The sequence below is a fragment of the Pseudoalteromonas luteoviolacea NCIMB 1944 genome, assembly GCF_001625565.1.
Lineage (GTDB): Bacteria > Pseudomonadota > Gammaproteobacteria > Enterobacterales > Alteromonadaceae > Pseudoalteromonas > Pseudoalteromonas luteoviolacea_F.
Window position 1 is genome coordinate 57,672 of the sequence record NZ_AUXS01000037.1, and the last position, 44,782, is coordinate 102,453.

General features: G+C 41.8%; 32 protein-coding genes (1 of these 32 running past the window's edge). 8 read left to right on the top strand and 24 right to left on the bottom strand.

The window, feature by feature from the left end; translation table 11 throughout:
• The 4 genes from N483_RS13890 to N483_RS13905 all read right to left on the bottom strand — a co-directional run.
• Nucleotides 1-474 carry the 5' portion of a hypothetical protein gene (locus N483_RS13890; protein WP_023399360.1) on the bottom strand. The gene continues 366 nt to the left of window position 1, outside the view, so only the first 474 of its 840 coding nucleotides appear in the window; it begins with the start codon at nt 472-474; the stop codon falls past the left edge of the window.
• 6 nt (nt 475-480) lie between these two features.
• Complete coding sequence (locus N483_RS13895; RefSeq protein WP_023399359.1) at nt 481-1,446, bottom strand: hypothetical protein; 966 nt, start codon at nt 1,444-1,446, stop codon at nt 481-483.
• Entirely contained in the window at nt 1,439-2,404 is a 966-nt protein-coding gene (locus tag N483_RS13900) for a hypothetical protein (RefSeq protein WP_023399358.1), read from the bottom strand. The genes N483_RS13895 and N483_RS13900 overlap by 8 nt, the downstream gene beginning before the upstream one ends.
• Before the next feature lie 92 nt (nt 2,405-2,496).
• Nucleotides 2,497-2,907, bottom strand: a complete 411-nt coding sequence (locus tag N483_RS13905; RefSeq protein WP_023399357.1) for a hypothetical protein — start codon at nt 2,905-2,907, stop codon at nt 2,497-2,499.
• Nucleotides 2,908-3,230: 323 nt separating this feature from the next.
• Here N483_RS13905 and N483_RS13910 point away from each other — a divergent pair, with 323 nt between their 5' ends.
• Both N483_RS13910 and N483_RS13915 read left to right on the top strand, forming a co-directional pair.
• Nucleotides 3,231-3,422, top strand: coding sequence for a hypothetical protein (locus tag N483_RS13910; protein WP_023399356.1), 192 nt, complete (start codon nt 3,231-3,233; stop codon nt 3,420-3,422).
• A gap of 169 nt (nt 3,423-3,591) precedes the next feature.
• Nucleotides 3,592-4,425 carry an SGNH/GDSL hydrolase family protein gene (locus N483_RS13915; RefSeq protein WP_023399355.1) on the top strand — a complete coding sequence of 278 codons (834 nt, stop codon included), beginning with the start codon at nt 3,592-3,594 and terminating at the stop codon, nt 4,423-4,425.
• A gap of 79 nt (nt 4,426-4,504) precedes the next feature.
• Here the strand turns inward: N483_RS13915 and N483_RS13920 are convergent, their stop codons facing one another.
• On the bottom strand, nt 4,505-5,356 hold the full coding sequence (locus tag N483_RS13920) for an enoyl-CoA hydratase-related protein (protein ID WP_023399354.1): 852 nt from the start codon (nt 5,354-5,356) through the stop codon (nt 4,505-4,507).
• A 109-nt stretch (nt 5,357-5,465) separates the two neighbouring features.
• Between N483_RS13920 and N483_RS13925 the strand changes: the two genes are divergently transcribed.
• Nucleotides 5,466-6,068: a FecR family protein gene (locus tag N483_RS13925; RefSeq protein WP_023399353.1), complete on the top strand. Its 603-nt coding sequence runs from the start codon at nt 5,466-5,468 to the stop codon at nt 6,066-6,068.
• Nucleotides 6,069-6,491: 423 nt separating this feature from the next.
• Nucleotides 6,492-7,280, top strand: coding sequence for a hypothetical protein (locus N483_RS13930; protein WP_023399352.1), 789 nt, complete (start codon nt 6,492-6,494; stop codon nt 7,278-7,280).
• Between the two features lie 596 nt (nt 7,281-7,876).
• Here N483_RS13930 and N483_RS13935 read toward each other — a convergent pair.
• Genes N483_RS13935 through N483_RS13945 form a run of 3 tightly spaced genes read right to left on the bottom strand, consistent with a single transcriptional unit; the run spans nt 7,877 to nt 15,033 of the window.
• Nucleotides 7,877-8,806: a hypothetical protein gene (locus N483_RS13935; protein WP_023399351.1), complete on the bottom strand. Its 930-nt coding sequence runs from the start codon at nt 8,804-8,806 to the stop codon at nt 7,877-7,879.
• Nucleotides 8,807-8,808: 2 nt separating this feature from the next.
• Nucleotides 8,809-12,429, bottom strand: a complete 3,621-nt coding sequence (locus N483_RS13940) for a DUF637 domain-containing protein (RefSeq protein WP_172642411.1) — start codon at nt 12,427-12,429, stop codon at nt 8,809-8,811.
• Between the two features lie 12 nt (nt 12,430-12,441).
• A complete protein-coding gene (locus N483_RS13945; RefSeq protein WP_023399349.1) occupies nt 12,442-15,033 on the bottom strand; it encodes a hypothetical protein in 2,592 nt (863 codons plus the stop codon).
• A 657-nt stretch (nt 15,034-15,690) separates the two neighbouring features.
• On the opposite strand from N483_RS13945, the gene N483_RS13950 reads away from it, so the two are divergent.
• Nucleotides 15,691-16,671, top strand: coding sequence for a hypothetical protein (locus N483_RS13950; protein WP_023399348.1), 981 nt, complete (start codon nt 15,691-15,693; stop codon nt 16,669-16,671).
• A 751-nt stretch (nt 16,672-17,422) separates the two neighbouring features.
• On the opposite strand, the gene N483_RS13955 is transcribed toward N483_RS13950, so the two are convergent.
• Together N483_RS13955 and N483_RS13960 are read right to left on the bottom strand one after the other, a co-directional pair.
• A complete protein-coding gene (locus N483_RS13955; RefSeq protein WP_023399347.1) occupies nt 17,423-20,233 on the bottom strand; it encodes a hypothetical protein in 2,811 nt (936 codons plus the stop codon).
• Nucleotides 20,234-20,357: 124 nt separating this feature from the next.
• Nucleotides 20,358-21,848: a DNA/RNA non-specific endonuclease gene (locus N483_RS13960; RefSeq protein ID WP_023399346.1), complete on the bottom strand. Its 1,491-nt coding sequence runs from the start codon at nt 21,846-21,848 to the stop codon at nt 20,358-20,360.
• A 382-nt stretch (nt 21,849-22,230) separates the two neighbouring features.
• Between N483_RS13960 and N483_RS13965 the strand changes: the two genes are divergently transcribed.
• Both N483_RS13965 and N483_RS13970 read left to right on the top strand, forming a co-directional pair.
• The gene (locus N483_RS13965) at nt 22,231-22,938 is read left to right on the top strand and encodes a substrate-binding periplasmic protein (RefSeq protein WP_023399345.1); all 708 of its coding nucleotides are present in this window, start codon (nt 22,231-22,233) and stop codon (nt 22,936-22,938) included.
• Nucleotides 22,939-23,117: 179 nt separating this feature from the next.
• Nucleotides 23,118-25,481, top strand: coding sequence for a TonB-dependent receptor plug domain-containing protein (locus N483_RS13970; RefSeq protein WP_023399344.1), 2,364 nt, complete (start codon nt 23,118-23,120; stop codon nt 25,479-25,481).
• Between the two features lie 156 nt (nt 25,482-25,637).
• Here the strand turns inward: N483_RS13970 and N483_RS13975 are convergent, their stop codons facing one another.
• The 12 genes from N483_RS13975 to N483_RS14030 form a co-directional block, all read right to left on the bottom strand.
• Complete coding sequence (locus N483_RS13975; RefSeq protein WP_023399343.1) at nt 25,638-27,896, bottom strand: GNAT family N-acetyltransferase; 2,259 nt, start codon at nt 27,894-27,896, stop codon at nt 25,638-25,640.
• 29 nt (nt 27,897-27,925) lie between these two features.
• Nucleotides 27,926-28,321, bottom strand: coding sequence for a hypothetical protein (locus N483_RS13980; RefSeq protein WP_023399342.1), 396 nt, complete (start codon nt 28,319-28,321; stop codon nt 27,926-27,928).
• Nucleotides 28,322-28,358: 37 nt separating this feature from the next.
• On the bottom strand, nt 28,359-28,748 hold the full coding sequence (locus N483_RS13985; RefSeq protein ID WP_023399341.1) for a hypothetical protein: 390 nt from the start codon (nt 28,746-28,748) through the stop codon (nt 28,359-28,361).
• 54 nt (nt 28,749-28,802) lie between these two features.
• The gene (locus tag N483_RS13990; RefSeq protein ID WP_023399340.1) at nt 28,803-29,228 is read right to left on the bottom strand and encodes a hypothetical protein; all 426 of its coding nucleotides are present in this window, start codon (nt 29,226-29,228) and stop codon (nt 28,803-28,805) included.
• A gap of 108 nt (nt 29,229-29,336) precedes the next feature.
• Nucleotides 29,337-31,385 (bottom strand): Ig-like domain-containing protein, encoded by a 2,049-nt coding sequence (locus N483_RS13995; protein ID WP_023399339.1) that lies wholly within the window; start codon nt 31,383-31,385, stop codon nt 29,337-29,339.
• A gap of 15 nt (nt 31,386-31,400) precedes the next feature.
• Nucleotides 31,401-33,464 carry a tail fiber domain-containing protein gene (locus N483_RS14000; protein WP_023399338.1) on the bottom strand — a complete coding sequence of 688 codons (2,064 nt, stop codon included), beginning with the start codon at nt 33,462-33,464 and terminating at the stop codon, nt 31,401-31,403.
• 97 nt (nt 33,465-33,561) lie between these two features.
• Nucleotides 33,562-34,197 carry a Pvc16 family protein gene (locus N483_RS14005; protein WP_023399337.1) on the bottom strand — a complete coding sequence of 212 codons (636 nt, stop codon included), beginning with the start codon at nt 34,195-34,197 and terminating at the stop codon, nt 33,562-33,564.
• A gap of 1 nt (nt 34,198) precedes the next feature.
• The gene (locus N483_RS14010) at nt 34,199-36,136 is read right to left on the bottom strand and encodes an ATP-binding protein (RefSeq protein ID WP_023399336.1); all 1,938 of its coding nucleotides are present in this window, start codon (nt 36,134-36,136) and stop codon (nt 34,199-34,201) included.
• Nucleotides 36,136-36,567 carry a glycoside hydrolase family protein gene (locus tag N483_RS14015; protein ID WP_023399335.1) on the bottom strand — a complete coding sequence of 144 codons (432 nt, stop codon included), beginning with the start codon at nt 36,565-36,567 and terminating at the stop codon, nt 36,136-36,138. Before N483_RS14015 ends, N483_RS14010 begins: the two co-directional genes overlap by 1 nt.
• Nucleotides 36,564-37,079, bottom strand: coding sequence for a UpxY family transcription antiterminator (locus N483_RS14020; protein ID WP_023399334.1), 516 nt, complete (start codon nt 37,077-37,079; stop codon nt 36,564-36,566). The genes N483_RS14015 and N483_RS14020 overlap by 4 nt, the downstream gene beginning before the upstream one ends.
• Nucleotides 37,080-37,445: 366 nt before the next feature.
• On the bottom strand, nt 37,446-38,027 hold the full coding sequence (locus tag N483_RS14025; protein WP_080672596.1) for an RNA polymerase sigma factor: 582 nt from the start codon (nt 38,025-38,027) through the stop codon (nt 37,446-37,448).
• A 289-nt stretch (nt 38,028-38,316) separates the two neighbouring features.
• Nucleotides 38,317-39,558, bottom strand: coding sequence for a hypothetical protein (locus N483_RS14030; RefSeq protein ID WP_023399332.1), 1,242 nt, complete (start codon nt 39,556-39,558; stop codon nt 38,317-38,319).
• 215 nt (nt 39,559-39,773) lie between these two features.
• Here N483_RS14030 and N483_RS14035 point away from each other — a divergent pair, with 215 nt between their 5' ends.
• Complete coding sequence (locus N483_RS14035) at nt 39,774-40,844, top strand: DUF3083 family protein (RefSeq protein ID WP_023399331.1); 1,071 nt, start codon at nt 39,774-39,776, stop codon at nt 40,842-40,844.
• A 28-nt stretch (nt 40,845-40,872) separates the two neighbouring features.
• On the opposite strand, the gene N483_RS14040 is transcribed toward N483_RS14035, so the two are convergent.
• Nucleotides 40,873-42,678, bottom strand: a complete 1,806-nt coding sequence (locus N483_RS14040; RefSeq protein WP_023399330.1) for a diguanylate cyclase domain-containing protein — start codon at nt 42,676-42,678, stop codon at nt 40,873-40,875.
• Between the two features lie 114 nt (nt 42,679-42,792).
• Entirely contained in the window at nt 42,793-43,833 is a 1,041-nt protein-coding gene (locus tag N483_RS14045; protein WP_023399329.1) for a hypothetical protein, read from the bottom strand.
• Nucleotides 43,834-44,782: the final 949 nt, after the last annotated feature.

Sequence of the window (44,782 nt, forward strand, 5' to 3'; positions counted from 1 at the left end):
GACGATACTAGAACTAAACAGCAAACTGCTATGTTGATTTGATATATTTACCGCCTGATCAGAAAAACGAAATTCAGATTTAATCGGCATTTCATCATCGACATAGGCGTTATCTAATTGCATTCCAAACTCTTTCAAAGTCAGTAGTTGCAACGCCTGTTGTTCAGTATACCCCGCAGCTACATACTGGGCTTTCAGTTCAACTAAAGATGGCGCTAACAGGTTATGCGAGCGCACATAAATGCCCAAATATGCACCGATTACACATGCGATGCCGAATGCGCCTATTCGTGCTGCTTTTGCATCGTTAAAGTGACGATCGTTTAGCCCCAAAATTGCCGCTAAAATAGTGGTCAAGGCACCAAGTAAAATAGTCACGGTTGGCGTCACGCTGGTCCCCATGACGACACCGAACAGTAACCCAATACCCGCTCCACCAAACACTGCTACTTTTAGATTTACTTGGTTTTCCAAAGCTAATTACCTTATTAATAAATTGGGCGTTTTATATTTCCTTTTGCGCCTTTTCGTTTTTTTACTGCCAAATTTATACTCGTATTGGGCTGATACCGTATGGGTATAGCGGTTTTTACTCAACCATAACTTTTCATATTTAACAGCAACTAGGGAACTGGAAGTAAGCCGATATTCTACTTCTGACATCAACACATATTGCCTACTGCTGCCCCAATAGCTTTGTTTATTATAGTTTGGAAAGACAGAAAAACGGCCACCAATATAGCCTGTCAGCTGTTCTGAAAAATGATGGCCATACTCGGCCAGCAGCGAGTGATATACCTGACTAGTATCAACAAGAGAAGTACTGCCAAAATTTAGTTTTCGATAGCTCATGACATAATCAAAATCTAGATGAGCAAGGTGAAAATACTGAACATGGCTCAGCAAGAGGGCTCCACCAAACTCCTTATCTGTTACATGGTTTTCTCGATGCTGATACCTTTCAGAACCCAAATATAGATCTATACCGCCAGAGAACCCATGAGGCAGCGCATACTCATAAAAAAGCTCAAACCTAGATTTGTATCTATGGTAATCCACAGAATCGGAAAAATTTGCCGCGCCTTTACGATTTATTCGACCCTTCAATGCCGTTTGATCTAAAGTTAACTCTCCATAGATTGAGGAATTTGCAAACAGCTTGCCACCGACAGAAAAACGACCTTCTAAGGTATTTGAGTCGCCTTCGAATGTATCACTGATCACCGCATCATTTACTGGCTGTTTCGACAACGAAAGAGATTGATTGAAAACGGCAACATTGCTGAAATAATTGACTTTTTTATACCAAGGTTGGCTGCTAGTTGGTTTCTTCTTTAAAGCAAATAGCGGTTGAGCTTCAGCATCTACACTGAAAATTAGCGCCGCCAAGCTTAGCGAGAGAAAATACACGTTTCTTAGCCGTGATAACAGATTCTTTTTAGCCATTTGCACCGGTCGCCCCCGTTAACGAGGCCGCCGCATTGGCTGCCTGAATTTGCATCTGTAGCTCGGTACTTTGTTTTTGCAGCGACTCAAAATCAATTGCGTTTATTTGCGCTTCAAAAAGTGACTCTTCAACCGTTGCAGGCACGCCCTTAACTAAGCCACTTTGCGCAAGCTTAACGGCACTTGCCATTACTGACGTTTTAAGATCAGACAAAGTATCTTGGACTTGGTGATTATCGGGCTCAGATACAAATTGGCTGATAGCCGAGGACAAAGGGGTCAATAAAGTGATGTTTTCTGCAATCGACGCATTTACAAGACTTAAGGTCGTCATTGTTTGATCTGAAGACTCATTTACCTTTTCAACCTGTGACAAAGTACTGTCCAAAAGGTTGATATCATCCTCGCTCAAGTTCAGCGCGGTCAAAACTAACCGACTTGCTTGAAGTGAGGCCGAATCAACCCCATTTTGGTTAACACCATCCTGTAATTGATTCACGAGCTGGTCATAAACTAAAGTTGTCAATGCGTTTACTTGCAGTGAGTTACGCTCGGTGTTGGACGATGACAAATGGCTGAGTCTCAACCCAGTCAGTTCTGACGCAGGAACAACTTCTTGGTAATTGGCGATTAAGTTTCCATTACGATCAAAACACTCTGCGGCATCGCAGACCATAGTGGTATTATCTAGTACATCTATTTTGATATGAAATAAGCTATTTTCATGAACACTGAATTGACTTTCAAACTGCGCAAGCTCATTGCTTTGCCCTTGCCAAACAGTTAAGTGATTAATATCACTAACGGTAATTGAAGCATTTGCGAGAGGTCCTTTCAAAAGACTGCCATTGAGCAAAAGCTCATTGCTCCCTCTAATAAGCCCTTCTTTATAGCAACCAGACAGCGCCACAACCACAATAGCTAGGCTAAAATAAGTACTGAGTTTTACATAAGTCATTGGATATCCTTTCGTAGCCTGCAAGCGATAGCGCCCATTTTTGTATATAAAATGAAAATTAAATGCAACAAAAAAACAACCACGCAATAATTTTATTTAGAAATAACAATAGGTTGTGTTGGTTCAAATTTAACCGTAAGCTCAGTGGGGGGGCCTGGATCTGGTACTCCTTGTGGATTGAGTGCTGGTATCACACTTAATGCACACACAATATCTCCTTTGAGCACAATTGGCGCCCCTCCTTTGAACGTTACTTCAGATAAAACAATGTCATTGATAGCGCTGAACGTCACTGTGCCGCCTGCCGCATATGCACCGTTAATGTAAGGTGACATATTGACCTTTTTCGTCAGAAACTTTTCGATATCGTCTTGCACAGCTATCTCACCATGACAAATCATTCCCTGAGATGCGACTTCTAGTGGTCCTGCTGTTGGCACAACCAATACACCTTTGTCTAGCAGCAAGTTGAAGACCGTACTTTCGTTAAGAATTTTTATCATTGCTTTTACCCGGCACCATCAATAAATAGTTAAACATCTAACAACACGAATTTACTCAGACTTTTAAAACAAATACTGTGCTGGATTTACGTTTTATACATGGTGCTATTTAAATTAAGGACTATTACTCTTACAACGCGTGAGCCAAACATGTGTGAACAATAATTACCTTTTAGTTTGCTTCCCAACGTGAGTCGCCGGATTGGCGCGTTAATAAAATGAATAATAGTTCGATAGAATGCAATTTTGCATACAATATATTGTTGACAATATTCACATCTATGGCTAGTTTATAGTCTCTAGGAACATAAAAGGAAATTAAAATGAAATTAAAACTAAACAAGTCAAAAATTAAAAATCTTTCTAATAATCAATCTCTTGATTTAAATGCAACACCAGCTATTGCTGGTGGCAGACCCGGCCGTGAGACTGAATACGATAGAGGTTGTCCGTTCTTTACCCATAGAGAAGCAAAGACCTGCGGTATGGGTTGGACCTGCGGCGGTGTAAATTAGTACTTTTAGGTTTACCAAAGCGTCGTAAGGCGCTTTTTTGCTTACTTAAAACAATTAAACCCTCTTTATATTCATCAAAATACTTTTCTATAACCTACCAAAGTCTAACTTACTCACTGATCCGTATCACCTAACGTGTAATGGCTACAATTTAACCAAAAGGATTATCATGTTCACTTCTCAAACTATAAAAACCCTGTTGTTGAGCCTCAGCTTGTCTTTTACATCAAACTTGCATGCAGCACCAAAATCGGAAGAAGCGCCACTGCTTTTGATCGGTGCTTCTTTTGCCAATGCTAAAATGCCCTATTTTGACAACCTACAAGCACCACTAAATGGTATCGCCATTAATTCTGGCCGATACCTTTCTCTAGGAAATGCCTTAATAAGAGAACCTCGCCTCTCTGGTCATCTAATCAACGAAGGACAAGCTGGCGCAACCACATTCGATAGGTTGACGTGTTTTCCAGGTCCTGAGTGTGTGGGGCCCGGCTGGGAAGGTTATGAAAAGCAATTTACTAAAGCACTGAGTAGAGTGACCTCCTTTTCCACAGAAGTATCCGCCCAATACATCGTTATTATTCGTGGAAATGATTGCAACCACCCCGATGCTTTTGGTATTCCAATGTCAGAAACTTCGGAATGTACTCTAGAACAAATGCACTCTTATATAGACACCTTCGTCAATGTTGCCAACCGAGCGCTAGCCGCTGGGATCACACCGATTTTTTCAAAGGCACCGGATTACGATGCGATTGACTGGGAAACCCTTAGACAACGGTTTAATTGGCCGTGGATCATAAGCAAAGATAACTATGAAACCTTTTCAGAATTGAGGCTAAACCGTCTTAAAAATGAGGTACCTGATGCCATTTTTCTCGATATATGGCGCGGTTTTGAACCTATGGATGATGGTTTACATCCAAATCGAAAAACCATGCAACGTGCCGCTAAACGTATAGCCAAAGCTGTTAAAAAGCACCGTAAGCAGACAACCGAGTAAACACCGTTACTGCTAGTTTTAATATGAGGCCGTTTCCCCTTCCCTGCGCGTAAACGGCCTTCATCGCCATGTCCCGTATTTAATACCTTACGCGCCCAAGTCTACGCAGGTATTTTTGCTGATTTTCGTCAACCTTGACGGCTTTTTTAACCCAGGCTTCTGCCAATGAGCTAAATTGACCGACAGAGTGTGTTTCTTTTCGGTGCCGATATTTTTGCAACACTGTGTGACCAATATCGCAGGCCTGTGCCCGCTGAACTAGACCACGTACACTCTGCTCTCCTTTGCCACACTCTGTCAAAACATCGACCAACCCCAATTCATATAAATCATGAGCACTAAAACGTGTATTAGAATACATGACTTCCATTAGTGCACAGCGTGACGCCTTGTGCTTTAACTTAGATACCAGTAAGTGCTCTAGCCCGTGATTAAAAGCTACGGGCGGATAGAAAAACTCTGCACCTTCCTCTGCCACAACACAATCAGCACAAAGAGCAACTTCCATTCCTGCTCCGTAAGCCCTGCCCTGTACCAACACTATGCTGGTTAGATTATGCCTAGAACCTGCCAATATTCGATGTAGCAAGGTCATATAGTTAAAAGCATAATCTCGGAGCCAAGGCTCATTTTGTTGTTTTACACAGTTTGTTAAATTCACTAGATCGCCACCCAGACTAAAAACCCCCGATTTATCACTACTCAAAACCTTAATCGTATGGTTTTGAGCACGGGACTCTGGTAGATAAAAGTGACCTAGCTGCTGCAACAAAGATTTAGTAAAGTACGGAGCTTTATCTAGCTGCATTGTTGCCCAATGTAACGACCCAGATCGCATGATCGCCAAGGGCTCACTGGCATAAACGGAAGTTGCTCTCACTTGCACAAATTCATTACCTGTTTTGATGTGTTGTTCATAGTGCTGACGCACTGTCAGCCACTTTGTGATTAGATACTTTGAAATAATCTTATCCGTCCAACAGCATTCGACACTCGGCGATTCTGCTTCTATTTTTATATAAAACCTCTGGAGTCAATTAATGAAAGCCTTGTTACTGAGTTTGCTTATTTTAAGTACGTGCAGTTTTGCTGATAATCAGGTGGCAAAAGTCATGCTTGCCAAAAAACAGGTCACAGCTCAGTCAGACAACCAGCATCGTGATCTCACGCGTAAATCCCCTATATTTATCGAGGACGCTCTGCATACGGGTAAAAACGCACGCGCACAAGTGAGATTCTCGGAGGGAACCATCTTGTCTTTGGGAGAACAAACGCAATTTGTTGTTAATCAATTTGAGTATCAGCAAAGCTCAGATGCCAGCTTTGAATTTATCTCGGGCGCATTTCGGATAGTTACAGGTGAAATAACCAAAGTTACCAATCCAAATTTTAAAATTAAAACACCAATGGGCTCTATCGGTATACGAGGCACCGACTTTTGGGGTGGAAACCTCTACAGCGAAGATACTATTGATGTCATTTTATTAGACAGTGAACATCCAATCGTGGTTGAGAATGAGTATGGACGGGTGGTTATTTCAAAACCGGGAATGGGCACTACGTTACAAAAAGACAAAGCACCAACAACACCTGAGATATGGTCAGATAAAAAACTTCAGGACGCAGTCAAAACGATTCAATAATTTACAGGCATGTAAAACAACACTTCTGTTTATGAAGGTGTTTGAAAATTACTCTCCCCTGCCCTTAGATGGTACCGCTATTAAGCTGTAAAAATCAAAAAAACACATTTTATTTTACATAAAGTTCAAATTATTAATTATCTATAAACAATGAACTTATCTGTAAAGGTGATTGAACCTTATGAATAAAATAGTAGGTATACTTTTAAATTTATAAACCCTGCCCAGAGAAACCCTTATATCATTGATATTTATAAAAATATTAATTCATCATCCAATTTAATAGCTACTTATATTGGCTAATTTGCTCGTACCCATTTCGTTTGCTACTTTGCATCTCGTCAACACTTTGGGCCCAAGTGATGAATGACAAAACTAACAAGTGATAAACAACCGAACTAATGAACGACCAAAGGAAAGAAGATGAAAATGTTTAAATTAGGTACTCTCGCTGCTGCTATGTTAACTACTGTAAGTGCAGTTGCTGCGCCTATTAATATCGCTGATACAAATGGTTATGATCGTCACACTGTTTACTCATACGGCCCGGTTAGCCGCGTGGTTATCACAAGTGAATTCGCACATAACTTCTCAGCTGATATTGAGCTTCGTGATGGCGCACGTTGCGATAACGGTAACCTATATTCAAACGTTGACAGCAGCCATGTTGTAAATGTAGGTATTCAAGCAGATGCTTCTAACGCTAATGCAGCAAGTGTTGGTGTAACAAATGCAATTGCAGAAGACAAACTGACTCACAACAAAACGCTTCACTTAAGCTGTTACGATGCAGACAACACTTGGTACAATGTACTTGTAAACGTACCTGGCGCACCAATTGTAAACTGGGACATCACAGTTGAGCCAGCTGGTGAGTTCGTTAACCAACCATACTCTTTTGGTTACCACACTGCGTTCCGTGTAAAGAGCACGCTTAACGTAAACAACCAAAACAAGAGCCAGTCTTACTGTCACACTGTTGCAAACCGTGGCCTATCTCTAGGTCTATTCCACGGCCGTGATACTTCAAATACGTTCCACTCTGACGTTTTCACACAAGACAAAGTGTACAACAACGACACTGCTCAGCCAGTTTTATACCAAATCGTACAGTGTGAAAACGCTGCTGGTAAAACAATGGCTGTTAAGGTATTCAACCTAACAGATCCAAACGGCATCTACACATACGAAGACCAACTTATCATCAAGTAATTTCTTCGAAAAAAAGCAGCCCAAGGGCTGCTTTTAATCAGTTTTTGAATGTGAATCTAAACGAAGATTCATGTATAAAAATTAGTAAGGTGGTCTAGCTTCTAGATCGAAAAGTCATATCCAATCTTCAGTTCCCACTTCATATTTTGCTCCATGTCGCTCTATATATATTGAAAACTTAATTATCACTCCTGAAACTGAGTTAAGCTTTTTATGTACGTTTTCAGAATTACTATTAATGCAGTAAACACCACTTTAGATTTTTGCATAAAATAAGTAGGAGTCAATTTCTTGATCTATAGGAGAATATATTCTCCCTTAGCTAGACCAGAACACTCTGTAACAGCACCAGCTTTAGTTAAAACTAAATTGTAAGAAAAACCTCAACCCCACGCTATATACACAGAATAAAGCGGCGTCATTTTAACCCGCTAAGAATAATGATTGAGAAAGGTAAATAGTAAGAAGAGCGTTAAAACTTGCCGGTAAGTTAGAATTTACTGTGAACGAAGGGGTACTTAATTTGGCTGCCAGTGATCATTCAAAGCGATTAACGAGACAGTCAATACTGTCTCGTTATAGTTGCTTAGTGCTGATTACGCATTCATCAACGTTTCTTCATCAAAGCCTTGGTCACGAATACAAGCTAGGAGCTGGCTTAATAGCTCATCTTCTACTGGCGCAACAGGCTCATCAGGTAGCAATTGTGTGATATTGCCAAATCCAGGGTGACTAAAGTCTGGATTAGGTAAACCACGCTCCGCACGAAGGGCCAATAACAGCAAGGCTGCATATGGGGTAAACTGCCAATTCATATTATCGAATTCAAAATACATTTTACTCGGTGGCGACGCGACTTGGGCTACTTGGTCATCACATAATTGAGTTAGATAACCCGTTAGTTCTTGTACATCATCGGTATCCCAACGAGCAATAATGTCCGTATAAACAAAATCATCAACAATGGGCACCAAGTGTTTACCGCCTTTAACTGCATCAAACAAGAGTATAATAAAATCGCCAATATGGCTTTCTGAGCGGTTTATCCAGAACTTTGGATAACCCACTTGTAGCAATTTAAATATGTGCTCTGCCCGTGTAGACTGCTGCAAAATAACCGCCATGACCAAATAAAACACACTGTCCGGTGAAACTCCTCCTTCTCGCTCCCTATCAAAGCGAATAACATAACGCTTGTGAGTAAAATAGGTAATAATACAATTTATATGGGCAAAACACAAACTATGGCTTAACGCATTACTACACAATTTTCCCTCTTGAATAAGCATACTCTGTGCAGACATTTCATAGTAATCTGTCGGTACTTCTAATTCTGTTTCTAAAAACTCCCAAGGCAAAAATGGTAAACTTACAGTTGTATCTTCACTAACACCTGTGCTCCCATTATTTAAATAAAAGCCTACTCTCTCTTCGTTACGCCTAACTACATCAGCATATTTAGTCGGGTTTTTTATCGACCGCTTGCGTTTGCGTAAAAACTTTTCTAGTTGCTTCTCGTTTATCATAATTATTTCGCTCGTACTATCTTAACCGTTGCTGTACCTGTAGTGTTAGGCTCAGGAACAGAGACTTTCGCTAAAATGGGTTTAATTTTATATCCCTGTTTCATCAACTTTTGCAACTCAATTGCAAAATTCTCTGCTTCTGGTGTCACTTTCTGCCCATTTAACTTACCTATCGCCACCTGCTCTATCCACTTTTTACCACGTTTTGCCAAATTTAAGTCATCCGGTTTTGGAAATTTATTCCTATAACTGGATTTAACTTCAATTAACCAAATCGTTTTCTTTGTTGGATCTGGGTCGATACCTAATAAGTCAGCGCCATGGTTAGACTTATTTTTAACAATGTCTTTAAACTCAATGCCCGTACTGTCTTCAAAAAGTTGTTTGGCTATTTGCTCACCATAAAAGCCGTCGTTGCGGTCTGCCACATGTGAACCATTAACTTTAACCAAAAACTCGTGCTCATCTTTAAATTCACTTAAATCAAGACGGTTTTTAACAGCATCGGCCACTTTAATATCGCCAATTTCACCACTGGGTTTGCCCTGTTTGCCCGAAGCAATATTGTCCTCAATCTCCTTGAGCATGGCTGGCGACAGTACATCATTGCGTTTTAGCCAGTCAAGCATCTCTTCAAAAGACTTAAAACCGGGAATAGCCTTGCTAATTAGCCCACCAGCTGCTTGCTCCACAAGCCATTCTTGGAGCATTTCCTTACCCTTAGTAGGGTCCTTACCCATGGTGTCATAGATATCATATAGTTCATTGGCTGTAAGCGCGATATCAATCCCTTTCAAAACCATTAAACCGAGCGGGATCAAGAAAAATGCATTGTGCTTAGCCGCATTTTCGGCGGTCATCGCAGCCAAATTGACATCACTATTGGCGATAAGTGCCGCAGTTGCCCCTCCGAGCTTGGCTAAATCGACCCCAATGGCACTGAGTTTAGCCACTTCCTTGTTAAAATATGCTTGAGCACCTTCAGACTTATAAAATGCGGCAATTTCAGCATCACTAAACTGAGCATCACGTAGTAATTGAGCCCTGTCAGCTTCTCTTTGGTAAAACTCTTCTAATTTATTTGCTTTATATGTATCAGCTATCAGCTCTCCAACAACCGCACCGCCGGCACCAGTCAAGCAGCTCTCGCTTCCTCCACCAGAGGCTTGGCCTGCTTCGCTGGTTGCTATACCCAAAATACAACCAGCACCAGCATGCGCTAAATATCTAACAGAATTGGTAATGTCACCGCCTCTATACGCGGAGCCTATTGTAGATGACATATACTCACCTACTGCCGAGATACCAGCACTTTTCAGTGAGTTAGTGAAGCCCGAGGAAAACTCAGAAAAATCTCCACCATTAATTACAGTCGAAATTCCCGCACTAATTGTTGAATTAACAACAGCCTGAGTTGCTTGGTTACCTATTGATATAAGTGTATCTTTACTTAATAACGCAGCATCAGGGTTAACTTCCCCAAAAAACTGTAGATCGCTGAAGTGGCTCATCATACCGGCTGTAGCCATTGATATAACCAAGGATCTAATACTCTCGCTGCTTAGCATGTGGCTTAACGTATCGCCAACACTATTGCCAGACGCCAAACTGGTTGCAGCTTGCGTAGTTAAAGTCACTGCTGCTGCCGACATCGCGGCCCCCATTGCTGGGCTAAAGGCACTCGCGATGGCTCCTTCCGTGCCTATCCATTGTGCGCCAGCTGGTCCCATCGCAACCGACACGGCAATGGCTACCACAGCCATTGCCGCAGGGCTCAGGGTACTGGTGCTTTCATCTATATGAAGTTTTGTTAGCTCTGTAGTGACGATGCTTAGGTTGCTGTTAACCTGAGGATCATCGTGCAATTGTTGCATCCAGCTCAGTGAAGGAACTCCCGCAAAGTCACTGATCACCGATGAAATACTTTCTCCTTCGTACTGCCCTAATTCCAGCGTGATCCCATGGGTCGCATGTACTTTTACCCCGCCAATGATCTCGTTATACACCGCAGTATCGACCGTATCTTGCTTAGTTTCGGTCTTAATTTTCCAAGTGCCTTTTTCGACCTTGTTGTAGAAGTATTCTTTTTGCTCTTTGGCCAATAAGAACTTCACTTGACCATTTCGCGCCTCGATGGACGTGCCGTCCCCTGAGGTGATTTGAGCAGCTTGCAAGGTGACATCACCAAATTGAGAAGCGATTCGAACACCTTTACCCGCCTCTAGCGCTGAGCGAATAGCCATGGTTTGAAACTGCTGCTCTTGCTCAGTGGTCTTGCCCCATTTTCCAGATTTCTGACTTTGATTTTGATTAAATTCGTTAAGAATATATACGCCCTGACCAGCCAAAAGCTCGATCACGCCTTCATCTGCATGCAGTTCTGCTGCTTTGAGTTCAATAGCACCTGATGCCATTAAATAGATGCTGTCTTTAGCAGATAGTTTTGTGGTCAGATGTTTGATTTCTGAAGTCGATTGAGAATACTCGCCAACAGGCTCATTATTCACGTAACTGGTTTGTTGAGAAATTAACTGAATATTGCCATCAGCACGTAATCCAATTGTATTACCGTTTATCGTACCGCCCTGAATAACAATGTCACCCATGCTTCGAATACTAATGTTTTCGCCACTGACCGAGGCAATTTCACCAAAGCGAGAGCCTCGCTCATAGCGGCTAGAAAAACGGTGCACTAACGTTTTTTGCTCATACTGACCGGCAATAATGTCAACATTTTGTCTGGCAGTCAGACTGCCAGATAGGTTTCTTAAAGTACCACCAACAAATAGATTGAGATCACCATCTGAGGCTACTTGTGCGCCCGGATTAACAGTAAGGTTTCGCGCTGTTCTTAAATAAGTATCACGGCCCGTTAGCAAGGTGCCATTGTTAACAGTAATATCTCTAAAGTTTACATCGGAGCCTGTAAATTCGACTAAGTGACCATTTACAGTGCGTGATTCTATTGTCGATGCGCTCAGGTGTACCACTGGAGACAGTACTTTTTCCCCGTTGATGTCTCTATATTCTGGCCAGATAAAATCCTTACCAAAATTGTCATAAACTGATTTAGGTACTTGCTCACCAAACGTTACACCGCCTTTTCCAGCCAGTTCGTACGCATTTTGGTACAATTGCGTTATTTGAGCCGTTTCATCAGCATAGGCAGTTGAAATCATGTTTCGGTTCAGCTCGGCATAAATTTGCGAGCGGATCAAGCGTGATTGTACGAACCGGTCTCCAACCTGTTTTGATAGCGGGTAGTTTGGAAAAGTGACTGAGATCGAGCCGCCAGAAAGATGAATCTTTTTAGGTTCAGGTAATGCGTCCTTTCTATTATCCAACAAGACTTGATGGAAACCAGCTATGGTCTGAGTATTTAAAGCGCGAGGTTGCTCCACAACGTGCTTTGATTTCACATACATTGTTCTGCGGTTATCAGGCACCTTAGTGAATGCGGGAGAGCTTGCCAGCAGTTGATTTGCATTGGTCTTATCAAAAGCGTTATAGGCCTGTGCTAGAGTTGGTAAACACACCTGCCCGAGCAACATAACTATATTTAAATAGGCAATGGCCTTTTTGTAAAATGGCACGGGCTTGTCGGCCAAATTATCTTTTTTCATTTTTAATTCCATTTATTTACCATCCATCAAGACTGCCACAGTGACCGTTGGTGATTTGGATACGTCGCGAAGAGTTGGCGTGTCATGATCGTTTAACTCATCATCTATCGAAATTTTATATCTGTAATTCACCGTCACTTTCTTACCGTCATCGCTGACAATAACATTTTGATATTTGAAATTTTGCGCAGTACAGGAGTAACGAGTATTGGCACAACGGTAGTCTTCAGAGCCGCTTACGTACTGCCTGCTTCTAGCATAAGCTTTCGCAGCATCGTCTATTTCTTGGAAGGTATAACCTGTGTTTTCAAAATCTGCATCTGAGGATTCGCCAAGTATTGTACTTAAGGCAACTCTAACTGAGGAGTAGGTGCAATCTTCTGTTTGTGTCAAACCATGCTCTTCATAGCGATAGCCATCACATTTAAACAAACTTGCTGTAACCCATTGGCCGTCAACCTTGGGAAATGAATACCCTTCATAAGTATCTTCATCCACAACTTTTACATACCGTTGGAAGTACTCTTTAATCTTGGTATTGATCGTTGCATCTAGTGAGTTTGACTCTGTTACAGTCAGGTCGCTTTGACTTTCCATATTGGGGTTAATACCATACACATTACCGTGAATGGCTAGTAAGGTCTCACCTTCTACAGAAGTATCGACTGCTGCACCGCTACAATTACCTAAAGCAACACACTGTTTAATGGCATGAAAGTTACTTGTTTCTACTGTACTACTTAATTTAATGCCGATTGACTCTAAATCCAGCTTTTGGAAACGCGCATTGTCAAAAAGCTCAATATACGAAAATGCATTGACAAAACGACGCCTAGTCGAAGGTTCCGCTTTGCTGCCAATTTGGAATTCGCCAAAACTGACTATTCGCCCAGGTGGAGAATAAGCCGATATTTGAGTCCCAACTCCATGTTCAACTGTATCTTGGCTTCCTTTATTGTCCGACGTATAAGCGTAACGGGATATGATGAAAGAGGTAGTTTCTAAACGATAACGCTCGTTAAATAATAAGGGAGTATCAATATGGAATATCCCTTGTTGGCTAAGACGTAAAATGGCTGAAGAGTTGCGAATATACTGGCTTGCTTTAAGTTCCAATGTAGATTCTGCCGCTATTGAGACCTGCTCAGACTGAGCGGTGTTTACGCGAATACCTGCACTCCAGTCAACACCGCTTGGCTCTTCAATATGGTAGGGGTTAATATTTTCTATCGCTTTAGCTATAATTTTTATGTTGTTCGCATGGACTTTTGCACTCAAGCGGCTCTGTGTAGATCCGGTAGCGCTGTAGCTAGAATATGGGCCATGCTTAACACTGTTAACGTCAATAGATGGCGCATTCAGTGACTTATTTTCCGGCCAATTTAACCTGTTGGTACGAGAACCATTAGTGAAAATGCCATCGTTCAAATCAACGCTCAAAGTACCTGCTTTGATCACTCCACCAAAGGTATTGTAGACATCACCTTCGATTTCGATATTGATTTTTGAGCCACTTAGAGTACCGGAGTTTATCAGTCGACTTGCAGCGAATTCGATACTTCCAGCATCAACATAACCTTGGTTTAACAGGCCTTTGTCTGAAAAACTCTTGATTGTTTGACCAATCAATCTAGAACCAGAACGAAAAGTCGTCGCACCGATTGCTTTCGTTGTGATGATACGGTCGCTATAGAGCTTACCGTAAACATTCAATGTCGCACTTTCATGCTCCGCAATTTGAATAAATACGCCTTCTGCTGGCGCGTAAAATTGTCCCTGCCTTGTGCTGGTTGCCAAAGCATCTGACATGGTATTGAGCTCAGTGCTAACAGGGATAATCACTGGCTGCGACGCAACAATACCAATACTCGCAGCTTTAAAAGTACCAGACGGCTGATAAGTGTTCGACAGAGTCGTCGATGAAATCATATCAAGATCACTATAGCGAATAGAAAAGCGGCCCGGATACAAGTTAATACCGCCAGAGCCCAGTACATAAGAGCCCCTACTTGATTGGATGAATCCACTATTAGGATGACGCTCTGCGCGTAAATTTAGATCAATAACACCTGACGTTGCGATGCTATCTGACATCACTTCAAGAGATTGCAAGCCTGGTGCAGTTAGAGTTGAGATAGTCACCCTACCACTTGGTTGCGTTCTCACGATGCCGCCCGAAAGTGTGCCATTGATAAACGATAATCTTCCCGCATTATCAAAAGAACAGTTGCTGCAACGAACAGTACCACCTTGTGAGATAAACACTAGATCGACCGGCTTCCCCATCACTGAAACTGTATTTTGAATGTCAATTTCTGTTGCATTAATTACTAAAGTTTCAGTGCTACTATCATTAGGTATTTTGATGAGTAGAGGCTTACTAATTGTTGCGAATTTATTAAAATTAAGCGTTGTTATCGCAGCTGTACTATCAACAACCAGAAAATCGCTGGACGCATCTGGTTCTTTATGCACTGAAAAAATCGGAGACTGGTTATATATATAACTCGATACGCTTGCAGCAACACTTTTAGCAGTGCATAACGTAAAGAGAAATATACACAAAAACACTCCTCCAAACGGTTGAGAACGTTTTGATTTCATTTTTATCCTCACTTTCACAAAAAACGCCAATTTTATACAAATCAGAAACGGTATCAACTTTTACAAATTAAAAATTTAAAAGACTTTTAATTTTTAAATTACATCTGATATAAATATAAAAAATAACTTATCCTCAATCCTTAAATCGACAAAAAGTCGGATTTTTTAATGAGTATATTTATACGCCAGATTGAGCTCAACCTGATTTAAATCGCAATTTCCATCAAAAAAGATTTGTGTCTGTCCAATAAGTTTTCCCTCTTTTGGCTAACAACCAATACCATTGACCTTAGCTGGTTCCCTAGGCCTCAGCAGCGTGCTCATTAAAATTTGAAACTCGTTCATTTATTACTGCTTCTGCGTAAATACTGCTTCGTAGATGGCACATTCCAAATCGGAACACGCCTATTTTTTACACAAAAAAGTGTGCTTATTGGAGTGGATATGCCAAACAGAAAATATAATTAAAAACACTCATTATGAATAAACTTATATTGACAAGTTAATAAATTGAACTACAGGAGCAATAAGTGGTACACTATTAATTAATATCATCTAATATCAATCAATTATCGCTACAGGACAGGACAAGCTTTAATCGATTAAGTGAATATTAGGGATATCATAAGATATAAATCTAATAATAAGGATAAGAAAATGGACTCTACTCTATTTGTACCAATTTTAATCTCTGTGCTACAGGCAAATGGACCTGCACCACTGGAACCTCATCAGGCTGAAAAAATCTATGCTTGCCCGACATTCACTATACCGGTAGATGGTTGCACCATTGTTGAATCTGACATCGGTGGCGTGCCTGACAAACTAGAAAATTGGTTCTTTGATATTGTCAACGAAATTGCTGAAGAGTACACCGATGAATGTAATACACACGATAGAAACTATTGGACACTTGGTAAAACGAGGCACAGTTCTGACCAACAGCTTAAAGCAGATTTCAGAGAAGAAGCAACTGAATCATGGTTCGAGAAGCTTGGGCCTGAATGGAAGTTAGTCGAGCAAGCATGGAAAGTTATGGCTGGGGTTCGAGATGAAGACTACTATATTCCGAGACAACAAGACGCATATACTCGCTATACCAATATCGGCAAAAAGGTTAAGGCAAACCAGTGTTTCCAACACGCTGCTGATCTGCCCATTGACACTGCATTGCTGAACGTAGCTAAAGCCACTTTCCGCTCTATTACCAGCCGTGAGCCTACAGCTTATGAAGAGTTTGATATGGTTGAGCTGTACAATCCAACACATGGTGGTGACTTAAGTAGCTTCAGAATTGCAGTTGACGCCTATGCGACGAGCAAAATTAATGTATCTGGCCCTGAAGCGCTCGTAGTCGTGAATAAAGTTGAAGGGATTGACCAGTCCTCAATCACACTAAGTGTTCCTCAATACTCAGCTGATGGCCAAAAACTGGAAACGTACGTAAGAGCATTCGGGCAAGACTCAAGAGACGGTTCCCTAACTCTGTCTTTCAGCTATAAGTACGATCAGGCACTCACAATCTCTGGATGGGCCGTAGTGACTGATGAAAATGGTAACAGCGACTTCAAGAAAATTGAAGAGAAACTAAACGTCAAAGGATGGTGTTCACCTCGCGAAGGAATAGACTGCTACTAATTTTCAGCTAGTCTGATCAACAAAAAACAGTTGGCTACTTTGCTGCTGATACGAGCATAGTCAACTGTTTTTATCCTTGAAGGAACTCGGACAGAACCAACACTTTCTACAATGCCACTAAGCGCATCCAAAAAAGTACATGTGTTTATTAAACTAGACCGTTTTATATTGAGCAGGCTTTAACTAAAATTTAAGCACAGCTCCCAGCATTCGCTACAACCGAATACACACCAAGCCATCTCGTTTTATCAGCACTGAACGACTCAACTCTTCTGCCACACGCGTACCAAATAAACTACCAACCATATCCTGTCATTGAGAGATGTAGCGAGTTAATTATTTTGATTGGCCTTATCGGGATAACGGTTTTGAGATTCGCGCTTACATTGAGATAAAATCGCGTTCTTTTAACTTATTTACCATATTCACTCGTATTGGATCTTAATCTACATAAGCCGTCATGCCCTGCATTACTCTTGTACAAAAAAAGCAGCCACAAAGGCTGCTTTTTCAGGTTTTCTTGGCGATAAGAATATTCTTATGCAGCCAGTTTAGGGCCATCTCTGACCATAGTTGTGTGTTGCCAATTAAGTTTTGGCATGGTTATTTGTTCCTTTAGCATGTCGTATCGATATAAGTAGATGCGCAATGACACCCACTCAAATCTAGAGAGCAACATAATAAACAAATAAGTGAATAGCTATTACAACGTATTACACACATTGAATAAACGACAATGGTAGCAATTGAACTACATCAAAATGAGTCGCTCTTTTTCTATACTTTCTAAAAAGTCTTTTGCTGCTTCTTTATTGTCCTCATTTTTAGACTTGTTCTGACGATAATCTGTGGCAATCTCTTCAAGTTTTGCGAGGATCACTCTACGTTCTAATATTGAGTGGGTTTTATGGTATTTCTCCAATTGCTCAGCGACTTGTGCCTTACTGGTACTAAACTCAAAAATCCAAATACTTTTGCGCTGAACCGCTTCATTCCACACTTTGGGTGTCCATATATAAGTGCCACTAGTTGGCAGCTTATCTCTCTCCGCTTTGATTTTTTGATAGGTTTTTGCAAACTTAAGACGCTGCGGCATCAACTTGAGTAAGTTAGTGTATCTTTCACTCACATCTTCTTTTTGCAGTGGGCTCAAATGGCTATAAACTGTTTTCCTCGCAACTTCCGGTAGCTTTCTCTTCGCTTCATCTTCTGTGTATTCAATGTGGCTGTGGTCTTTCTCTAACTGATTGACCCACTTGTCAACAGAGAGTGTTTCTTTTGTTACCTTAACGGGTTCAGGTTTATCTTTAACAAATTTGCCTTGTGAACGTTCAACGATGTAGCCTTTGCCATTTGGACTCCTTTTAATTGTACCATCTAGCGTATATTCACCTAGGGTCCAATCTCCTATGGAGACAGATGCAATCTCTTTTTCAAATGTCAGCACTTTAGCCTTGATGGATGCTCCAACCTCAGCTTCCAGCGAGCCAGTTAAACTAAAGTCACCTTGCATTGGCCAATCTTTATCAATTCCAAACTGCCCAAAGCTATCTCCACCTTGCCCGCGGGTGTATTTTAAACGACCCGACGTCAATATCTTGCCTTCAATACCGCCGCGTATTTCGCCAAACAATCCACCTTGAACCTTTGCCAAATATGGAACGCCAACAAACGCCCCGGCTTCGATTCTGGCTTTAGCCTTTGCACTGGCAGAGGCTTCACCAAATACATTGAAGAGCATTTGAGTTTCGGTGTTATCTTCTTCCTTGTTTTGAATCCTAGCACCAATTCCAGCAGCGAAATCAAAACCTCCTGTGATATCTACACCGACTCCGGCGACGCCTGCACCAACCGGAAAGTCTAATGAAAATGCAGGAAAACTAATGCCCTTCTTCCACTCTCCCGATATTCCACCTTCGCGTTTTTCGTTATCGTAGTAAGCTTCTAGTCCTAAAATGCGTGCTCTAAGTAACTGTAAACCATTATTCTCATCTTTTTCATAAGTGAACTTTCCACCTTCAAACTTGAGTGAGTTCAGCCCTTGGTGCACTTTTAATTGTTTAAGTTCAAATACTTTTCCAAAATCAAAATTGCCAGAGAAAAAGTCTGATTCAACAATGGCCTTTTTGTTTAAAACCTTAGAGTTGTCGTGTTCAAGGTCCATATAAGCATTTTCAGCTTCAATAGCATCTTTAGTAAACTTAGCCTTGGTCATTGCCAGTGTCATAGTTGTATGCTTACTGACTGGGATCTCAACATCTGCTTGCTCAATCTCACCACCTAGCTGCTCGTCGTGATACATCACTTTTGCTTGGCTAATCGACGCCTTAACGCCCCCAGGTAAACCATGTAAAGAGGCATCAGTACTGACCTCAAATTCTGGTGCGGCGTCTTTTGCAATGTCAACTTCACCACTAGGATTACTAATTGATAGGAAATTAGGGATCACTTCAAAAGTATCTGACGAAGCAATTTTTGTTCTGCCCGATTTGAATCTACCAGCTGTGTCAAGTTTTAGGTCAAACTCTCCATCCAGCTTTTTTTTGTCCCACAAAGGAACATGTGCATCACCGGCAAAATGCACTTCTTTTTGCTGCTTGTTGTAATCCAATGACATTAAGTCTGAATACACTCGCTTATCAGCAATATCGAGACCAACAATGCTGGCCTTAAAACGAGATAAGCCTTCTTCATTTATCACCAATTCATCACCTAACACCTGATGCGCTGCGATAAAGCCACTAAAACCAACCCCCTGCTGACTGGCAAACACAGGTTTAACAGACACTTCCCAGCCACTGCCAAAGGGGAGTTTAATATCTACGTCCCCACCAAATTGTTGGCCGAGCAAGTTTACTTTTGCCACGCCAGTACCATGTAGCCCCGCTCTTTTTGGCTTACTTACTCCGTCTTCCCAATCCATCAGCTCCGGTTGATTTATACCCAGTGACACAAATTTATTATCAACGATATTGGGCGACGACTGCTCCTCTTCATCTGTCGACTGAGCAGGATCAGCATCTTCATCCGTTTCAGAGACCCCAATTAAACGGGCAACGCGGCTCGCAAGTTTGTCTTGAATGTACTGCACCCAAGCTTGCAAGTCTGCAACTAATGCGCGCAATGCTCCATGAGCATCGCTTCCTTTTTTAAGCCATTGATAAATATAGGGCTCATCAATATCACCCCACGCGGTAGCGATCCAGCCACCATTGTAAAACTTATTGGCCGCCCACAGCCAAATTTTCCCCACAGCCCACAGTACTGCAGACACAACACCTGGTGGTACTTTTGCTAGCATCAGCAAGGCCTGAGAAATGGCCGTTACCCATGGATTTAAGGACTTTAATGACGTAACCGCATAATTGAAAACACTTGAGATGATCAGTTTAGCTGTGGCATCTCCTTTGAAATGGTCCCAAACTACTTGGGAAGCATAACGCTTGGCGACATCGACACCTGATGACAGCAAATCGACGTTCACTGAGTCTGAGTTGAGTGCATTACTTACCGACGACGCTGTGCGCGTTGGATAAGTAGCTAACTCTTCTTTTTGAAGCATGTAGATGATTTCCTTTTGTTGCTTGTATTGAAATGAATAATTGGGAGAATTGCTGGGAGCTTACAAGCTGCAAACTCTGCTGAGAGAGATAAAAATATATGCCCTTGGCGAGTTAAATATACAGTTAGCCTTTTAAAGCGGCTTTCAAAGCATCAATGCGAGTCTGATCCCAGGTCCAAAACTTGCTATTCTTTTGCTTGTCAGTCCAATCTTTGTAGTCTTTATCACGAATGTGTTTGTCGTCGCTCTGAGATAAACCTAGCGGCTTAGTCAACCCTTTTTTGGTTGTCCAAGGTCTCATATACGCCTTACTATCGACCTTATTGTCTTTACTTTTGACAGCTTTGTTTGCAAACGCTTTTAAAGTTGCAACATCTCCCGTTGAGGCATGTTTTGTTTTGTATTCAGATGTGATGGTCACTGAAAATGACCCTTCGGGATGGTAACTACTGGCAGCATCCGTACTGGTGTCACTCAATACTTTTACAGAACACACAAAATTTGCTTTTGGCGCAGCACCACTTTTGTATCCGGGGGCGGTTTCTTTTTGATGGGGTGCAGGTACTGTAGGTACCACTTCAACTTTATATTCAACGATGTAGCCCGCTTCAACTAGATTTTTTACGTGGGACTCTACGCGTGAGTGGTGCTCTTTATTTGCCGATCCTGTGATCGGGTATAGGTTAAACTTCAGCGCTGAGCCCCCCAAATTGTCATTAAGTAAATGGCCTCGGATCCATCCCTTTTCATTGGCGTTATTTCCATTATTGTTATAAACCAATACATTTTTCATCAAATCACTTTGATCAGCATTGACCTCAGCCGACTCACCTCGCGGCGCCAAGCGGGATAAACGGGCTTCAACCTTGTCACCTACAATTGTATTGATGGTGACATCACCACCAGTGGCATTTTTATACTTAAAGTCTTTGGCTGAATAAAATTTTATTTTTGTGTCATTGATGGAATCAGTACCACTTGTTTCACGGATCCGCTCTTCACTACCTCCTGCGGGGATGGTAATATTCCATGCCGGGTTAATTGAAAACGAAGTCCCCACCTGATATTGATTGTATTGATATGCAAAGTTCTGTATCAAGTTGACGCCGGGCATTTCGCTATACGCTAACTCATTGATTGCACGAAAAGCCATATCAATATTCTGGCTTTCTGGAATAAGCAGTTTGTAGATATGGCTTAACCGCGCACCTACTACATGGTAGTAAAGCTGCGCAACATCCTGAACTTGCTCAGGGTCTAATAAGACATCAAAATAACTACTGGCTATAACCTCGATCGCTTCCTCAACTTGCTCGGTGCTAGTCAAGTCGTCCGTGTACTGGTCTAAAATCGGTATAAAACTATCATATTCGTCCTTTGAGATGGACTCACCGTAGTCTAAATCATCAAGAAAAATTGTCTCAATGTCTTCGTCTTGAACACTCATATCTGAACTTTGCCTCGAAATCGCATGTTTAGGGCCTCGAATAGGGCTGCGATCCCGCGAACGCGACGACTCTTCGTCCAATTGGTGTCTTCGCTGTCGAAATGCTTTGTCTCTTTGTTGCTGTTTTTGCCTATCAGGCAGGTATGAGGAGTCCATATCTGACATCATAATGCGTCGCCTTATTGTGAAATTAATTTGTGTTTGGATGGTGTTATACGAAGTAAGTTTGAAAAGACCCATTCTAGATAGAAAACATCAAGGCCTATCGTAAAAGCTGACTAGTATTGAAATTTTGAATGCAATGGTTGAACAAAAACATTTTGCTACAGAGTTGCGTTGGGCCCTGTAGCAAAATGCGTATGAGACTCTCAGTAATTACAGCTGACACAAATTAGTGCACTATTGGCCTGTTTACTAGGTAACGCATTTATATATTTGACAAATTAGTTCATTACACATTCTGGCTGCACAATGAGTATGTCAATTCAGACCATGCAAAACAGGCTGAAGGCAACTAGACTTATCATTAATCAGGCTTGGCAGAGCATGCATGTTGCGAATCTTTAGTTCTTCTTTCATCTCTGGTGCTCTGTTTTTTTGTATCACCATAGGTGCTCAGGAAAAATCACTATCTGTATATACCGAACACTTTGCCCCATATACTATAGTGGAAGAAGGTAAAAGGCTTTCTGGTAGTGCCGTTTCTCAAGTCAACCTAGCACTTACACTGGCTGGTATTGATACCGATATCGAGGTTGCCCCTTGGGCACGTGCCTACGATATGGCTTTGAGCCAACCCAATGTGCTGCTCTTTTCTATGGCAAAAACGCACCAACGAACTCCCTTGTTTCACTGGCTTTTTAGAGTCACTACCTTAAAGTACGACTTTTATTCTCTGCGCAGTGGCAAGGTCAAAATAGCGAGTATCGAGGAAGCCCTTACTTATACAACTGTCGCAATCCGGGGCAGCTATGAAGAAAGCAAGCTCCTAAGTTTGGGTTTTACGGAAACTGATAACCTTGTACTCGTTGCCGATATGGACAAAGCCTGGCAAATGCTCAACAAAGGCAGGGTACACACTATGTTTGCATCTCATATCCCCGACAGAGTCGCGGCAAAACATACCACTCAATATATACGTCATCAGGCCATAGACGACAGCCAAGGGCTTTACGTTGTAGCGAGCTTGTCAACCGAGAAGCATTTTCTTGAAGCGCTTAAGCAGGCCTTTGAGCAATTGGAAACAATTCCCCCTTAGTTTGTGATTCCCCCCACTTTCCAATCCTGAGCTCTCTTATCATAAAACCTTGACAAACAAGCGGTATAGCCTACCCTCCAAAGATATAGATAAGACCCTCACTGACTATAAAGGATCATCGTATTGATTGTGCGATACAATCATTGATCCGCCGCAGTTTGAAGGGTTAAGGCGAGAGCATGACTCAAAAACACCACCACAAAAACCTGATAGCCCTGATGTGCTCCGCCGCCCTACTCGCCAGCTCAGCAACTTATGCGCAAAATGAGCAACCCGGCGCACTGATGGATCTCAGTCTGGAGGACTTGCTCAACCTAACCGTGTCATCTGCTTCAGGTATTGAAGAAACACTGCGTGATGCCCCTGCCGCCATGGTGATCATTACAGCCAAAGATATCGAACAACGTGGTTACACCAGTATTGATGAGGTCATCCTAGACTTACCTGGGTTTGACAGCACTGTCACCAACGGTAATGGCGGCGTGATCACCTATCAGCGCGGCTATCGAACGCCTCTCACGCAACGCACACTGATGCTGGTCAATGGCATAGTAGATAACCATTTGTGGTATCACGAAGCCACCCTGTCAAAAAACTATCCGCTGTCAAACATTGAGCGGATAGAAGTACTCTATGGCCCGGTTGGTGCAGTTTACGGACCCAATGCATTTTTAGGTATCATCAACTTAGTTACGTCTAATGCCGAAGACAGGTATAAAAATGATGACTTTTTTACCGTGAATGTTCAGTCAGGCAGTTATGATACCCAGAGCGTTGATTTAGCCGCAGGTGGCAACCACAAAAAGCTGACCTATAACCTGTCCGCAAAATACTACTCCAGTGATGAAGCGGATATTGATGACTTGGCACCTTGGGGGTTTGTGAGTAACGAGCTTTTGAGCAACCGAGATATCTGGGGACCGGTGATCTACGACACCGCTCTGTCTGCTAACTGCGACGCTGATGGCTGTCCCCACAGCTCTAAATACAACGACTTTGGCAGCTACCACGATCCACAGAGGGAATGGGGAATTCTAGCCGATGTGAAATTTAAAAACCTGACTTTTGGAATTATTGAATGGGACATGCGTCACGGCTGGGGCCCACAATACCCGCACGACAGAGCCCAACCAGCGGCTCAGTGGTATCGTACCTCTGAACAGTATTACTTACGTCATGTCGGGTCGTTAAAAGACAAAGTGAAGGTAGACACCATGCTGCTCAGCAGAAAAAGTAATAATGGTGGCTACTGGGTTGAGTCCTTCCCGGGATCAACCGCACTAACTGGTCCTGAAGTTGTCTCAACACTGACTATTTCGCACTGGCGGACCAGCAACAAAAGCTGGTTGTTCAAACAAGATTACGAGTTCGACTACAGCGAACAGTTAAAAATAAGCGGCGGCATTAAATTTGAAGACAAAGAGCTGACCAAAGCATATGATGCCTGTGGCTATTTTCCCGAGACCTTCTGCTCATCAGATACGCCCGAAACTGCAGGTGATGGCGTTGCACTCAACACAGACAGTACCATTAACATTCAGCCTGATACATTAAGCCAGATGCCGGATGAAAACTTAGCCAGTTTGACAGACAGAGGGGCCTACATTCAAGCGATCTGGAATATTAATGACTGGCGTATTAATGCAGGGCTGAGACATGACAAAAACAGCCTGTATGGCAGCACTACCAATCCCAGAGCGTCAGCCATTTATTTTCTCTCTCACCAATCCACTATCAAGCTACTTTACGGCACGGCTTTTCAGGAACCTGCCCCAATACAACTGTGGGGAGGCTGGAGCGGCCGCTCTGCAAATCCAAATCTGAAACCCGAAAAAGCAAAGAACTTTGAAGTCATCTATATGTACCAGCAGGACAACTGGCTGCACGACCTGTCGCTGTTTACTGCCAGATACGATGATGTCATTAAAGAAGAGGCAGAAAATGCCGGAAAGCGCAGCACCTATGGGTTGGAATATCGCGGCAAGTTTGAGTTTAGTAACTTCATAACAGACGCTGCGAATATCACCGGATATCTCTACTATACCTACACCAAGTCAAAAAGTAGCGTAAGTTACGACCATGATCTCGGTGTTTGGGTTGGTGAAGGGATCGAGAATTGCAGTCAAATAGCGCAAGAACATAGCTTGTCTTATGATCCATGCAGTAACCTAGATGCAGAGCTTGGCGATATTTCCCCACATAAAATTAATGTAGGTATTAATGTGCCAGTCAGTGACGAGCTCAACGTAAATGTAAAAGCCAACTGGGTAGCCAGCAAGCCACTGTATTTAAGAAACGCGCTACGCGCAAAGCAAAGAGAGAATGACGCCTACTTAACCGTGGATGCCAATATCTCTTACCAATTCGAGTCCTTCTCGGTGGCATTAAAGGTGAAGAACCTCTTCGATGAAATCTATTACCATTCTGGCGCAGAAGCCGCAGCCAGCGGTGACGATTTTGAACAGCGTTCACAAGGCTGGGCAAACTCTCTGATCCCACAGCCAAAACGCAGCTTTATGCTGACGCTAAGCATGCAGTTTTAGTTGAGTTTATATTACTAAACAGCTCACACATAAAGCCGGATTTTGTGACGTTTGAGTCAAATTGCAATATTGCCACACTGTTTCAATGCTGGACTGCAGATAGACCTACTTTTAAGTTGGCTCGGAATCATTGAAATTTGGTATTTGTTTGGATTTCTACTTAGCCAGCGCTAATTGATAAAACACCTCTTGTTCAACCCCTTTACCTTTTGTTTCCTCCAAAGCTGTAAATCCAGCCCGTGTTAAAAGATGTCTAGATGCCGTATTATGCGCCCAAGCAGAGGTCTTTAAATGAGATATGTTAAGTTTTTCTGCAAAGTGCTGAACTGCTGAAATGGCCAAATTTACGCCGACTTTTCCAAAACCGCGATTTTGATAATCACATCCTACCCAAAAAGATAAATGTGCATTGCGCTGCGACAGTTGCTCATCAATGACATCTGGCGTTGGATAAAAGTCCACTGTGATTGCACCCACAAAACCAAACGAATCATGAATGAGAGCAAAGTAGGCCTTCTCACCGCTGCGACCCTCTTCAAGCCAAGTCGGCCAAATCGCTTCTAGTTGACTAAAGTGATTAATTTTCACACCGCGCAAACGCTCAGCGATTTCACTTTGCCGGTATTGGCTATAAAACTCGCCCAACTGGTGCTCGCCAAGGGGTAAAAGTTTCAAACCGGAATCCTGACATTGAGTACTACTGCGTTTCATGTCAAACCAAGCTAGGTGTTGACAGTATTCTTGGAAGTTCGCAATATCCGTATTAAGCTTTTTAACCTGTGCATCTTGAGGGCTAAAGTCGAGCGCCAATTCAGCGCTTTGAACTGCAATCTCAAGCTCACCTGTAGCCCATGCCACCAGCGCCAAATTATGTAAATACGCGGTGTTTGGACCATTTACTTCCATACACGCTAACATACAGTTTTTTGCCAACATCCAATGACTAAAATCAATGGCCAGCAGGCCGAGTTCAAAGGCAAAGGACTCATGTGAACAGTCAATAATATGGTTTTGCCATACTTGCGATAGAACGTGACACCACTGCATACGGTTTTCGACTAGCACCCCTTCTTTAAGCAATCTAGGTATAAAAAAAGCCAACACGTTTGGATCAAACTTGCTTTGTCTGATGTAAGCTAAGATTTGTGGTTCAGTTAACTCCTTCGCCCTGCTTTTAATACTTTGAGTAATTTCAGCTTGGCAAATTGGTGAGTGATAAGCACAAGCCTTTTCAAATATATGCCGCGTGTAGTTGAATTCACTTGATTTCTCATGACTTGTGCTCATGTATATCGCCACATCACTTCCCTGCAACTGTTCAAGTTGGGTGTTGAATGGACAAGGGTTCATCCAACTCAGTACATTCATATCTACAGGTAGTTCCATCCCTGTATTCGATAAAACTTTTGGCAAATTAACCCCTCTATCAGAGGTCATATTATCGCTAATCAATTGGAGCATACCCCTGGAAAAAGTCTGTTCAAGCTGAAATAAAAGCTGAGCCGCGCAAAGTGGTATCGCAACCGCTCTACTTACCCCTCTTGCGATAAGCTTTTTTAACGCCTCACCTAATTGAGCTGCTAAATCGCCCTCCACCAGTTCGACTTCTCTACCTACAGTAGTCTTACTCCACTGATAAACTGCACACCATTTATCGTCTTTCTTTACGGCGCTTTCAGCTACCTTCAAATCCCACAAGAGTGGCAGCTCTTGATGATTTTCATCGCTATGTGTATGTTCAACATTTTCAGAGTTTTGGATGCAGGCAATTTCGGCACAATAGATATCTTGATAGTGCATGTAATAAATTGCTTGTGGTAATTGAGAAAGCACGCCGTGAGCCAAACATGCAGCGGGATTTGCTTCTATCGCTAGAGGTTCACCGTCGATATCATGACTCGGTATTGACTGGCCCGAGGCCATATCCCAGTTTATTATGCGGACCTGCCCGCTTTGATTATACTCATTAAAGTCTGGATGACGAACCAGCTGTGCCTGCATGGTTTGGTCAACTGTACTCAATAGCAAACAGACATTTATATCGCCGAGACCTTGCTGTTGGCACCCTTGCAATAGCTTTTGCAATAACGCCAAACCAAACGCATAGCGTTCGCACCCTAGTAGCACTAAATAGACTGGTTCAGATTTTTTCAGTAATTGACTGTCTTTTATATCGTGTAACCATGCAAGCAATGAATCCAAATATACCTCAATCCAAGCTTGGCTGTGCCAGCTGTCCGTAAATGATGGCACTTGTTTTGTCGGCCAAATGCCAGCGTTTAGGGATTTCTGAAAATTGCACTGTTGTTTTTGTTTTTCGCTTAAAAGGGTCGACATAGGAGCAGGTGTTAAGGTCGCATACTCGACGCCATTAAACACCTCCTCCGGTTTTTTGGAGAGTCTCTCATCTATCATGGTAATGCCCGTTTGTTATTTGTATAAGGTTATGGCAATTTAATAATGTACTGGAGTTGATGGGCGCTATTGAGCGGTGCATGCAGTAAAGGTTTTCCTTCTTTACCATTGCAAAGCCCGTAGCCCGGGGGTAGCTTGGAACCATACCATAAAAAAATTGCGCCCTCAGGGAGCGATTCTGGCGACTGAGTTTCGACATCAGACGGCGATGACTGCCAGTGCTTAGCAAGCCAAAATGTGCCTTCGACCGTCAGATCACCTTTAATCCTCAAGTTTTGCCTAATTTCAAGACCATTCTCGCTCTTTTCAATGCCATCTTCACCTTGCAGTAAGCACGCATCTAACCACTGTGCAAATTGTGATTCCGTTGGTTTTTTACCACGTTTAAAGAACGACTTTAGAGTTTTCCTCAGCAGATTAGCCATACTGTTTCCCGCTCAATTGTACCCACCCGATTTACACCTATTGAACCTGCAACGGGTTTAGTCCACTCAACTCAAAAGGCTGCCAAATCTGTTTTTGTAAGTTAATTTCAATCAATTTAAAATATCGATTCGACTCTGGGTTTTGGCTACCAAGTGCCACGATATTGCCAGGCTCTAGATCTGTGGGAAGCGATTGCCATAGCCCCCGCTCGTCAATTTGATACAACCCATTTTCACTCAGGTTTTGTTGTGCAGTTAACAGGACAGTAGACTGCCAATCACTTGGCGGCAGCGGCCGCGCGATGTTCATAGGCACCTGAAACGCTCGGTCAACAACACCGATAAAACCCACAAAGCGCTCTACATGTTGTTGATGATCGACAATACGATTGAGTAGCGCGTTAATATTTATATATTTATTAATCATTGATGGTGCTCACCTCAATGTAAAAAGACCAAGTGAATTCACTTGGTCAACGAGTTATACGGCCGCAGCAATGGCACCATCACTGAGCAACACTTCTCCCCATTGATCGCCATCCATCAGTTTATAAAACACTGTGGAAGACGTAGGCGGAGTACCAAGCAACTCAACTAAGTTACCCAGTTCTACATTTGGATAAGTAATTTTATTCAAAGTGTCTGCAATTCTTTGGTAAACCCCGTTTTGAGATGGCGTAGATTGCTTGGTAAGCAAAATTTTATCACCATCCGCGAGGTTTAATGTATTGGTTAAAAAGTTATCATTGTTTGCTGTCGATAAATCAACATTGGTGTCTTTTTTGACTGCATTTACACGATCAATAATACCTGTATAGCGGTATAGAGATTTGGTTGCAGTCATATTTACCGCGATTTGCTCTGCATCGATAGCTGCGAGAATACCTGAAAGTGTTTTTTGAGCCATAGTGGCCTCCTTGGATAAATGTGGCGCACCTGAACTGGTGCGCTATGGGTTAGAAAATAAAGTGCTTCAGTAAAACCACCGCAATGTCTCTACTTTGCGGCGTATGTACTAAAGAGATTGGGAAGAGACATCAGGGATATGCTCAAATAAGCGATAATCCGTAACCTGATAGTGCACAAAAGCGCTGGTGCCGTTGTCGTTGCCTATTCGCGTGATGCGTCCAACAATACCGCCCTCAATGACAACCGTGCCGCCAATAAAGTCGGTAATTGTCAAATCTATTTGGTTGTCCGCAAACCAGTTTTTCGCACCTAAGTTATTAAAACCTGGGTTGCTGTTATGGTGAGTATGCGCAGATGTTGTCGAAACGCTTGGCTTTTCTTTAAGGTAGTTTTTCTCTTCTTTACCAGCCGTGTAGAGCGCCAAGATACGTCTGCCTGTAGGAGCACCATTTTGCGATAGCGTTTGATCTGCCAAAACATTCTGCGTCTCATTCAACAAGTAGGAATCATTCCACTGGTTCTTATCAACCAAGTTACCAATATAAGTAACCGCATTTTGAGAGATTAAAAAGCGTTCTTTACTTTGTGGGTTAAACACTTTTCGAATGTAGCCCAAGTGACTTTGAATACTTCCTGCAATACGCTGCCAACTGCCGCTGATGTACTCCCAGACATAGTTGTTTTGCGCATCGTAGATTTTTGAAACATCTAAGCCACCGCGTAAATCGGTGTCTAAATAAGTCGAATTTGGTTGCGAGTAAGTGATGTAACCGTATGACTGTTTTCCTTTAAAGCGGTGTAGATCAGCATCACCATTCAAATCAACAACAATTTCACTGGCCGACTGGAAGTTGTCTGTTTGATTCCAAGGTGTGACATAAAACTTAAATATGTCTCCCTGACGCTGCACTTTTACCCTTACTCGTTTATTACTCCAACCACCGCCAGTACCTATATTATATTGTCCGAGTAATTTATCCCCACCAGATCCAACACCTACGTAGCCAAAATACACCCCGCAACCGGTGGAGCTAGGAGGTGTTCCGCCCGTATTGAGTACAATAGTCAACACATAATTTATACTGCCTTCTCTGACAAATGCTGCAACAACTCCGATGGTATCGTTATCACTACTGTCCGAACTTAAGGTTGCTTCTAACGTGTAATTGTCTACTTTTTCCGCTGACACAAATCCATTTGGCGGAGAGACATTCAGAGGCATTACTACGCTATCTGTCGGCGCATTGTAATACCAAGCTTTGGCGTTGGCACTGTTGCGCGCCTCCGCATCTTGCTTATTTAAAAAGTACTCGTTGCCGTTGAATCTCGCCCAATTGTTAAAGATATCTTGCATCGTCGGAGGGCTATAGCTTTGCCTCGCTTGATCAGATTGTTCCTCAGTGCGATAGACAAACGACTCAAGCTCTGGCAATGGAGTAATATTGATATACACAGTACCAGTTTGCTCTACACCGTGGCCGTTTCTTACCCGATAATTAAACTGCGCTGGCTGCTCAGCAAGGCCTGTTGAGACAAAAGTAATGGTATCTCCGCTTTGTGATACAGTACCTCCTTGCGCGTTAGCCACTCCGACCAAAGACAAGCCCGTGCCTGAACCATCTTCATCGTTTGCAATTAATTGCTGCTTGCTTATATAAATTGATTCTCCCTGTTGCAAAGAGAATGTATCGGGGTTGCAGACGATTGGTGGAACGGCCACAACTGACATGGTTACAAAATGGGTTTTTCTGATCCCAATGCTGTTTTCAACAACATAATCAAAGCGCGCAGCGCTCCCCACACCACTTGTCGATGTAAATTCAATATTTGCACCATCTATTCGTACAGTGCCAAATTGCGGGTTGTGTACCGCGATTAAGCTAACGGGATCTTGCCCATCACTGTATTCATCAAAACTACCATCGAGCACATTAGCAATGGGAATAATTGCAGAGCGTTGCGTATAAACTTCAAATGTCTTGTCTTGTAATCGAATAGTCTTAGCAGACTTTCCGTAAAACTCGCTGATAGCTATGGTGTCGCCTGGTAGTTTATTAACATGCTCACTAAAAAAGCCTAGCTCATGAGGCTGCTCATCTCGATATTCATCACCGATATCTTTGAGCGAAATTGGACCACTTGTTTGTAACGTCATCTTACTTTATCCCTGTTATTTGGACTCATGTTCCACTAACTGGCTTTGCAGACTAGTCACTTTATTGTTGAGTTCCTTAATGCTTTCAACCAGCAATCCAACGAGGTTGCCATACGCAACCGATAGGTGCTCATCTTGTTTATAGACGGCCTCTGGAAAGGCTTTTTCTACATCTTGGGCTATCAGGCCTGTATAGCGTCTATCAGAACGTGTATCAACACGCTCAAACGTCACCCCCTCTAATTGATTGACCACATCTAGCGCATTATCAATTGTTTTGATATTTGATTTTAACCGAGCATCTGAAAATGCCGTCACATCACCAGTCGCAGTAATTGCGCCCGTTACAGCCATGTCGCCTGCAAAAGTCGCCTGTGATATATCCACTTGACCTACTAACTTGGTATTCACTGCTTTTAGAAAACGTTGGTCAGATTCCGGTTTTGTATAACGATTTGCCGAGTCAGCCACCCTATTATTAATTTCTTGCTGCAAGCTAGTTTGCAATGAAGACACCTGCTGCGAACGAGTATTTGTTTCGTTCGTCAAGTCACTTTCTAGTTGCGAACTACGGGCATCATTGGTCAATACATAATTGGCAAATGCTTCATCTGATTCGGTATCAACAGAGTTGATGAGGTCTACGATTTCTTTAAATGAATCAGCATCAGCGTCACTGGCCTCTAATATGCTATCAATGCGCTCTTTTTGAACTGTGATTTTGGCATTATAATCTGCTTTTAACGCATCAGAACCCGACGATTGCTGTGCTTTAAATTGTGCTGCATCAAGTAACTTATCCGATACACCCGCTTCTATATCTGCTGGCGTAGCGACATCAACTCCTAGTTGGTTATTGATGACTTTAATCCCAGCCCCTGGCAGTGTTATCTGAGCAGTCGCTTGCCAATGGTTTTCATTGCGCCCTTGTGCATCTGTAAACTGAGAGGTTAATACAAATACCTTGTGTTGATGTTGAGTACCTGCCGCAATTGCCACAGCAACACCAGGGTACAAAGTGATGTCTGACGTCGGGATTGCCAACGTTTTATCTATTTGAACTTGCCAAATTCGATTTTCACGGGGGTCATATTGCGCATTTAACAGCACTAGGTCACCATATTGAAGCGCAACACCATCTAATGTGTTTAGTGGCAATGCAGGGTCAATACTGACTTGCGTCTCTGCACAAGTAACCACGGTTTCATTGAAGGTGTAGGCACCTAACGATTGAATTTTTTGATTCAACCAATGGCCCTGAGTTGCGTTTAATATCTTTTCGTCACTGCCGAGTTTCAAGTCATCTATATGCGCAAAGTTCAGTCTCTGTGACGGCACTTGACCTAATGTAAGTTCACCTGCGTCTAAGTTAGTCAAATATTGTCCATCGCCGACAATATGTTTAGCAGTGATACTTGAGTCATTTGCTACTTGAGTCAAATCGATTTGCGCAGGTAAGCTATTGTTATTCAGATCTGTTATCGCTTCACCATTACCAACTAAGTAACTTGCCGTGAGTCGGCTATTGGCAATATCACCTTGTTGAGTCAAGTCTACTGTTGCTGGGAAACGGGCATTTTGAAGGTGTTCAGAGTAGTATTCAGGTACATCAAAATTCTCAATTTTGGACCAATCTAAGTTTTGTAAGTCGCTTTGCATAACGTAGTGATAGTAGCTCGCCCTATCGTCCAAAGATCGATTGGCCTTAATCAGCATCCCTTCAAACTCGTTGACAGACTGTTTTGTCAGGCTTGGCGTAGCACTCTGTTCAGCCTCAACCAGACTATAAATATACACTCCATTCTCTGAGGCATTATTTTGCTGGTATAAAATGACACGCTCTCCTGGGACCAGAGAGTAAGGCTCGAGCGCGTCTGCCAAAGTGTCTGTATTATTTAAGTCTTCAATCATGTCACTAATTGCGCAATCAACTGTTGTGCCAAATAAATGTGCCAGTAAGCTAAACGTGGTGCTGTTGTCTGTCGCTGCATCGATCAGTTTTTCAAATTCCTGTTCGGTTGGGATGTCTCCATTTTCGAAATAGCCACGGAGTTCAGTATTAAGTTCTGAATGTTTCATAGTTAACCTTTGGTGATTAGTCGTAAATTAAGAAGCTTTGCTACTCAGGGGAGTTAGGAGTAGCAAGTAAAATAGAGCTAGATTATTGATGAAGGTCTTAAGCCTGTTTATTATTCATTTGCGTTTCAATGTCTTGGACAATAGGTAAGATATCCGGAGTAAACACTGGCACAGGTAATGACAACGACAGTAATAACGTTGGTTTAGGCGTTGACCCTAAAGCCTGCCAAACCTGCCCACTGACCTTTTCACTGTGTTCATTGCCAAATAACTGAGTGCGAACACCATAGGGTTTGTCGTCCACTCCGTGCTTTTCAAGAATATCCTCTGGCAAAAAGTCATACGCACCTAACCCACATAGCAAATAACTGAGTACCATATGCTCCAACTCTGCACTTCCTGCATCCGCTTTACTCCACACTGTCAACATATAAGTGAGGGAAACAAATCTAGGCTCTTTATGATATACGCGGTGGGTTTGCGCCGTATTCAAATAACTTCTTGGTGGCTCGCTTTGTCGACGAGTTACGTCTTCAGCCACACCTATCAAATAACAGTTTACAGTTGGTTCGTCGCTCACTTTATTGTCATAAAATGCCTTATCTGGCGCGACAAAGCTCAGCGCGATATCGCCTTCTAACTCCGCGTCTACTCCCTTGCTCATTGACAAGATCCGCTCTGTTAAAAAGGTTTCCAGTGCCTGCTGTGTGTTATAAACAATTTTTGGGTCCATATTAGTTTCCTTGCAACCAAGCTTTAATTTCATGCTGCGCCATAAACCCTTCATGCTGTTTAGCAAGCTCTCTTTTAAGTGCATTAGCCAATGAGATAGGATCAATGTGCGCTTCCTGCACCATTAAACGTTGTAATAATGCAGATTCAGTTATATTAATAATTTGCGCGGCGCTGAGTTCAAATCGCTGCGCCAAGTCATCGATGGATTGCATCAGAACTTCGTTTGCATTGCTTGCAAGTACTTGGCGCCATATTTGAAACCTTTGTGATGGTGTCGGCAATGTAAATTCAATAACGTTATGGAAACGGCGCAGAAATGCATCGTCTAGATTCGATTTTAAATTGGTACTTAGCAACAGCAACCCGCTGTAGTGTTCCATACGTTGAAGTAGATAGCTCACCCCCATATTGGCGTTTTTATCTTGGCTAGACTCAACTGCACTGCGTTTAGCAAAAACCGCGTCGGCTTCGTCAAACATCAGCACTGCATTGTGCTTCTGAGCTTCGTCAAACAACTTTGCAAGGTGCTTTTCTGTTTCTCCAATCCATTTACTGGCGATATTTGCCAAATTCACGACGTAAAGTGGCAACTGCAATTCTCCAGCAATGGCCTCAGCCGCCATAGATTTCCCCGTACCTGGTTTTCCCCAAAATAGTGCTTTGCACCCTGGAGTGAACCTCGGTAACTTCAATTTGAGGTGGGACTGCATTTCAACTCGCCCGACTAATTCAGTCAGCTGATCGGCAGTAGTAGACGATAAAACCATGTCTGATAACATAAAGCGTGGCTCTGATAACTTAGCTAACTCCTCAGGTCCTTGATTTAGTTCCCGTAAACATAACTCTTGCAAAGCAGGCCAAAACGATGAACTAGAGTGAGCTTTCGCTTGCTGTGCCAATTCGTTCATTCTATACAAGGACACTGGATATCGAGCGGCAATTGAATGAGCCTGTTTATCATCGTGATTTGGTGATAGCGTATTCCAAACTCGTGCCAAAGAGTCGATACTTGGCGCGTGATACTCGACCAAATGTGGCTTAAACTGTGTTTTATCGACAAGGCCCAAATTTAATGAAAATAAGTGGAGCTTAGCTGCAACTAGGCACTGATTTGAAAGTAGCTTATTTTCAATTGGTAAAAGGCATTCAAAATCAGATAAATAGAGAAATATGCGTTGGCCATTCGCCGCCAATATGACGCCTGCAAGTATTTGCAGCATGTCGGTGCTCTCGAGCTGACCGAATTGCTCGTTATTTATAACGCCAAATAGTGCATCTGATTTAGCAGCGAGCTGCTGTGCGTACCATCTCGCTGTTTCTGACTCCTTTGTATTGATAGAAAAGCAATTGGCTTGCTCGGGATCCCACGATTTCTCGCTACAAGCGAGAAACACCGGATCAGTTTCTATATCCTCAAACACTTTTATGGGATGCTCTGGGGCCAAAACAACTTTCCCAGTTTGCAAAAATTGCAAAAGATATGAATGCAAGCCAACACCTTCGTGCAACTTTGGCACAGAGCCGGCGTGCAATAGGCCCCATTTAAATGCAGAGCACCAAAAAACCCCTTGAGCAAGCAGTTGTCGTTTACCACCAAATTGACAAAGGAATAGTAATTTATCCAAGCTCAGTAGCGGCCCTTGCTCATACCAACTTAAACCTAGATAAGGCGTTAAAATGTCAGGCTCAAGAGTTTGGATATAGATTAATGCGATCAGTCTGGCTTCAAAGTCTTCGAGTGAAAAAACCCGGGTTACAAGTTCAAACCTAGGTGTGTGAACGAGTTTATCTAAGACTTTTTGCAGTGCAGCCAAATTTTGTTGCAAGTCCTGATCATTGTTTGCCAGTGCAGCACCAACTTTGAAAAACTGCTGTGCAAGCTGTTTTTCAATTTTAATCTGTGATTGGGCCTGCTGCGCAGTTGAATTCATCGTCATCACCCCTGCTTCATCATAATCGCCAGTTCCATGGCCCTATCACTATGCTCACTTATCCATCCACCATGCCAAATTTCATCAGCGGCCAATGTATAGTCTTCAACACACAGCGCAGCTAATAGCTTTTTCAGCTTCTTTAACCCTTCGACACCGATACTAAATGCCATATTTACAAGCACTAATTTTCGCAATTCACTCTGTTGGTTAAAAATCGGTAACTCATGGGTCAGTATTCGAATTAAACTCGTGATATCGTTTTCCAACATGCGCTCAGCTTCTTGTTCACTCACTCCCACATGCTCTAGTTTTCTGCCAACACCTATTATCAGTTCTCCCTGCGCATTTCGGGTTGGCTTGCAGATCAACCCTTCGTGGCAAATCAATTGCACTTTTAAAGACTCAATGGCTTCTTGTGAAACAGACCGCTTCATGATGCCTCCACAATCTGCAACATATCCTTAGGTACAGACATCAGTAAACTTTGATCTAAGCCTTGAATCTCTATTGCAAATACGGAATCATTCTTGTGCTCAAGTAATTTTCCTTGATACCCCTTTAAAGCCCCCACTTTTATCTCAGCTATGCAGCCAACAGACAATTGATTTGGGACAGGCTCACATCGATATCCAGATGCAATAACGGCTTTAATTTTGGCTACCTCGGTAGGACTTACGATACTAGGCTTACCGTTGAATTTAATGTAGTCAACAAAGCCATTAAGGCGCTTAATATGGTGGTATTCAAAGTCATCCACATAAACAAACACGTATGATTTAAACAAAGGTGTGGATATAGATTTTACACGGTCGCTCCATTGCTTTTTTTCAACCTGCAAAGGTAAAAAGACATCGCAACCACTTTTAATACACGAAACTTGCTCCGTGAATTTTTTTTCTGTATTCGGCTTAGTATAAACAACGTACCAATTTCTTATTGTTGTCATCTCAAATCCTAGAAACGCTCCGCCACATCTCCCACAACGTGGGACAAGTCGGAAAAGTCTTATTGATTGATTTAACAATAAACAGCTTTAGGCTGGTTATTGCGAATGTAATACCCTACTGACGAAGCAACATATTTTTTGTGAAAAGTTTTCGATGATATCTAAAACGAAGTCTGTAAATTGCAGTTGAAATAGAAAGTGGCCTCAGTACAGAGGCCACTTTAAAGGTTGGGCTAATGTTCAAAAACCTAGCAACTTATAAACGCTAGCTATCGATATTTGTGAATTAATTTATTGATATGCACTGAGACTGTATAGAGTTTTTATATTATTATTTTCATACTAAATTTTAAGTTTTATTAAGTCTTAACTGTACTTCTTATATTCTTCCTTAAGACTGATCAATTGACGCCGCGCTAGTTGTACTCGTTTCCTCACATTTTCTAGTGATAGTTGAAGCCTGGATGCAATTTCGGCGTATTCCATTTCGTATAAAAATTTATATTGCATTACCAAGCGTAGGTCTGTGGGTAGTATAGCGATTTCTTTAACGAGCTTATTATATAAACTGGTATTCCAGTGGTCGCTTTCTAATGATGCGGATTGGTTATCTGCGAAAAAAAAATGGTCGGGTAATTCGGATACGTGATTCACAATATCTTGATGTTTTGCTTTTGCCCTGTGCTCATCCATACATAAGTTATGAGCAATACGACACAACCAAGCAAATTCATTTTCTATCTTATAGTTTGACTGACTATAAGCTCTAAATGCTTTTTCACATGTCAGAGCTAAAACATCTTCAACCTTATCGCCATCATTTCTCAGCCATCGGTGACAACAGCTTAATAACTTTTCTTTGTTTTCTAACCAAATTGTCCAAAACTCACTATGTCCTTTTAGTTGCCTTTGTTTCGCTGCAACTAACTCCCCTGTATGTAACATCATTTCTCCAATAAAAAAATTTATATCGGAGGAAAGACGTACATTTAAGAATTATGTGAAAACAAAATTAATACAATATATAAACCATTACTTAATTGATGTATAACCAAATTCTGTGTAGAACAAAATAATTCAATCGAGAATAGGCGGTGTTGTGAACATAATTTCCCGTAATCGCAATTACAAAAAGTGTTATGATGAGAGAGACAAAATGCATGCTCACTTAATCATTGTGGCGTCAACATTCACTAAAAACTTGCCGCCATGTTTTGCATGCTTTCAACACGACTAATTACTCATTAAGCGAGGCGATTTCACACTCAACAGCACGTTTGATAGACGTAATATCCCCACCCTCATGAGCATACGAAATTCGCAATCTTCCTTGATAAGTACTGACGACAATCGCCAATCCTGCTGGAGGTAATGGAACACTAAAGTTATAAATATCAATAATTTTACATTTTCCGATACTTTTTAAATCAAACTCTAATTTCCCTAAATTTGACAAGATCACATTACCATTAAGAAATAATCTTTTATAGCTATCTACGAGTAACTTAAGCCCTCGCCTGGGCATCAAGTTTATTGACAAAGACTGCAAACGCTGCTCAGCTTGATGAACTGTATGGTCACCTGATTTCAACCTGTTTAAACGTGATTGATATGCTTGCATCCAATTACTATCACCACCTATATCCGAGCCAAATGACAGAATTAAGTTGTTATATGATGAAGACAAATTTCGGCTAGACAGTGCACGTACCGACATGGTTTCTATCATGGTGTATTTTTTGCCATTGTTTAACACCTTGTTGAATACATAGTTCAGTACAACGTTTGCCGAAAACTGATACTTTCTTGCCCACGCCAGAACAGACTCAGTGGCTTCAACGCCAAGGTCGTGATAGTCAATCTGCCACTGCCCTGAGGCCTTGATAGGAATTGTTTTTTTTGCCTTGAATAACTCACATGCTAGACGGGCTGCGGCTTTAAACATCGCTTGATAGGTCACGCTATCAAAAAGCAAATGATCTTCACAAAAACTATTATCCTGATTTGGGATCGGTTGATCAGTCAGCAATGCATGCAACTGCTCAAATAAAATATAACCGCTTCGAGCATCTGACACAGCGTGTGACGATAGAAACATCAGCGCACTGTATGACCTAAATTTAACGTATACAAATGCAACCCCAGAGCCGTTAAAAGGATCTATGGGATTATCAATGACAAACTGGCGGAGAGCCGCATGCCATTGCTCAACATTACTATATTGCTCACTCCAGTCTAAAAATCGCTTTTCTGGGTAAAGCTGTGCATCAAATTGCCAATAATATCTAAACCCCTTTTTAACAACACGGCTTTGCATGATTGGATGTGTGCTTGCGATCTTATTGACACATTCTGTTAGCACATCAATGTCATAATGCCCTTCCAAAATGGCGAGATCGCATGAATTTGCATTATTTTTGTTGGCAGCTGCTAATGCTATAAAATTGAGAGACCGATCGCTTAAAGGCAATAAATTCATTTTCAAAGTTCCTATATCAACTACACAAACTTTAAACGAGAATCATTTACTTGTCCAATGAGCTATTCTAATTTACGGTACAAATACACCCGGCTCGTTAATAATTGTTACACTTGATCTTGTAACAATGTGACAACTTTTGTTCCAGCGCAATAAAATCGTCATTTAAATTCAATAATATGAGCTAAAACTAGGTGTATCGTTAAGGACTAAAAATGGCATCATTGAATTTACATCGCGTCTATATTCCAACCAATGCTCGAAATAACCACTATATCTTGGCGGAATTTAAGCCTGAAAGCTCTTTCTATGATCGTTTCGACGACGTTGAAAGTGCTTATCAGCGCCTCGCTAGAAAGCTGTTTGCGCTTTGTGATGAATATGAACTTTACAACGTACAGCTTATTGTCAACGATAAGCTCCCTGTTGTGCGCTACCACGAAGAAGCATATAGCTTACAAACAGACAAACAAATTTTATTTTTCTACAACCCTAAGTATCATGAAGCGCACAAAATTTATAGTGATGAAGGTCATCAAGCGAGAAAGATTCGACTGTTGTTTTTGGCAACTGGTGATGAGCTAAGAGCAAATGCGGCAGCATTTCATAGTAAAGTTAAACGTGCACTGGACGCGCTTCAAACTCAGTATGAAGAAGAAAATATAAGCTTCAAAGTCAGAGATCATCAACATCTAACTTATGACATTTTCTCCAAAATTAAGGGTCACAGAGAGACATATGGCTACAAGTTAAGAAGCCTGTATCCTAGATACCAAGCTCGTAATTGCTCGTTACCCGAAGCACACAGTGAAATAACTTATGTGACCTTTTCTGTCCCGATTACTCGTGCCATTAAAACCGAATATCAGCACTTGTTACGCCCTGGCGACTACGGCGCATTTTACAGACATATTGAAGATATGCTGTTAACAACATGCAGCCAACTTCAATTGTCGCATGTCGGTTTTGTCGCTGATGGAAGAATGCCCATTATTCGCAATAGCCAAATTGACAAATCAGCCCATAACAGAGAGCTTCAAAAACTCAGCTTTGATACCTCTTTGGTTGATGGACAAACCCACACAATATGGGACGCCACTCACTTATGCGATGTAATGCATTTTGTCCTTGTTGCAAATGATAGCGATAACAAAGATGCTGGTTACGGTAAATTTATGAATAATGTTGAAACCATGGTAAGACGTTTTGTTACCCAGTTACCTATAAATCCTGAAAAACAAGACGTGACTATGCGCTTTTTCCAACACATTAGCTATAGCTATTAATAATACTAAAGGTGTATTGGGCAGGTGCTTAAAAGGCAACGACCTGTCCATGCGCTGTTCGTTTTACATGAATAAGGCGACTCTCCAGCTCTGCAAAAATATTACCAAAGTCGCCCTCTTCTGAGCATATTAGTGCACCAGAAAAGTTGATAGGGTGTAACTGCTTTTGCGCTGTAAAAAAGTGCTGTAATACAGATAAACGCTTTTGTAAAACTGGTTTTTTCATGCCCTGACACAAGATCACAAACTCACGCTCACTCACCCTACAAACTAAGTCACCGTCATCTCTAAATTGCATTGATAACTGCTCCGCAGCAAACTTAACTTCTTTTTCGCTAAGTAAAGATCTATCGTACTCGTTAGTATTGTCTGTATCGAACTCGATAAGGGCCATAGCGTAATCAAGACCATTATTGGTAATCCGCTCAAACTGCTCAATAAAATAGCGGCGATTGTATAGGCCAGTATTCAGATCTTTGTAATGCAACACCTTGGTTAAGTTACTTCTAGATTGTCTGTAGTACACAACCACGACCAGTAAAACCGTGACCAATAAACCAATTATAATGTACGCCTTTGTGAGCTCTTGGTCCTTGCGTTGGAATGAACTTGAGATATAGTCATTGCCTTGCTGTGGGGTACCCATTTGTAGGTCTTTTCTGTCGAAAACAGCTGCCCCAATTGCATTATGCTCTAACCTTTCTTGCGATTGTGCCGTGTTATCTTCCAGTAACTTAATGTAGGTACGCAATGTGGAAATGGTTTGTGGTAGATCTTGCTTCGATTGATGCACATCGGCTTCAATTTTAAGCGTCTGACGAGCATAGCGGTTATTCAATGGACTGTGATATGACTTAAGTACTGATTTGGATTGAACGATTTGCGCAAGCGCACTATCAAACTGCTTAACCTGAGAGTACGCATAAGCCAAATTGTTATGTAATACAATAATATGTGCTGGGTTAATAATCGCATTATGCTGGGTATTTTGAGCCGCTTTTAGGTTCGAAATAGCCTTGCTAAAATCTTTTTTTGACAGGGCTATTTTGCCAAGCCCTGAAAGAGACCAAAATTGATATCTCGGCAAGTTATGCTGTTCAGATAACTTATACATTTGCTGATAACACAGCTCAGCCTTGTCAATAAGTTGTGCCCTAAGTAAGGTCAAGCAAAGGTTGTACTTTACCGGTAAGCCATCCAAAATATTATTGTGTTTACTCGCCAGCTCTTGTGCTTGGTGCGCATAGCCCAGTGCTTTAACATAAAATTTCAATGTTGAATAATAGGCTGTCAGACCATCAAAAACCATCAATTTTGTAATACTATCGAGCTCAGAATTTCCTCTCGACATATAGCTTTGAGCGGATTGTAACGACTTTAGAGCGAAACTGTATTCTTCGCGCCAGACGGAAATGACGGCTTCCATAGCATAGGTTCGGATAAGAAAATCAGTCGCTTTATTGTGAGTGAAGCTTAAACGAGCTTGGTTAATATATTGCTTTGCTTTATCCAAGTCACCCTGTTCTATAGAGAAAAAAGCGCGGTATAGAAACCAATAGCCTGAAGATAGCTGTAACGGTGCATCTTGTACATTATATTTTACTACATCGAAATACGAGGATGCAGCTTGGATATCTCCACGAAAAAAAGCAGCCCGAGCCTTTAGGGTTAACCAAAATACATTATCTATATCAGCAGGTGGATTTTGCATGGACAGCACAAGAGAAGGTGATGAGACCACCTGCAATTCATGCTCCAACAACTGCTTTTTAGTAAAAGCGGATACAGATAACGAGCAAAGCAAGGTAACAGCGAAAACGATAAATAATTGCAAATAGACAAGCCTGTTTTGTAACACTCGTTTTAAATGTAATCCTTTATTTTAGAATGTACAATAAATTACAGGCTCTAGTTTTATCTATACTTTCAAGGCACATAATTATGAGTATTATTCAGCTACCGCTGCCTCCGCTTTATTCAAAGTAACCTTTCGAGCGGTCTGTACAGACGATGTAGGCTTCATTGCAGTAGATTTTTTCATTGACTCCATTGGCAAACCTAATTGCTCTTGGCTTTTCTGTGAGACAGTAAGCTCATCTGCAATAGTCGACAGCAAGTGTTGGTTTATTTTCTGATTCTGAGAAATAGAGTCTTGAATATCTTTATTTTGCTGTTGTAATTGTTCAGCTAACTCGGCTTGTGTAAGCGTATTTTTTACCTTCTCTTTGGTTTTTTGATCAGCACTTCCCATCAATTGGTTCACAACCTCCACCAAACGACTAAGGACACTATAAATAACATCTGCGGAAAAACCTCCAAGCAATGCTGCCAAAGGTTTGTGAAAGTCACCTAAGGAAGAATGATTTTGGGTAATTTCTTGAGTGGGGATTAACTCGGCAATCATCAAACCAGCCATAAAGCCCATTATCACCATAGACCAATATGTCGAATCGAACTTAGGGTCGTAGTTGCACATGCGAATAAAGCTGCGAGATTTGTGTAAACACGCGAATGTGGCTCCAAGCCCTGCACAACATAATAGAAATAGTTGGTTGAGCAATAATACTTTGCCCTCTGAATTAAATAGCCCCTCATTGATTGTCTTTTGGTTTACTTCTGGTGAAATTGATAATGCAATGATTGAAACTAAGAAAAATAGTGCAAGTAAAGACATATGTCGAACAAGCTTTACTGGACCTAAAAACCTCAACAAACTAACGGAACTTGACTCTTTGTCCATAATAGATAATGTGAGCGGTTTAGCTGGATAGACAAGTAAAGATAATTCTTTATGGCATTTAGTCAGCGCTGACAACTCATGCTCTAAAAGCAGGTTCAGGCCATCCCCATCATTTACCGCTTGTTTATTTTGTAGTTGATAAACAGTATTTGGAATATAGCTTGGCATGGTTTTCCCTTCGCCTGACGCGTAACGGATCATGACATCACATTCTGTAAGTAAATGACTAACAAAGTCCTTTTTGGACATAGTGTTACCTATTGTTATTATGCCGAAAAGAAGTTTATAACAGGGTTTATGGTATTACTTCAAGTACAATCAATTACAGATAAATATTAAAAATAAATAAGTCGTTAGATTAAAGTCAAAAGCTAATAATAAGAGATGAAATAGGTTAGCTTATTTTTTCAATGAGAGCACAATTTCGGTCTATCTATGTACTACGTGTGCACCAGGATTTTATTGCCATTAAAGCAACAGTATTTCATTATTAGCATGAGAAAATACGAACATATGAATTTTACTATAGTGCCAACAAACAGGCCCGCAAGGCAGGTGCAAAAGTCTAATGGCAATGCACGCAGTGCTGACATTATTTTTGCGCAAAGTGAAATTAATAGTTTTGACAGTTGTTGGGGTTACCACCTCTAAAACGTAGCTAATATTGAGAATATGGATCCTGAATCAAGTTCAGGATGACATTCTGCGTAGTGCGAACGAAGCAAGTACAGGGCGACATCGCGCAAGTTCAGTACGACGGTACAATGGACTAACAGCGATGTAAAACGACTAAGTGTAAAGGGCTACCGACCACGATAAATAACTCAATCACATTCCCCCTCTCCGTCACTCTGAACTTGTTTCAGGGTCTAAGTTCAAAGGCCTACAACAAATGAAGGCGGCAAAGACGCTTCCTGATATGCAAGTCAGGTGCAAAAGTCCAATGACAAAGCCCGCATTTTTATACTCGGGGAAATGGGTAGCCTTGACAGTTGTTGAGGTCATCGCCTCTAAAATCTAGCAAATATCAAGAATATGGATTCTGAATCAAGTTCAGGATGACATCATGCGAAGTTCAGGGTGACATCGTGCGAAGTTCAAGGTGACGTCGTGCGAAGTTCAGGGTGACATTCTGCGAAGTTCAGGGTGACGTCGTGCGAAGTTCAGGATGACATGCTGCGAAGTTCAGGGTGACATC

What these genes read in the sequence shown, in the direction of transcription:
- N483_RS13940 (WP_172642411.1), bottom strand. Translation starts at nt 12,429, where the DNA reads ATGAAAAAAGATAATTTGGCCGACAAGCCCGTGCCATTTTACAAAAAG.
- N483_RS14000 (WP_023399338.1), bottom strand. Translation starts at nt 33,464, where the DNA reads ATGAAACATTCAGAACTTAATACTGAACTCCGTGGCTATTTCGAAAAT.
- N483_RS13970 (WP_023399344.1), top strand. Translation starts at nt 23,118, where the DNA reads ATGACTCAAAAACACCACCACAAAAACCTGATAGCCCTGATGTGCTCC.
- N483_RS13935 (WP_023399351.1), bottom strand. Translation starts at nt 8,806, where the DNA reads ATGATAAACGAGAAGCAACTAGAAAAGTTTTTACGCAAACGCAAGCGG.
- N483_RS13960 (WP_023399346.1), bottom strand. Translation starts at nt 21,848, where the DNA reads ATGATGTCAGATATGGACTCCTCATACCTGCCTGATAGGCAAAAACAG.
- N483_RS14025 (WP_080672596.1), bottom strand. Translation starts at nt 38,027, where the DNA reads ATGATGTTACATACAGGGGAGTTAGTTGCAGCGAAACAAAGGCAACTA.
- N483_RS14005 (WP_023399337.1), bottom strand. Translation starts at nt 34,197, where the DNA reads ATGGACCCAAAAATTGTTTATAACACACAGCAGGCACTGGAAACCTTT.
- N483_RS14030 (WP_023399332.1), bottom strand. Translation starts at nt 39,558, where the DNA reads ATGAATTTATTGCCTTTAAGCGATCGGTCTCTCAATTTTATAGCATTA.
- N483_RS13995 (WP_023399339.1), bottom strand. Translation starts at nt 31,385, where the DNA reads ATGACGTTACAAACAAGTGGTCCAATTTCGCTCAAAGATATCGGTGAT.
- N483_RS13895 (WP_023399359.1), bottom strand. Translation starts at nt 1,446, where the DNA reads ATGGCTAAAAAGAATCTGTTATCACGGCTAAGAAACGTGTATTTTCTC.
- N483_RS14035 (WP_023399331.1), top strand. Translation starts at nt 39,774, where the DNA reads ATGGCATCATTGAATTTACATCGCGTCTATATTCCAACCAATGCTCGA.
- N483_RS14010 (WP_023399336.1), bottom strand. Translation starts at nt 36,136, where the DNA reads ATGACGATGAATTCAACTGCGCAGCAGGCCCAATCACAGATTAAAATT.
- N483_RS13990 (WP_023399340.1), bottom strand. Translation starts at nt 29,228, where the DNA reads ATGGCTCAAAAAACACTTTCAGGTATTCTCGCAGCTATCGATGCAGAG.
- N483_RS13925 (WP_023399353.1), top strand. Translation starts at nt 5,466, where the DNA reads ATGAAAGCCTTGTTACTGAGTTTGCTTATTTTAAGTACGTGCAGTTTT.
- N483_RS13980 (WP_023399342.1), bottom strand. Translation starts at nt 28,321, where the DNA reads ATGGCTAATCTGCTGAGGAAAACTCTAAAGTCGTTCTTTAAACGTGGT.
- N483_RS13950 (WP_023399348.1), top strand. Translation starts at nt 15,691, where the DNA reads ATGGACTCTACTCTATTTGTACCAATTTTAATCTCTGTGCTACAGGCA.
- N483_RS13900 (WP_023399358.1), bottom strand. Translation starts at nt 2,404, where the DNA reads ATGACTTATGTAAAACTCAGTACTTATTTTAGCCTAGCTATTGTGGTT.
- N483_RS14015 (WP_023399335.1), bottom strand. Translation starts at nt 36,567, where the DNA reads ATGAAGCGGTCTGTTTCACAAGAAGCCATTGAGTCTTTAAAAGTGCAA.
- N483_RS13945 (WP_023399349.1), bottom strand. Translation starts at nt 15,033, where the DNA reads ATGAAATCAAAACGTTCTCAACCGTTTGGAGGAGTGTTTTTGTGTATA.
- N483_RS13905 (WP_023399357.1), bottom strand. Translation starts at nt 2,907, where the DNA reads ATGATAAAAATTCTTAACGAAAGTACGGTCTTCAACTTGCTGCTAGAC.
- N483_RS13915 (WP_023399355.1), top strand. Translation starts at nt 3,592, where the DNA reads ATGTTCACTTCTCAAACTATAAAAACCCTGTTGTTGAGCCTCAGCTTG.
- N483_RS13955 (WP_023399347.1), bottom strand. Translation starts at nt 20,233, where the DNA reads ATGCTTCAAAAAGAAGAGTTAGCTACTTATCCAACGCGCACAGCGTCG.
- N483_RS13910 (WP_023399356.1), top strand. Translation starts at nt 3,231, where the DNA reads ATGAAATTAAAACTAAACAAGTCAAAAATTAAAAATCTTTCTAATAAT.
- N483_RS13965 (WP_023399345.1), top strand. Translation starts at nt 22,231, where the DNA reads ATGTTGCGAATCTTTAGTTCTTCTTTCATCTCTGGTGCTCTGTTTTTT.
- N483_RS14045 (WP_023399329.1), bottom strand. Translation starts at nt 43,833, where the DNA reads ATGTCCAAAAAGGACTTTGTTAGTCATTTACTTACAGAATGTGATGTC.
- N483_RS13985 (WP_023399341.1), bottom strand. Translation starts at nt 28,748, where the DNA reads ATGATTAATAAATATATAAATATTAACGCGCTACTCAATCGTATTGTC.
- N483_RS14020 (WP_023399334.1), bottom strand. Translation starts at nt 37,079, where the DNA reads ATGACAACAATAAGAAATTGGTACGTTGTTTATACTAAGCCGAATACA.
- N483_RS13930 (WP_023399352.1), top strand. Translation starts at nt 6,492, where the DNA reads ATGAAAATGTTTAAATTAGGTACTCTCGCTGCTGCTATGTTAACTACT.
- N483_RS13975 (WP_023399343.1), bottom strand. Translation starts at nt 27,896, where the DNA reads ATGATAGATGAGAGACTCTCCAAAAAACCGGAGGAGGTGTTTAATGGC.